This is a genomic window from Acidaminobacter sp. JC074 (assembly GCF_022496765.1).
Lineage (GTDB): Bacteria > Bacillota > Clostridia > Peptostreptococcales > Acidaminobacteraceae > JABXKX01.
Genome location: NZ_VANV01000016.1, coordinates 1 through 57,671 on the forward strand (window position 1 = coordinate 1; position 57,671 = coordinate 57,671).

Annotated in this window: 51 protein-coding genes, 18 tRNA genes and 2 riboswitches (1 of these 71 running past the window's edge); of the genes, 57 read left to right on the top strand and 12 right to left on the bottom strand. The window is 35.9% G+C overall.

What is annotated here, in order from left to right:
- The first annotated feature begins 263 nt into the window (after positions 1-263).
- The 17 genes from EZV73_RS17775 (at position 264) to EZV73_RS17855 (ending at position 1,757) form a co-directional block, all read left to right on the top strand.
- Positions 264-351, top strand: a tRNA-Leu gene (locus tag EZV73_RS17775).
- 5 nt (positions 352-356) lie between these two features.
- Positions 357-433: transfer RNA gene (locus EZV73_RS17780), tRNA-Asp, on the top strand.
- A 20-nt stretch (positions 434-453) separates the two neighbouring features.
- Positions 454-529, top strand: a tRNA-Thr gene (locus EZV73_RS17785).
- A 5-nt stretch (positions 530-534) separates the two neighbouring features.
- Positions 535-619: transfer RNA gene (locus EZV73_RS17790), tRNA-Tyr, on the top strand.
- Positions 620-625: 6 nt separating this feature from the next.
- Positions 626-700: transfer RNA gene (locus tag EZV73_RS17795), tRNA-Gly, on the top strand.
- A gap of 9 nt (positions 701-709) precedes the next feature.
- A tRNA-Arg gene (locus EZV73_RS17800) sits at positions 710-786 on the top strand.
- Between the two features lie 8 nt (positions 787-794).
- Positions 795-869: transfer RNA gene (locus EZV73_RS17805), tRNA-Gln, on the top strand.
- A gap of 8 nt (positions 870-877) precedes the next feature.
- A tRNA-Lys gene (locus EZV73_RS17810) sits at positions 878-953 on the top strand.
- Between the two features lie 5 nt (positions 954-958).
- A tRNA-Met gene (locus EZV73_RS17815) sits at positions 959-1,034 on the top strand.
- 4 nt (positions 1,035-1,038) lie between these two features.
- Positions 1,039-1,113 (top strand) — tRNA-Glu (locus tag EZV73_RS17820).
- Between the two features lie 4 nt (positions 1,114-1,117).
- Positions 1,118-1,193 (top strand) — tRNA-Val (locus tag EZV73_RS17825).
- Positions 1,194-1,205: 12 nt separating this feature from the next.
- A tRNA-Ser gene (locus EZV73_RS17830) sits at positions 1,206-1,294 on the top strand.
- Between the two features lie 19 nt (positions 1,295-1,313).
- A tRNA-Ser gene (locus EZV73_RS17835) sits at positions 1,314-1,404 on the top strand.
- Between the two features lie 12 nt (positions 1,405-1,416).
- Positions 1,417-1,493, top strand: a tRNA-Ile gene (locus EZV73_RS17840).
- A gap of 15 nt (positions 1,494-1,508) precedes the next feature.
- Positions 1,509-1,584 (top strand) — tRNA-Trp (locus EZV73_RS17845).
- A 12-nt stretch (positions 1,585-1,596) separates the two neighbouring features.
- Positions 1,597-1,673: transfer RNA gene (locus EZV73_RS17850), tRNA-Pro, on the top strand.
- An 8-nt stretch (positions 1,674-1,681) separates the two neighbouring features.
- Positions 1,682-1,757, top strand: a tRNA-Phe gene (locus EZV73_RS17855).
- 70 nt (positions 1,758-1,827) lie between these two features.
- On the opposite strand, the gene EZV73_RS17860 is transcribed toward EZV73_RS17855, so the two are convergent.
- The gene (locus EZV73_RS17860) at positions 1,828-2,715 is read right to left on the bottom strand and encodes a ribonuclease H-like domain-containing protein (protein ID WP_240841761.1); all 888 of its coding nucleotides are present in this window, start codon (positions 2,713-2,715) and stop codon (positions 1,828-1,830) included.
- Between the two features lie 187 nt (positions 2,716-2,902).
- Between EZV73_RS17860 and EZV73_RS17865 the strand changes: the two genes are divergently transcribed.
- Positions 2,903-3,970, top strand: coding sequence for an HD-GYP domain-containing protein (locus tag EZV73_RS17865; RefSeq protein ID WP_240841762.1), 1,068 nt, complete (start codon positions 2,903-2,905; stop codon positions 3,968-3,970).
- 35 nt (positions 3,971-4,005) lie between these two features.
- Here the strand turns inward: EZV73_RS17865 and EZV73_RS17870 are convergent, their stop codons facing one another.
- The gene (locus tag EZV73_RS17870) at positions 4,006-5,001 is read right to left on the bottom strand and encodes an asparaginase (protein ID WP_240841763.1); all 996 of its coding nucleotides are present in this window, start codon (positions 4,999-5,001) and stop codon (positions 4,006-4,008) included.
- A 149-nt stretch (positions 5,002-5,150) separates the two neighbouring features.
- Here EZV73_RS17870 and EZV73_RS17875 point away from each other — a divergent pair, with 149 nt between their 5' ends.
- Positions 5,151-6,290, top strand: a complete 1,140-nt coding sequence (locus EZV73_RS17875) for a cysteine desulfurase family protein (protein ID WP_240841764.1) — start codon at positions 5,151-5,153, stop codon at positions 6,288-6,290.
- A 1-nt stretch (position 6,291) separates the two neighbouring features.
- Positions 6,292-7,467 carry a tRNA uracil 4-sulfurtransferase ThiI gene (thiI, locus tag EZV73_RS17880; protein WP_240841765.1) on the top strand — a complete coding sequence of 392 codons (1,176 nt, stop codon included), beginning with the start codon at positions 6,292-6,294 and terminating at the stop codon, positions 7,465-7,467.
- Between the two features lie 28 nt (positions 7,468-7,495).
- Here the strand turns inward: thiI and EZV73_RS17885 are convergent, their stop codons facing one another.
- A complete protein-coding gene (locus tag EZV73_RS17885) occupies positions 7,496-10,921 on the bottom strand; it encodes a transglycosylase domain-containing protein (RefSeq protein ID WP_240841766.1) in 3,426 nt (1,141 codons plus the stop codon).
- A gap of 220 nt (positions 10,922-11,141) precedes the next feature.
- Between EZV73_RS17885 and hflX the strand changes: the two genes are divergently transcribed.
- The 4 genes from hflX to deoC all read left to right on the top strand — a co-directional run bounded on the left by hflX (position 11,142) and on the right by deoC (position 15,719).
- Positions 11,142-12,446, top strand: coding sequence for a GTPase HflX (gene hflX / locus EZV73_RS17890; protein WP_240841767.1), 1,305 nt, complete (start codon positions 11,142-11,144; stop codon positions 12,444-12,446).
- A 105-nt stretch (positions 12,447-12,551) separates the two neighbouring features.
- Positions 12,552-14,129 carry a ribosomal protection-like ABC-F family protein gene (abc-f, locus tag EZV73_RS17895; RefSeq protein WP_330637171.1) on the top strand — a complete coding sequence of 526 codons (1,578 nt, stop codon included), beginning with the start codon at positions 12,552-12,554 and terminating at the stop codon, positions 14,127-14,129.
- Positions 14,130-14,456: 327 nt separating this feature from the next.
- Positions 14,457-15,029 carry a phosphate propanoyltransferase gene (gene pduL, locus EZV73_RS17900; RefSeq protein WP_240841768.1) on the top strand — a complete coding sequence of 191 codons (573 nt, stop codon included), beginning with the start codon at positions 14,457-14,459 and terminating at the stop codon, positions 15,027-15,029.
- A 24-nt stretch (positions 15,030-15,053) separates the two neighbouring features.
- The gene (gene deoC / locus EZV73_RS17905) at positions 15,054-15,719 is read left to right on the top strand and encodes a deoxyribose-phosphate aldolase (RefSeq protein WP_240841769.1); all 666 of its coding nucleotides are present in this window, start codon (positions 15,054-15,056) and stop codon (positions 15,717-15,719) included.
- 65 nt (positions 15,720-15,784) lie between these two features.
- On the opposite strand, the gene EZV73_RS17910 is transcribed toward deoC, so the two are convergent.
- Genes EZV73_RS17910 through EZV73_RS17920 form a run of 3 tightly spaced genes read right to left on the bottom strand, consistent with a single transcriptional unit; the run spans position 15,785 to position 19,158 of the window.
- Entirely contained in the window at positions 15,785-16,750 is a 966-nt protein-coding gene (locus tag EZV73_RS17910; RefSeq protein ID WP_240841770.1) for a hypothetical protein, read from the bottom strand.
- A gap of 9 nt (positions 16,751-16,759) precedes the next feature.
- Complete coding sequence (locus EZV73_RS17915) at positions 16,760-17,962, bottom strand: ABC transporter permease (protein ID WP_240841771.1); 1,203 nt, start codon at positions 17,960-17,962, stop codon at positions 16,760-16,762.
- A complete protein-coding gene (locus EZV73_RS17920) occupies positions 17,950-19,158 on the bottom strand; it encodes an ABC transporter permease (RefSeq protein WP_240841772.1) in 1,209 nt (402 codons plus the stop codon). The genes EZV73_RS17915 and EZV73_RS17920 overlap by 13 nt, the downstream gene beginning before the upstream one ends.
- Before the next feature lie 122 nt (positions 19,159-19,280).
- On the opposite strand from EZV73_RS17920, the gene EZV73_RS17925 reads away from it, so the two are divergent.
- The 10 genes from EZV73_RS17925 to EZV73_RS17970 all read left to right on the top strand — a co-directional run bounded on the left by EZV73_RS17925 (position 19,281) and on the right by EZV73_RS17970 (position 28,998).
- Entirely contained in the window at positions 19,281-19,544 is a 264-nt protein-coding gene (locus tag EZV73_RS17925; RefSeq protein WP_240841773.1) for a hypothetical protein, read from the top strand.
- A 93-nt stretch (positions 19,545-19,637) separates the two neighbouring features.
- Positions 19,638-21,179: a response regulator gene (locus EZV73_RS17930; protein ID WP_240841774.1), complete on the top strand. Its 1,542-nt coding sequence runs from the start codon at positions 19,638-19,640 to the stop codon at positions 21,177-21,179.
- A gap of 65 nt (positions 21,180-21,244) precedes the next feature.
- On the top strand, positions 21,245-22,048 hold the full coding sequence (gene thiF, locus EZV73_RS17935; protein WP_240841775.1) for a sulfur carrier protein ThiS adenylyltransferase ThiF: 804 nt from the start codon (positions 21,245-21,247) through the stop codon (positions 22,046-22,048).
- The gene (locus EZV73_RS17940) at positions 22,045-23,307 is read left to right on the top strand and encodes a CapA family protein (protein WP_240841776.1); all 1,263 of its coding nucleotides are present in this window, start codon (positions 22,045-22,047) and stop codon (positions 23,305-23,307) included. Before thiF ends, EZV73_RS17940 begins: the two co-directional genes overlap by 4 nt.
- 80 nt (positions 23,308-23,387) lie before the next feature.
- Positions 23,388-25,250, top strand: coding sequence for an ABC-F family ATP-binding cassette domain-containing protein (locus tag EZV73_RS17945; protein ID WP_240841777.1), 1,863 nt, complete (start codon positions 23,388-23,390; stop codon positions 25,248-25,250).
- Positions 25,250-25,516: an acylphosphatase gene (locus EZV73_RS17950; protein WP_240841778.1), complete on the top strand. Its 267-nt coding sequence runs from the start codon at positions 25,250-25,252 to the stop codon at positions 25,514-25,516. Before EZV73_RS17945 ends, EZV73_RS17950 begins: the two co-directional genes overlap by 1 nt.
- 83 nt (positions 25,517-25,599) lie before the next feature.
- On the top strand, positions 25,600-27,096 hold the full coding sequence (locus tag EZV73_RS28905; RefSeq protein ID WP_240841779.1) for a cell wall metabolism sensor histidine kinase WalK: 1,497 nt from the start codon (positions 25,600-25,602) through the stop codon (positions 27,094-27,096).
- On the top strand, positions 27,089-27,775 hold the full coding sequence (locus EZV73_RS17960) for a response regulator (RefSeq protein ID WP_240841780.1): 687 nt from the start codon (positions 27,089-27,091) through the stop codon (positions 27,773-27,775). Before EZV73_RS28905 ends, EZV73_RS17960 begins: the two co-directional genes overlap by 8 nt.
- A gap of 11 nt (positions 27,776-27,786) precedes the next feature.
- On the top strand, positions 27,787-28,632 hold the full coding sequence (dapF, locus tag EZV73_RS17965; protein WP_240841781.1) for a diaminopimelate epimerase: 846 nt from the start codon (positions 27,787-27,789) through the stop codon (positions 28,630-28,632).
- A gap of 87 nt (positions 28,633-28,719) precedes the next feature.
- Positions 28,720-28,998 (top strand): hypothetical protein, encoded by a 279-nt coding sequence (locus EZV73_RS17970; RefSeq protein WP_240841782.1) that lies wholly within the window; start codon positions 28,720-28,722, stop codon positions 28,996-28,998.
- 54 nt (positions 28,999-29,052) lie between these two features.
- Here EZV73_RS17970 and EZV73_RS17975 read toward each other — a convergent pair whose 3' ends face one another.
- Positions 29,053-29,742, bottom strand: coding sequence for a Yip1 family protein (locus EZV73_RS17975; RefSeq protein ID WP_240841783.1), 690 nt, complete (start codon positions 29,740-29,742; stop codon positions 29,053-29,055).
- 282 nt (positions 29,743-30,024) lie between these two features.
- On the opposite strand from EZV73_RS17975, the gene EZV73_RS17980 reads away from it, so the two are divergent.
- From EZV73_RS17980 to EZV73_RS18040, 13 genes are all read left to right on the top strand, one after another.
- Entirely contained in the window at positions 30,025-30,621 is a 597-nt protein-coding gene (locus EZV73_RS17980; protein ID WP_240841784.1) for an RNA polymerase sigma factor, read from the top strand.
- Between the two features lie 2 nt (positions 30,622-30,623).
- The gene (locus tag EZV73_RS17985; protein ID WP_240841785.1) at positions 30,624-31,607 is read left to right on the top strand and encodes an anti-sigma factor; all 984 of its coding nucleotides are present in this window, start codon (positions 30,624-30,626) and stop codon (positions 31,605-31,607) included.
- Positions 31,608-31,611: 4 nt separating this feature from the next.
- Positions 31,612-32,331 (top strand): SIMPL domain-containing protein, encoded by a 720-nt coding sequence (locus EZV73_RS17990; protein ID WP_240841786.1) that lies wholly within the window; start codon positions 31,612-31,614, stop codon positions 32,329-32,331.
- Positions 32,332-32,425: 94 nt separating this feature from the next.
- Entirely contained in the window at positions 32,426-35,080 is a 2,655-nt protein-coding gene (gene polA / locus EZV73_RS17995; RefSeq protein ID WP_240841787.1) for a DNA polymerase I, read from the top strand.
- Positions 35,067-35,660 (top strand): dephospho-CoA kinase, encoded by a 594-nt coding sequence (gene coaE, locus EZV73_RS18000; protein WP_240841788.1) that lies wholly within the window; start codon positions 35,067-35,069, stop codon positions 35,658-35,660. The genes polA and coaE overlap by 14 nt, the downstream gene beginning before the upstream one ends.
- An 80-nt stretch (positions 35,661-35,740) precedes the next feature.
- Positions 35,741-36,922, top strand: coding sequence for a MalY/PatB family protein (locus EZV73_RS18005; protein ID WP_240841789.1), 1,182 nt, complete (start codon positions 35,741-35,743; stop codon positions 36,920-36,922).
- Positions 36,923-36,986: 64 nt separating this feature from the next.
- On the top strand, positions 36,987-37,661 hold the full coding sequence (locus EZV73_RS18010) for a DUF554 domain-containing protein (RefSeq protein WP_240841790.1): 675 nt from the start codon (positions 36,987-36,989) through the stop codon (positions 37,659-37,661).
- An 8-nt stretch (positions 37,662-37,669) separates the two neighbouring features.
- On the top strand, positions 37,670-38,611 hold the full coding sequence (locus EZV73_RS18015; RefSeq protein ID WP_240841791.1) for an NAD(P)-dependent oxidoreductase: 942 nt from the start codon (positions 37,670-37,672) through the stop codon (positions 38,609-38,611).
- A 201-nt stretch (positions 38,612-38,812) separates the two neighbouring features.
- Complete coding sequence (locus EZV73_RS18020; RefSeq protein ID WP_334303302.1) at positions 38,813-39,340, top strand: peptidylprolyl isomerase; 528 nt, start codon at positions 38,813-38,815, stop codon at positions 39,338-39,340.
- Positions 39,341-39,407: 67 nt separating this feature from the next.
- Positions 39,408-39,493: transfer RNA gene (locus EZV73_RS18025), tRNA-Leu, on the top strand.
- Positions 39,494-39,629: 136 nt separating this feature from the next.
- The gene (locus EZV73_RS18030) at positions 39,630-40,931 is read left to right on the top strand and encodes a DNA/RNA non-specific endonuclease (protein WP_240841792.1); all 1,302 of its coding nucleotides are present in this window, start codon (positions 39,630-39,632) and stop codon (positions 40,929-40,931) included.
- A 185-nt stretch (positions 40,932-41,116) separates the two neighbouring features.
- Positions 41,117-41,297: riboswitch (cobalamin riboswitch) on the top strand.
- A 165-nt stretch (positions 41,298-41,462) separates the two neighbouring features.
- Entirely contained in the window at positions 41,463-42,227 is a 765-nt protein-coding gene (locus tag EZV73_RS18035; RefSeq protein ID WP_240841793.1) for a sirohydrochlorin cobaltochelatase, read from the top strand.
- A 175-nt stretch (positions 42,228-42,402) separates the two neighbouring features.
- Complete coding sequence (locus tag EZV73_RS18040) at positions 42,403-44,178, top strand: tetratricopeptide repeat-containing sensor histidine kinase (RefSeq protein WP_240841794.1); 1,776 nt, start codon at positions 42,403-42,405, stop codon at positions 44,176-44,178.
- A gap of 82 nt (positions 44,179-44,260) precedes the next feature.
- Here EZV73_RS18040 and EZV73_RS18045 read toward each other — a convergent pair whose 3' ends face one another.
- The gene (locus tag EZV73_RS18045) at positions 44,261-44,722 is read right to left on the bottom strand and encodes a hypothetical protein (protein WP_240841795.1); all 462 of its coding nucleotides are present in this window, start codon (positions 44,720-44,722) and stop codon (positions 44,261-44,263) included.
- Positions 44,723-44,937: 215 nt separating this feature from the next.
- Here EZV73_RS18045 and EZV73_RS18050 point away from each other — a divergent pair, with 215 nt between their 5' ends.
- Positions 44,938-45,525: a helix-turn-helix domain-containing protein gene (locus tag EZV73_RS18050; protein ID WP_240841796.1), complete on the top strand. Its 588-nt coding sequence runs from the start codon at positions 44,938-44,940 to the stop codon at positions 45,523-45,525.
- Between the two features lie 70 nt (positions 45,526-45,595).
- Here EZV73_RS18050 and EZV73_RS18055 read toward each other — a convergent pair whose 3' ends face one another.
- On the bottom strand, positions 45,596-46,012 hold the full coding sequence (locus EZV73_RS18055) for an acyl-CoA thioesterase (protein WP_240841797.1): 417 nt from the start codon (positions 46,010-46,012) through the stop codon (positions 45,596-45,598).
- A 220-nt stretch (positions 46,013-46,232) separates the two neighbouring features.
- Here EZV73_RS18055 and EZV73_RS18060 point away from each other — a divergent pair, with 220 nt between their 5' ends.
- From EZV73_RS18060 to EZV73_RS18070, 3 genes are all read left to right on the top strand, one after another.
- Positions 46,233-46,559 carry a PadR family transcriptional regulator gene (locus EZV73_RS18060; RefSeq protein WP_240841798.1) on the top strand — a complete coding sequence of 109 codons (327 nt, stop codon included), beginning with the start codon at positions 46,233-46,235 and terminating at the stop codon, positions 46,557-46,559.
- Entirely contained in the window at positions 46,556-47,233 is a 678-nt protein-coding gene (locus tag EZV73_RS18065; RefSeq protein ID WP_240841799.1) for a VanZ family protein, read from the top strand. The genes EZV73_RS18060 and EZV73_RS18065 overlap by 4 nt, the downstream gene beginning before the upstream one ends.
- 337 nt (positions 47,234-47,570) lie before the next feature.
- Positions 47,571-47,658, top strand: a riboswitch (glycine riboswitch).
- Positions 47,659-47,773: 115 nt separating this feature from the next.
- On the top strand, positions 47,774-49,135 hold the full coding sequence (locus EZV73_RS18070; protein ID WP_240841800.1) for a sodium:alanine symporter family protein: 1,362 nt from the start codon (positions 47,774-47,776) through the stop codon (positions 49,133-49,135).
- 33 nt (positions 49,136-49,168) lie between these two features.
- Here EZV73_RS18070 and EZV73_RS18075 read toward each other — a convergent pair whose 3' ends face one another.
- Positions 49,169-49,954, bottom strand: a complete 786-nt coding sequence (locus tag EZV73_RS18075) for a GNAT family N-acetyltransferase (protein ID WP_240841801.1) — start codon at positions 49,952-49,954, stop codon at positions 49,169-49,171.
- A gap of 126 nt (positions 49,955-50,080) precedes the next feature.
- Between EZV73_RS18075 and EZV73_RS18080 the strand changes: the two genes are divergently transcribed.
- A complete protein-coding gene (locus EZV73_RS18080; protein ID WP_240841802.1) occupies positions 50,081-50,881 on the top strand; it encodes a hypothetical protein in 801 nt (266 codons plus the stop codon).
- Positions 50,882-50,903: 22 nt separating this feature from the next.
- Here EZV73_RS18080 and EZV73_RS18085 read toward each other — a convergent pair whose 3' ends face one another.
- Positions 50,904-52,175 (bottom strand): MFS transporter, encoded by a 1,272-nt coding sequence (locus tag EZV73_RS18085; protein WP_240841803.1) that lies wholly within the window; start codon positions 52,173-52,175, stop codon positions 50,904-50,906.
- An 87-nt stretch (positions 52,176-52,262) separates the two neighbouring features.
- Positions 52,263-53,519, bottom strand: coding sequence for a chloride channel protein (locus EZV73_RS18090; protein WP_240841804.1), 1,257 nt, complete (start codon positions 53,517-53,519; stop codon positions 52,263-52,265).
- An 89-nt stretch (positions 53,520-53,608) separates the two neighbouring features.
- Here EZV73_RS18090 and EZV73_RS18095 point away from each other — a divergent pair, with 89 nt between their 5' ends.
- The 5 genes from EZV73_RS18095 to EZV73_RS18115 all read left to right on the top strand — a co-directional run.
- Positions 53,609-54,091 (top strand): NUDIX domain-containing protein, encoded by a 483-nt coding sequence (locus tag EZV73_RS18095; RefSeq protein ID WP_240841805.1) that lies wholly within the window; start codon positions 53,609-53,611, stop codon positions 54,089-54,091.
- A gap of 8 nt (positions 54,092-54,099) precedes the next feature.
- Positions 54,100-55,734: a glutamine--tRNA ligase/YqeY domain fusion protein gene (locus EZV73_RS18100; protein ID WP_240841806.1), complete on the top strand. Its 1,635-nt coding sequence runs from the start codon at positions 54,100-54,102 to the stop codon at positions 55,732-55,734.
- A gap of 104 nt (positions 55,735-55,838) precedes the next feature.
- On the top strand, positions 55,839-56,345 hold the full coding sequence (locus EZV73_RS18105; protein WP_240841807.1) for a hypothetical protein: 507 nt from the start codon (positions 55,839-55,841) through the stop codon (positions 56,343-56,345).
- Positions 56,346-56,384: 39 nt separating this feature from the next.
- Positions 56,385-57,347 (top strand): BadF/BadG/BcrA/BcrD ATPase family protein, encoded by a 963-nt coding sequence (locus EZV73_RS18110; RefSeq protein WP_240841808.1) that lies wholly within the window; start codon positions 56,385-56,387, stop codon positions 57,345-57,347.
- A gap of 118 nt (positions 57,348-57,465) precedes the next feature.
- On the top strand, positions 57,466-57,671 hold the beginning of the coding sequence (locus tag EZV73_RS18115; protein ID WP_240841809.1) for a DegV family protein. It continues 622 nt past the right edge of the window; only the first 206 of its 828 coding nucleotides appear in the window; it begins with the start codon at positions 57,466-57,468; its stop codon lies off the right edge, out of view.

Here is a 57,671-nt window from a genome sequence, read left to right on the forward strand (position 1 = left end):
ATCTGGTTGATAGGTCTAAGCTGTAAGCGTAGCAATATGTTTAGGTGATAGATACTAATAGGTCGAGGACTTGACCAAATAACGGCGTAGCGTAAGCGAAGTCGTATGAGCGATATCACGCAAGTGATTAGCGAAAGAGAATTGTAAAACTTGAAATTCATATATGCAATCTTCAGAGAATATCTGAAAACCACTTGACACTAAGACAAAGTTTTGTTAAACTAATCTAGTCGCAAGTTGAGGATGCAAATCCAATAAAATATGCCGAGGTGGCGGAACTGGCAGACGCACAGGACTTAAAATCCTGCGATCATTGCGATCGTACCGGTTCGATTCCGGTCCTCGGCACCAAATGCGGTCCAGTAGTTCAGTTGGCTAGAACGCCAGCCTGTCACGCTGGAGGTCGACGGTTCGAGCCCGTTCTGGATCGCCATTTTTTTTAACTTAAAACATGCTAGTGTGGCTCAATTGGTAGAGCAGCTGACTTGTAATCAGCAGGTTGGGGGTTCAAGTCCCTTCACTAGCTCCATATGTGGTGGGGTTCCCGAGTGGCCAAAGGGGACGGACTGTAAATCCGTTGGCAGCGCCTTCGAAGGTTCGAATCCTTCTCCCACCACCAAATTTTGCAGAAGTGGCTCAGTGGTAGAGCATCGCCTTGCCAAGGCGAGGGTCGCGGGTTCAAATCCCGTCTTCTGCTCCAGGAAAACACGCGTTCATAGCTCAGCTGGATAGAGCAACGGCCTTCTAAGCCGTAGGTCTGGGGTTCGAATCCCTGTGGACGCGCCATTTTTTATTGGGGATTCGCCAAGCGGTAAGGCACTGGACTTTGACTCCACTATGCACAGGTTCGAATCCTGTATCCCCAGCCATTCTATTTGGTCCATTAGCTCAGTCGGTAGAGCATCTGACTTTTAATCAGGGTGTCCCGCGTTCGAGTCGCGGATGGATCACCATATTTCGCGGAGTGGAGCAGTTGGCAGCTCGTCGGGCTCATAACCCGGAGGTCGTAGGTTCGAGTCCTGCCTCCGCAACCAGAATGGCCCCTTGGTCAAGCGGTTAAGACACCGCCCTTTCACGGCGGTAACAGGGGTTCGATTCCCCTAGGGGTCACCATATTGGGAGTATAGCTCAGTTGGGAGAGCATCTGCCTTACAAGCAGAGGGTCACAGGTTCAAGTCCTGTTACTCCCACCATTTAAATATAATGCAGAGGTACCGAAGTGGTCATAACGGGGCGGTCTTGAAAACCGTTAGGGTGCAAGCCCACGTGGGTTCGAATCCCACCCTCTGCGCCATATTTTATTTAGAAGGCACGGAGAAGTACTCAAGTGGCTGAAGAGGCGCCCCTGCTAAGGGTGTAGGTCGTTCACGCGGCGCGGAGGTTCAAATCCTCTCTTCTCCGCCAAACTTTTAATCAGGACCTTTAGCTCAGCTGGTTAGAGCGCCCGGCTCATAACCGGACGGTCCGGGGTTCGAGTCCCTGAAGGTCCACCATTCAATTTCATACGCAGGGGTGTAGCTCAGTTGGTAGAGCAGTGGTCTCCAAAACCACGTGTCGAGGGTTCAAGTCCTTTCACCCCTGCCATTTTTTTTATATCGGGGTGTAGCGCAGTTTGGTAGCGCATCTGGTTTGGGACCAGAGGGTCGCGGGTTCAAATCCTGCCACCCCGACCATAAAATATGCCCAAGTAGCTCAGTCGGTAGAGCAAGGGACTGAAAATCCCTGTGTCGGTGGTTCGATTCCGCCCTTGGGCACCAACTTAAAAAGGCCGTTCATTTCTAGTAAATGGGCGGTTTTTTACGTATAAAAAAAAGGAGAAATCTCCTTTTATGGCTTATTCAGATACTCTTTTAAAATGTGTTTTATACTAGTTAAGGTCTGTCCCTTTGATGTTACTTCATACTTGACTTGGTCTTCATAACTTAAGTCATTAAAGTTTTCGTGAAGAAAGTCCATTAAATCAATGTCAATAAAGGATCTATCACTGATTTGGAATAATGGAATTCTCATTTTAACTGTCTTGTTTTGGATAACAACATCGTAGTGGTCTTGATAATCGAGTATAGGAAAGTAGTCTTTAAGATGATAAAAATCTACTTCTATATAGCTTTCATATGCCAGATATTTGGTGCAGGTGATTAAGCCTAAGTCATCACTATTATAAGTAAATGGGTAATATTTCTCTATAATGTCCATGGGAATATGGTTGAGAATCTGAAATGTAGGAATCATGTACTCAATGTCGTCTGAATTATGTAATAGTATGATATCTCTGAGTTCCTCGGAAGGTTCATGCTCGTATCTATCGTATAACGCCACACTTTCTTTGCCAGAAATCTGGTCTTCTCTATATATGCCTAAGTATTCCTCGATATTCTTAAGTTTATAAGACTCTAAATTTAATTCTTTCTTTGAAGATCTTATAACACGATATAAGTCAAAGTTAATACTGTCATTAATTTGATAATCCATTTTATGCGCTTTGTAACGTTTGTTAAGATAGGGAATATCAAAGGCATAACCATTATAAGTTATAAGCATATGATCTTCTTTTATGTAGTTTTGAAGCGCCTTAAGCAGTTCGTGTTCTTCACTTCTATGATCACAAAATATCTGTGTTAGAAGCCACTTGTTTTCGTCCTTGTAAATGATACCAACTAAGATAACTTGCGTGTATTTGGGACTTAATCCTGTGGTTTCGATATCTAGAATCATATATTTATCAGAATCATAATTTTCATTAAGAAAATCTGGAAAATCTGCCGATAATTCTTTTGTGTAAATGTAAATAATATCACTCCTTTTCTACATCTTAAAGGAGATAATTGAGAATAGCAATGTATATGACACATATTGTAATATTGTGTTATACTATTATTAGGAGTTAGAGGGGAGAAGATGTATGCAGTTAATTGCAGTTGATGAATTAAGAGAAGGTATGGTTTTGGCTCAAGATGTTGTATCTGATGCTTTTGTGAACATAGTGACAGAATCAACAATCGTAACGCAAGACATTATAGATAAATTGGAGAAACTGGATATAGAATTTGTTTATGTTCATTCTGAAATGGTAACAAACGACGAAGTTGATTTTAGTGAAAGTGAACCCGTATTTGATAACCTTGAAGATGAAAAAGCGCTTAACTACAATTTCAACAAGACTGTAGATAAGATTAAAAATATTTTTAATGATCTTAAGTTTGGTGTTGCAGATATAAAGGCTGAAATGGATGGCACATTAGATCCTTTATTAAGTGGTATCATCACAAACAATAACATTCTGTCTAGTCTTAGATGTATGAAGTATGATGATGACTATACATTAAAACATTCTGTAAATGTTGGTTTACTTGCTGCCATGATCGGCAAGTGGTATGGCTTGAATGATCATCAGGTGTCTGAACTTGCACTTGCTGGTACTTTACATGATGTAGGTAAATCTAAGATTCCTAGATATATCTTAAACAAACCTAGTGAATTGACCGCTCAGGAGTTTGGGATTGCCAAACAACATGTTGTATACGGCTATGAGATTTTAAAGGAAAGCCGAGGCTTTTCCGATGAGATATGTGAAGGTGTTTTATACCATCATGAACGTTTTAATGGCCTAGGCTATCCCCAGGCAATCAAAGGACAGTCCATTCCATTATATGCAAGAATAATCGCCATAGCAGATGTATTTGATGCTCTGACAAATGATAAGGTTTATCGTGGTAAGATATCACCATTTTTAGCTGCAGATGTCATTAAGTCAATGAGCTTTGAGGAGCTAGATCCTCAAATAAGTAATCTGTTTCTTAAGAAAATCGCAGAGTTTTATGTGGGTAATAAAGTACTTCTTTCTACAGGGGAAGAGGGAGAGATTATTTACTTGAACAAGTTCTCTTTAACAAAGCCACTTGTTCAAATCGGTGAAAAGTTTGTAGATTTATCTATGAAAACAGATGTAAAAATAAAAGAGGTATTATAAAAGAAGGGTTAAAAAACCCTTCTATTTTAATACTTTTATTTTTTGTAGTATTCACTTTCAAAGATATCTTTGATTTCATTCATATCTTGTGTAGTAGAAAGTGCCAACATCAATTTAATTCTTGCCTTCTGACCATTTAAATCTCCGCCGAAAATCGCGCCTAAATCATGGATCATCTTACCGCCACCTTCGTAACCATAAGAGTCTAGAACACGTCCCATAGGGCATCTAGAAACGATTATTACAGGGATATTCTTATCAACTGCATTCTTAATACCATCAAGCATGCCTGGAGGCAGGTTGCCTCTACCCATAGCTTCTATAATAATACCTTTAGAGCCTTCTTGAATACAGAAGTTGATCATCTTTGAGTCCATGCCTGCAACACTTTTTATGATGTCTACATTGGATTCAACGTTTTCAGTTAAGATATGACCATGTGACATAATATCACGATAGAAGATAACTTCATCATTATCAACTATACCTAGGGGACCAAATGAAAAAGATTTGAATGTATCTAAACTCATGGTATGTGTTTTGGTTACCTCTCTAGCTGAGTTAACTTCGTTGTTCAGAACAACCAATACACCCTTATTTCTCGCCTGATCAGATACAGCCGTACAGATAGCTGCTGATAAATTACTTGGTCCATCATAACCAAGTTCTGAAGCATTTCTCATAGAACCAACAACAATGATTGGCTTATCAGACTGAATATTTAAGTCTAAGAAGAATGCTGTTTCTTCAAGTGAATCAGTGCCATGCGTAATAATGACGCCTGAAATATCATCTCTTGCAATTGTTTCTTTAACGGTCTTAGAAAGTTCCATCATTAACTCTGGCGTCATATGTGGCCCAGGGATACGTGCAAATGGTACAATTTCTATTTCTGCAATCTTATCAATATTTGTAACAAGTGACATAATTTCTTCACTACTCATTGCTGGAATTGCAGCAGATAGACGTTTATCTACTTTCATAGAAATCGTTCCACCTGTAAAAATAGCAGCTACTTTTTTCTTACTCATAGTTTAACCCACCTTATCCTTTAATTAAAATCACTAACAGTATAACCGATTCTAATGAATTATGAAATACTTTTATTCAAATATTGCAATGTCTTTACAAATGACTGGTCTTGGATTAGAATAGTAGAAGACTTAGAAAGAAGGAAAAGATGAAAGCGTATTTAGATAATGGGGCAACAACAGTTGTTTCAAAGGAAATCGTTGAAAAAATGAATCAGCTTTATACGGATATGTACGGCAATCCATCATCCATGCATCAGATGGGTGTAGAAACTGAAAAGCTGATCAAAGAAGTTAAAAGAACACTTGCAAAAGGTATAAAGGCTTCACCGGATGAAATCATATTTACTTCTGGTGGTACCGAAGCCAACAACCTTGCCATTCAAGGCTACTTAAGGACGACTAGAAAAAAACATTTGATTACAAGTATGATAGAACATCCTTCTGTCTTAAATGTATTTGAATTCTATGAAAACCAAGGTTATGAGGTTACTTATTTAAAGGTAGATGAAAAGGGTCATATCAGCTTGGAAGAGCTTAGGGAAAGTCTTAGAGAGGATACAGCCCTAGTAAGCATTATGTATGTCAACAACGAGCTGGGTTCTATTCAGGATTTACAAGCAGTATCTAGACTAATAAAAAAACATTCTAAGGCAGTCTTTCACGTTGATGCTGTCCAAGCGCTTGGAAAAGTTGAGTGTCATGTGAAAAAACATGGAATAGATATGATGACTATGTCCAGTCATAAGATTCATGGACCTATGGGTGTTGGTGCCTTATATATAAAGAAGGACATTTCAATCAAACCCTTATTTATAGGTGGTGGTCAGCAAAAGGCCATTAGACCGGGGACTGAAAACGCACCTGGCGTCGTTGGATTTGGTGAGGCTTTAAAAGCCGCATTTGATGGACTAGCTGGTAACCAGGCTCAAATGATTGAGCTTAGAGATTATTTTATCAAGTGTGTTTTAGAGATTCCCCAGGCCAAGTTAAATGGTAAGTGTGATGCACCTCATATCATTAATGTATCATTTCCCAACATGAGGGGAGAAGTTCTGCTTCATACATTAGAGAGTAAAAACATCTATGTTTCTACAGGTTCGGCGTGTGCTTCTAAGAACAAGTCATACAGCCATGTACTTGAAGCCATTGGCTTAGATGATAAACATAAAGAAGGTGCTATAAGATTCAGTTTGTCAAAGTATACAACAAAAGATGAACTTGATTATGCGATTAAAAATTTAAAAGAAAGTATATTGGAATTAGATTCAATTATAAAAGGGAGATAATATGGAGACCATTGTAGTTAGATATGGTGAAATAGCATTAAAAGGTAAGAATAGAGACACCTTTGAAAATGCCTTGATTAGAGACATTAGAGAAAGACTGTCTCACATAGAAGATATAAAGTTAAAAAGATTTCATGGCAGAATGTACGTTGACCACCATGATTATGATTTTGAAGAGGTAGCAGACATTTTAACACATACTTTTGGTATTGTGTCGATCAGTCCAGTTGCCAAGTGTGACTTGACTGTAGAGGCTATGTTTGAAACAGCTCAAAGACAAGTAGAAGAACTCTTAGAGGAAAGACCTTCTTTTTCTTTTAAAGTAGAAGCAAGAAGATCCAACAAAGGCTTCCATTTAAAATCACCAGAAATCAGCAAAAGAGTTGGTGGTTATATCAATCAAACATTTAAAGATGAATTAAATGTAGATGTTCATAATCCTGATATTGTTATCAACATTGAAGTCCGTGAACAAGTTTACATTTATACAAAGTCTTTGCCTGGTTTAGGTGGCATGCCATATAGAACGGCGGGCAAGGGGATGCTTTTACTATCGGGTGGTATAGATAGTCCTGTAGCAGGTTATTTGATGGCTAAACGTGGCGTTCAATTAGAAGCGGTACATTTTCATTCATATCCATTTACTTCGGATAGAGCCCAAGAAAAAGTACTTGACTTAGCAAGAAAGTTAACAAGATACATTGGTGAAATTAGGGTACACAGTGTCAATCTTTTAGAGATTCAAAAAGCAATCAATGAGCATTGTCCGTCTAACGAAATGACCATTTTATCTAGAAGATTTATGATGGCCATTGCAGAAAGAATTGCTTTCAGAAGAAAGTATAAGTGTTTGATAACAGGTGAAAACATAGCCCAGGTTGCTTCTCAAACAATGGAAGGGTTGACAGTAACAAACTCACGTGTTCAATTGCCGGTATTCAGACCTTTGATTGCCTATGACAAGGTTGATATAATCAAAGTAGCCAAAGAGATTGATACATTTGAAACGTCTATCTTGCCATTTGAGGACTGTTGTACAGTATTCTTACCAGATAGGGTCGTTATTAAGCCACAGGTGAAAGACATTGAAGCATCAGAGTCATTATTGGAAGTGGAAGATTTGATTTATAGAGCAGTAAAAGAAAGAGAAGTTATCATTTTAAGACATGATGATTAGAAAAGGACTCCGAATCGGAGTCCTTTTTTTAGTCATTGTTTGTATCTGTATTGGTATCCGTACCTTCTTCACTTTGACCTTGTTCTTCTTGAGTTCGTCTAAAGATTTCCTCAATCTGCTTAGCCGGATCAGTGATGTAGAGTACATTGTATTCATCTGGCTTGATTTGTTGGCCTGATGGTAATACAATTGTTTGATCTATTAGTACTTCAGTACCTTCTGGAATAAAGATAAACTCACCATTTTCTAGAAGCAAGTTGTAATCTCTAATGAATAGGATACCACTTGGGAATGTTTGAATAACTTTTTCCGCTTTACCATCGTTAACTACAGTAGCTGCATCATGAATATCACATACTTCATGCGGTACAGTATAAAGATAGTCTTGGGTTAAAATTGGATTGCCATGTTTATCAAGCACTTCGTTCGGATCATATTCGTCCAGTCGTGTCCTTAAAACAACCGTCGTTGGGTTTGGACAGTATTCTGAAGCTAGAACATGCTTTTCATTATCTGGGCAAATGACGACTTCCACATGACTGTCATCAATTTCTGTTGGTGCAGTACCTGGAATAAAGAGTTCTCTGTAAACTTGTGAACCAGCTGGATCTAACGCAGAAAGCTCACCAGGTCTTTTACCAGATACTCTATCTACTGAAACTCTTTGTAAACCTTCAGGTTCAACAAAGCCAATGTCTTCTTTACCTTCATGTAGTTTTTCCATAACCACAGACCAGAATCTAGCTGCAGCACCAGAACCATCATCCATTTTTACCCTAACGTCATTACCAAACCAGACAGCACCTGTGTAGTATGGTGTATAACCTACAAAGACAGCGTCACGCTTATCAGAAGTTGTACCTGTCTTACCAGCCATGGTCATACCGTCAAAGTTTGCAGAAGATGATACACCAGTCGTAACTGCAGAAATCATCATGTCTTGTACGATATAGGCAACTTGCTCATCAACAGCACGCTTTTGCTCTGGCACGTTTTCAATAATCACATTACCTGATAGGTCTGTTACTTTAGTAAAGGAAATTGGTTTTGTGTAAATCCCTTGATTGGCATATGTCGCATATGCAGCAGCCAACTCTAAAGGACTGATCCCTTTTGTCATACCACCAAGTGAAACCGCTGATAAGTTCATATCATTGGTTGGTCCTTCAGTGACTATAGAAGTAATACCTAAGTTTTGTAAATGGTTGATAACATTTTCAACACCAACAGCTTGAGAAAGTTTAACAGCAAGTACGTTTACTGAGTATTCAATACCAGCTCTTAGGTTCATTCTACCTCTGTACTTAAATTGGTTACTTTCATACCAGTTGTATGGCCATCTGGTTTCAGGTGCTTTATCATTTAAGAATGAAGGCACATCATCCAAAACAGTAGCAGCAGTAAATTGTTTACTGTCAATGGCTACAGAATATGGACCAATCGGCTTAATACTTGAACCTGGCTGTTGAGGTGATAAGGCTCTGTTAAAGATGTTTTTACCATATGATTCTCTACCACCTACTACGGCCTTTATTTGGCCAGTCGCATTATCTAAAATAACAAACGCAGATTGTGGCTGAATTTCACCACGTGCATTGATAAAGTACTTGTCTTCTGAAATTAAGATGTCGCCATTATCATCAAACTCAAAGAAATCAGGATGATCTTTAAAGAATGACTTGTCGATGACTAAGTTACCATCCACTTTTGATTTATAGCCATCTGGTATCATTACATCTTTACCAAGATAGATATAGAAGTCTGAAATATTGTTGTATTTTACACCGTCAATCCAGTCTGTACCAACTGACAATTCATTGTATCTGAACACTTTTGAAACAACTACCTGAACTCTGTCAGGTTGTTGGTAGAATTCTAAACCATGATTTTTTAGAATAACCATGTTGTCATTGCTGTCATAATAGTAGAATTCATTTTTGATAACCAGTTCTTTGTCATCGTTAACAAGGTTGTCGTAGTGGTATAGTAAAACCCTACTAGAGTCGTCGTATAAGATGTTGTTGTTTTCATCAAATCTTACAGCAGCTCTTGGGAATAAACCATCATTACTCATAAGACCTAGCTCATCTAAAGCTTTCTTAAGAGTGACAACATCTTCACTGGTATAACCAAGCTTATAAACATCTTGAGAAAAATCTTCTGCACTAGCAGAGGTTTGCTCGATGATATTAGCAAGGGTATTAGGACCCGCAATACCATCTTGAGATAAAGAGTTATGGGCTTGGAATGTCTTAACAGCATTGTATGTTGCATTATCGAACTTATTAGAGAAATCAATTGAGTTGTAGATATCCTCTAACTGTTTCTGCATATCATAGTCAATGGTTGCTTCTATGACATAACCTCTGTTATAAAGTTGGAACTGAGCATCTTCTTTTGAAATATCATAGTGGTTAGCCAATGCATCGATTACATCGTCTTTGATCATATCTCCAAAATAAGATGAGATGTAATTGGTTTTTTCAGCAGTGATGTTGATATACTTTGAGATGTCTTCATCTTTAATCTGATACTCTTCTTCTGTAATCATATCATTGGTATACATCTGATAAACAACGTCATTAAAACGTTCTTGAGCTACAGGATTGAATACTAGGGTAAAAGTTTGATCTGAATCATCAAAAATAACATGCTCTTCTGTTACTTGATCCTTATACAATCTTTTAACAGGAGCATAAGTATTTGGGTCTTTCGGTATACCCGCTATTATCGCGGATTCAACCAGTGTTAGATCTTTTGCATCTTTTGAAAAATAGAATCTAGCAGCAGCTTGAACACCATTGTTGTTCATGCCCAGACCGATCTTGTTTAAATAAGCTTCGATGATTTGTTCTTTAGAAAGTGTTCTTTCAAGCAAGATTGCATAATAGGCTTCTTTTATTTTTCTTTCCATTGAGCCTATGCCAGAAAGATACATATTTTTTGCCAATTGCTGTGTGATAGAAGAAGTACCTCTAAAATCACCAGTTCTAGCACCCTCAATGGCTGCACCTGCAAGTCTAATATAGTTGAAACCCTTATGTTCAAAGAAGGTCTTATCTTCAATGGCAGTAATGGCATCAATCATATTTTGACCGATTTCATTGTATTCAATAATGGATCTTGCACCATCATCATCATAAAGTGTTTCTAGGAGTTGTCCGTTTGAATCTACTATAATAGAGTTCTCTGTTAAAGATTCTTCTATAGTTGTAGGGTCTACTTCTGGCACCTCATAGACATAGCCTAAAATGATGTCACAGGCAAAGTAAACGCCAATCATGCCTACCAAAACAATTAATAAAAAGATGTTGCCAAATGTAGCCGTTATTCCATGTATGATAGAACCTAGTGGGCTGCGTTTTTTGTTCTTCTTTTTAGGTTTCCTTGTTTTATTTTTATTAGGACTTGTTTTCTTCTCCGTCTCCTTGTTAGGATTCGATTTTTCCGACATAGTCGCCTCCTTAATTTTCTTTTTACCAGTTAGCATTATACCATAGAGTGTGTTTAATGAGTAATTTAGATGGGTATTATCATATAATTTTAATATTCACAGATAGCATCCATATAAGTGAAAATTTATAAGTAGGCTGGCTTAGCGTAAAAATTTTGTAACATAAGAACATAAGAAAGTATGATAGAATCTAAGTAACCAGGAGAAAGTAGGTGATAAGATGATTTTTAAATCAGATGATAATATAAATGAACAAAGAGCAGTTTTGGTTGGATTTAACCATAACAGCAACAGAAACGAGATTTATATACAAGATTCTATGGAAGAATTACAAGAGCTTGTATATGCAGCAGGGGCTGATGTTTTAGATGTTATTATCCAAAACAAGGCTACAATTGATGTGAGATTTTATATTGGTAAAGGTAAGGTAGAAGAAGTTCGTCTTGCCTGTGAGCAGTTAGGTGCCAATTTAGTTGTTTTCAATGATGAGTTGTCAGGTGCACAGATGAGAAACTTATCGGATGCATTGGAGATAGAAGTTGTTGATAGAACAGCGGTTATCTTAGATATTTTTGCAAAGAGAGCCAAAACCAAAGAAGGTAAATTACAGGTTGAGTTGGCTCAGTTGAAATACAGGTTGCCAAGACTGATCGGTTTTGGTAAAGCTATGTCAAGAGTCGGTGGTTCAAGTGGTGGTGCTGGTGCAGGCATCGGTAATAGAGGACCTGGTGAACAAAAGCTTGAGTTAGACAAAAGACGTATCAATGACCGTATTACAGATATCAGAAGAGAATTGGATGATGTCAGAAAAAACAGGGCTGTTCAGCGTGTTCAGAGAAAGAAGAGTGATTTACCAATTGTTGCACTTGTTGGTTATACCAATGCAGGCAAGTCTACAGTGATGAATTACTTTGTATCCAACAATGCAGAAGACCCTGAGAAAACAGTATTTGAAAAAGACATGCTGTTTGCAACCTTAGAAACAGCCAATCGAAGAGTAGAGTTTGAAGGCAACAAATCTTTGATTCTAACAGACACAGTAGGTTTTGTAAGTAAACTGCCTCATAATCTAGTAGAAGCCTTTAAGGCAACTTTGGAAGAGGTAACAGAAGCTGACTTATTGGTTCATGTAGTAGATGCTTCAAACGAGAAATACCAAATGCAAATTGGTGTGACAGAAAAAGTTCTGAAAGAACTGGGTGTAGAAAATACACCATTTATATATGCTTTTAACAAGATTGATAGGGTGGATGAACATCAGATTCATGAGGAATATCCTGAAGCCTTGTTGATATCTGCAAAGAATGGTACCAACATGGATCTTTTAGTGGATACCATTAAGAAATCGGTTTTTAGTGACTATGTAAGAGTTAAAATGATGATTCCATATGCAGATGGCGCAGTACTCAGTCATTTAATGGAGCAAGCTCAGATCTTTAGTCAGGAGTATGTTGAAGAAGGTACACTTGTAGATGTAGAAGTCTCTACCATCGACAGTGAAAAGTTGAAGAAATATATTTTTTAGGTGATGACATGATTAAGCTAGTTTATTAATAAAACTTGATAAGATATTTTAACTACGGAAAGAAAGCATCTCTTCGGAGGTGCTTTTTACGTACAATTATAGGAGGTGATTAAAACTACTATTCAATTATTAGAAATGGACTTTTTTTATGGTGAGTATTTTAATCCAATATTTGAATCGGTTAATTTGAACCTTGATTTAACGTGGAAACTCGGTTTAATAGGTAGAAACGGACGAGGTAAAACAACCCTTTTAAACTTGATACATGGATCATTAGAGCCAACAAGAGGCAAAGTTGTCGTACCGATTCAGACAGAAATGTTTCCATATGCACATGATGCAACCGGCACATGTCTAGATGTAATCAGAAGGTGCATTGCACCTTTTGATGAATGGGAAAAACTCATGCATGAGTTAGAAGACCATATGACCGAGGCTTCCATGGAGACTTATGGTGATATTTTAGAAGCTTATATGGAGGCAGATGGTTTTATCATCAATGAGCTGATAGAAAAAGAGATGAACCTTATGGGGTTAAGGCTAGACCTACTTGAACTGCCATTTGAGGATTTAAGTGGCGGTGAAAAAACCAAGGTACAGATCATTGCCTTATTCTTAAAAAAGAATAGGTTTCTCTTGTTAGACGAGCCAACCAATCACTTAGACTTAGAAGGTAGACAAACACTATCTAATTATCTGAATCATAAGAGTGGCTTTATCGTTGTATCTCATGACCGCTTGTTTGTCGACGCTATTGTTGATCATATTCTCTCGATTAACAAGAACAACATCTACATTGAAAAAGGTGGTTATACATCATGGCAAGTCAACAAGGACAGGCAAGACTATTATGAATACAAGACTTCTGAGAAACTTAAAAGAGAAATTAAAAATCTAGAAGAGGCGACTAAAAGAACTCGAACATGGTCAGATAATAAGGAAGCTGAGAAAATAGGTAGTGGTGGTGATAAAGGCTATATAGGTGCAAGGGCAAAAGGTATGATGAAAAGGGCTCTGGCCTTTGAAAAAAGGATGAATCAAAATCTTGAAGAAAAGAAAACCCTTCTTAAGAATATGGAAACCCCTCGAGATATTATTCTAAAACAAGGTGAGATTGATATTGAAACACTTGTTGAGGTTAAAAATGTAAGCCTTTCTTATGGGAACCATAGGGTGATAGAAAATTTGTCCTTTAGGATCAACAAGGGAGATCGCATATGGGTCAGGGGGATCAACGGTTCAGGTAAAACCACCTTAATCAAGGCTTTATTAGGTGACTTGAAACCTGAGTCTGGATCTGTTCAAGTACATGAAGGTGTTAAACTGGTTTATTCGTCACAAATACCAAGATGGCAATCGGGTTATCTTTTGGACCATATGAAGGATGAGGGGATTTTGAGACATTGGTTTCAAATGGTTTTAAACTATTTAGATATTGACGACTCCTATTACGATAGACCCATCGAATCTTTTAGTGAAGGTGAGAAAAAGAAGATTGATATCGCAAGGTCTTTAATGGGCAATGATCATGTACTTGTATGGGATGAACCTCTTAACTATGTGGACATTACCATTAGGACACAAATAGAAAAGGCAATCTTAAAATACCAACCGACCATGATATTTGTGGAACACGATGTTTACTTTGGTCAGCATATAGCAACAGATACAATAGACTTATAGAAGTTCAGGCATGTCAGACGACATGCTTGAACTTTTCTTAAGAAGATAAACATATATTAAGATAAGTCCAAGGCCTACTTGTGATTAATCTACAAAGAATAGATACAAAGTAGTGATAATAATTTATTTTTGTACTATTTTCTAGTAATTTAGTGTAGGTTAGAGAAAAAATATAAGAACTTGTTTACACCTGATGATTAGTAGGTATATGTTGAGTGATGATAAATTGATGGAATGCGCGTATTTTTAGTGATTTACATTGACTTTTGTTGCATGGTCGATATAATAATATTGTACAATGTATACAAGATATAAGTGGAGGAAAATATGAGTAAGAAATTAGTACCAGTAGGTTTATCAAACAGACACTGTCACTTAAGCCAAGCTGACATTGATGTATTATTTGGTGAAGGTCATCAGTTAACAAACTTTAAAGACCTTAAGCAACCAGGTCAGTACGCTTGTGAAGAGAAAATTACAGTTGTAGGTCCAAAGGGTTCTTTAACTATGAGAGTATTAGGTCCTGCAAGAAATCAAAGTCAAATCGAAGTATCATTAACAGATGGTTTTGCTTTAGGTGTTAAGCCTCCAGTAAGACAATCAGGTGATTTAGCAGGCAGCCCTGGTGCTAAGTTAGTTGGCCCTAAAGGCGAAGTAGAAATTTCAGAAGGTATTATTGCAGCAGCTAGACACATCCATATGCACACTAGTGATGGTGAAGCATTCGGTATCAAGGACAAGGATATTGTAGATGTAGAGTTCGGTGGCGATAGAGGCGTTGTATTCAAAAACGTTCTTGCTAGAGTTAACGAAGCATTTGCACTTGAGTTCCATGTAGACATCGATGAAGGTAATGCTGCTGGTTTGAAAAACGGTGATGAGGTGGAAATCATCTCTTAATTGAAAATAGCTAGGAGTGATATTATGAATTTAGCAAAGTACATTGATCATACGATCTTAAAGCCAAACGTATCAAGAAATGACGTTATTAAGGTTTGTGATGAAGCAAAAGAGCATGGATTCTTTTCAGTATGTGTAAACCCATGTTTTGTAAAGTTAGTTGCTGATGAATTAAAAGGTTCTGATGTAAAGGTAACTTCAGTTATCGGTTTCCCATTAGGTGCAAACACATCAGCTCTAAAAGCATTAGAAACTAAGCAAGCAATTGTTGATGGTGCAAATGAAATTGATATGGTTATCAACATTTCAGCATTAAAAGATGGTGACTATGACTATGTTTTAAATGATATTAAAGCAGTTGTAGATGCATTAGAAGGCAAAGCAATTTTAAAAGTAATCATTGAAACTTGTCTTTTAACAGATGAAGAAAAGATTAAGGCATGCGAGCTTTCAAAAGAAGCAGGTGCACACTTTGTTAAGACATCAACTGGTTTCTCAACTGGTGGTGCGACTGTAGAAGATGTTGCATTAATGAGAAAAACAGTAGGTCCTGAATTAGGCGTTAAAGCTTCTGGTGGTGTTAGAGATGCAGCTGGTGCTAAAGCTGTTATCGAAGCAGGTGCAACTAGAATTGGTGCTTCTTCATCAGTTTTAATTGTTACTGGTGGTAGATCTGAATCAGATTACTAAGATATATGACAAGGAACTCAACTGAGTTCCTTGTTTTTTATGCAAAAAAACTGCATGGCTGAAGTTTAAGGTTCTATGCTTGAAACTTCTGTTGGAAGGTTTAAAGGCTTTCTATCTTGGAAGCTTATCTTTACTTGAATATCTTCATAAGCATCACATGTTTTATAATATAATCTTGCATTAATATCTATATCCATATTTTCGTTTGGTATCATAATAATTTCTATATAGGAATCTTCAGAAAAGAGCTTTTGAAGCTCGTTTTTATTGTTATCTAAATAGTGGTGAAAAGTGTCATAAAAGTTGTTATTGAGTGATAACATAATTTCGAACAGTTTTCTTGAGTGTAAATGCTGATCCTTTAGGAGCGGATCATGGGCATAGACCTTGTAGAAATCTGAGTACTTATTTTGAATGAAGCTCACTAGCTTTTGGTCTTCTGATATATTCACAAGCATTTTATCGAGCAGTAAAAAAGCTTCATCAATATCTAACTTTACAGTCAGCTCTTCATTATCAAAGCTTCCTTGGTCATAGGCCGTTTTGATGATCTGTCCTAAATGACGGTTGTTAAAATCGATTTGATCCCAGTCGCTAAATAAGATGTCCATAAGTTCTGTGATATTAAAATGCGAATCACTGGTGTAAGTTGACACCACTTGGTCAAGTTCAAGAGACGTCCATGACGCCACAGCCCTATCTTTTAGATAAAGACGATCTTTAGTGATAAAACTTTCATAGTTAAGCTCATTGGACTGGCCGGTGATTTTAATAAAGTCATCTTGGAAAGACAGTAGATTTTGACTTGAGATCGCCTTTGATTCATACAAGACAGCATCCCCAATAGTATGAAATGACAAGTCAAATTTTAGATCAGGCTTGTTCTCTACAACTTCATTGAGTTTATAGGTTAAAAGTGCTCTCGAGCTATGAGACCTAGTGAAAGTAGAAGTCAAAAGTGTCAGGCCTAAAATGACCAGTATAAAAAATACATAGCCAGCTTTTGTAATACGATAATTTCTTATGTTCATTCAAACCCCTTATGGATGCCTTAGTTTTCTAAGCTTCAGGTAATATACTGTATAGGACACAATTATCATGGCTATTATGAAGTATATATAGTACAAATAATTCGGCTCAGATATATGTAAGAAGCTATTCTTTATCCATGTTAAAGTGTGGTAAATTGGTGATAATGAAACCACCTTTATGATGTCTTTTGAAAGAAGCTCCGTTGACCAGAATGCACCACCTAACATGCCAAGAACAAATAGAATGGGTGCGATTATTCCCTGGTATCTAGATTTGCTTTGCAAAATACATGTTAGAAGAATAACCAGTTGACTTAAAAACACGGTATGTAGACTTAAGCTGATGATGATGGTCATAACTGCATTTATATCTTTAATCTTTAGGCCTATGATTAGAATCAAGACCTGTACAATGATAATCATAAAAGCAGAAAGTACAATTGATAGTGTATCTGCTAGATACATCTCTACTGGTTTTATCCTGGCTATAAGCAGTCTTTTCTTTGACTGCCAACCATTCATCAGATGACCATTTGCAAAGAGAATAACAAAGGAAAATACAACCAATGTATAACCGATTGTTGTATTGACGGTTAATACCTCTGTGATGTTGATGTCCTGATTGATTTGTTTGTTGGGCGCCTGTAAAGTACTTATAATGGGCATCTGGAAAAAAGATTCCTCAACAAGCTTTTCTCCTATGATTCTTGTCTTGTTAAACATGTCCTCATAGCCGTGAGATGCTTCATACTTTTTAGACTGATTGGCTGCCTTATAGATCGAAATGGGCATCATCAAGTCACTGGCAACAATATCTGAAAGTGCTGGACCTATATTACTTTTATCAAGATAGACCAGATCAATGACACCTTCGTAGTCTGTCATTTTAATAGCTTGTGAAAAACCGTCTTTCAGAATGAAAATGGCTTCAATACGATTGTTCTTTAATAGTTTTTCAGACTCTTCTAGATCATGACTCATGACCTTAAGTGCATCATTTCGATTGAGTGAAGATACGACCTCTTCTGACAATATAGATTGATCTTGATCGATAAGACCGATGGGAATCTTATCGATATCATCATAATTGGTAAAGAGAAGTGAGAAAAAAACAAAAAAGATAATCGGGAATAGTATAGATAGTACGACCAATGCTCTCTTTTGAAAAAACAAGATCATGTTGTGTTTGGTCAACAATATTATTTTTCCCATAAATGTCTCCTTTTAATCAAATATCCTTGTAGAATACTTAAAATAATGATAATACATGCCATTAGTAAAAAGACTTGCCATAATGAACTTGAAAGATAATTCTGATCAAGTTCAAGGGCATACTTGAGCACCCAGTAGTTTGGTGTCAAACTTGAAATGTCCTGGATGAAGCTTGGCATGATTTGAATTGGGATAAACTGTCCACCAATAATACCCAATGTTAAGGTGATCATAGTTGTCATCAGTGCATTGATATTGTATCTATGAAACAAAATACCAAGCAGAAGTGAGATGGATACAAACAACAAGATACAAAGTAAAAAGAGAACAAGTATCATTAAAAAGTTAATCAAAGTCATAGATCTTATAGCAAATAAAATGACAAGTACCGGTATAAGTAAAATTGCAATATTCAGTGACAAGACCAAGGTCTTGCTCAGGGTGAATTTAAAAAGGGACTGGCCAGTACTTAGATATCTGAGTAAGCTACCGTTATGAATTTCATCGTTATAAATGTTAGAACCTGACGAGGCTATAAAAATAATGACAAGTATCATAATAGAGTATGAAAAGTAAATAAGAGCACTTGCCACTGGATAGGTATCTAGTGGCTTCATTGAAAAAATACTGTGTCTGTTAAGAGCATTCATTACCATGTTAAGGGAGAAGCGCTCATTGATTTCTAATCTTTCTTCTCTTGGCATACCTTCATTTTTTAAGGCATTGTAATGGGCATAAATGCCGACATCCACAGATTTGATAAATGTCGAATAAGACGACATGATATTTTCGAGTACCGTGTTTTGGAGTGGAAAGTTCGGATTGAGTTTCATTTCTATTGGAATGTTCTCAAAGGCGTACAAGGAGTCTGAAAAAGCCTCTGGCAAATAGACAATGGCGCTTAACTCATTACGATTGTATAAAGTCATCAATTCCTCTTCGCTTCCAACTTCCATCACAAAAAGACCTGAGAAGGCCTCATTTTGTTTAAAATTATCTATAAGCATGGCTGTTATAAAACTTTGTTCTCTATCAACAACACCAACATGGACTTGATCCAGTAAGCGCCTTTCTTCCATGTAGTCTTTAAACATGGTTGAAAAGGCAAAAAAGATGAGTAGAGAGGTAAGTAAAGTTATTATAATGCGTTTATAATTGATGATGAGTTGTATGTCTTTTCTGATTAAGTATTTCATATAATCCTCACTTTACCTATTATTTTAACATACTCTAAGATTATAGTTTTATTAAAAAAGCAAGTTTTCTAACAAATGGTCCAAAAAATCATGTATGATAAAGTCAGAAAAGGAGAATGTGTATGGTATTTAGAACAAACGGAGCTACGGGCTGGTTATTTTTATTCATATTTATACTTTTAGTATTTTCAATATTTAGATTTGCAGGTTGGGTGGTATTCTCTACACCAGTGGGTATAGCCTTGGTTGGATATATTGCTTACCGTTATATAAAAGGAAGATTAAATAAACCAGAAGTCGACAGTCATGACCATTATGAACCAGAATTTAAGTCTAACGAGTCAGTCGTAGATGTAGAATTCGAAGAAGTAAAAATGGATGAATAAAATGAAAAAAACACCTACAAAATTATCTTGTATGTGTTTTTTTACTTTATTTAAGGGTATAATACACTTGTATTGAACTGACAGGAGAAATGTATGGTATTATTTAGTGACGATAAGATAGAGTTTTTTGAAGAATTTGTCGAAGAAACAGAACATAGCAAAGGTTCATGGAAAGTCCTAATTGTTGATGATGAGAAAATTGTTCACGAATCCACTAAAATGGTTTTAAGTGATTTTGTTTATCAGGACAGAGGATTAGATTTCCTGTGCGCTTATAATGCAGAGGAAGCCAAAACGCTATTAAAGGAACACGAAGATATTGCAGTTGTTTTATTGGATGTTGTTATGGAAAAAGATGACTCAGGCCTTCAGCTGGTTAAGTATATTCGTGATGAAATTAAGAATAAGTTTATTAGAATCATTTTAAGAACAGGTCAGCCTGGTCAAGCACCAGAAGAAGAAGTTGTTATCAACTACGATATTAATGACTATAAAATGAAAACGGAGTTGACTTTACAGAAACTTTTGACAACCGTTGTATCTGCTTTAAGATCTTATGCCAATATCATGGACTTAGAGATGAACAGACGAGGTTTAGAGAGCATCTTAAGGGTGGAAAATGAACTCTATGAGTTACATGATATGAGTGTTTTTGCCAATCTCTTACTTGTAAAGGTAAGAGACCTTTATAAAATCAGTGGTGACTCTTTCTATTTAAGAGTTGAATACGATGAGGCAAAAGTAAAACATATGCGTGTCATTGCTGGTACAGGTAAATATGAACAGTATATCGGTTCTGAATTACCGAGTGAAGCATACAGTGAAATGGCATACATGTTTGATGAGATTGGTTCATCTAACGGGTCATACAGTTCAGAAAACGAGTTTCTCTTGCTTTATAAGTCATTAAATATTTTTGAAAATTATATTTACTTTGATGATATTAAACATCTCGATGCCATAGAAAACAAGTTGTTTAAAGTACTCTTATCCAACTTATCAGTGGCAGTTGATAATATTTCATTAAATGAGAAGCTGGTCCATACTCAGTCTGAACTGATTAACAGACTTTCTGAAGTTATAGAGGCTAGGTCTGAAGAAACTGCAAGTCATGTGGAAAGAGTTTCTAAGATTGCTTACATGCTGGCTCAAAAGATAGGTCTTAATGATACGGAAGCCAATTTACTTAAAACCATTGCACCACTACATGATGTTGGGAAAATCGGTATTCCAGAATCTATTTTAAATAAGCCAGGCAAATTAACAGATGAAGAGTTCGCAGTTATGAAAAACCATGCCCTTATAGGTTATAGAATCTTGAAAGGCAGTGGACTGGAACTGTTAGAAGCAGGTGCACTTGTTGCCAAAGAGCATCATGAATACTGGAATGGAAAGGGATATCCTTACGGACTGGCTGGTGAAGAGATTCATATTTATGGTAGAATCACCATCATCGCCGATGTATTTGATGCACTCAGTCATGACAGGGTTTATAAAAAGGCATGGCCATTTGAGCAGGTTATGGATTTTATGAAGGAACAAAGTGGTAAAATGTTTGATCCTACATTGATTCAGGTTCTCTTTGACTATGAAGATGAAATTAGACAAGTTTATCACAATGATGCGGTTAATTAACCGCATTTTTTTTCGTTTTAAAGACAGTTTTTAAATAGTATGGTATATTTATTTTGAGGTGAATCATGAAAATATATGTAAATGAAAAAGCAGTTGAAATAAATAAGACCTCTTTATTTGAAATAAAAGAGGCATATTATCCTCAAGCAGATATTATGATTTATAATGGTTTTCCTGTTAAGGAGGATTTAGAATTGAAAGAAGGAGACCATCTTTTCTTTATTACTAGAGGTGTATTGCCTTCCAAAGAATCATTTGAAGAAGCCTTGGTATCAAGACATACACCAGGCGTTCATGAAAAAGTCAAATCATCTAGAGTTGCCATTGCTGGCTTGGGAGGCCTTGGTTCTAACATAGCCATTATGCTTGCAAGAATTGGTGTAGGTTATTTGAAGTTGATTGATTTTGATGTTGTAGAACCTAGTAATCTCAACAGACAACAGTATTTCATACACCACCTGGGCATGAAGAAAACAGAAGCTATAGAGATGATTCTAAAAGACGTTAATCCTTTTATTGAGGTTGAGGTCGTGGATTGTTATGTTAAAGCGGAAAATGTTAAATCATTGTTTAAAGATGTGGATATTGTTGTAGAGGCTTTTGATGGAGCAGAAAATAAGGCCATGCTTATTAATGAGGTCTTATCAAGCTTTCCTGATAAGTACATGGTTGCTGCTTCTGGCCTTGCAGGTTATTTTTCAAACAATACCATTGTGACAAAAAGAATTACAGATAAGTTTTACTTGGTAGGTGATGATGTATCAGAAGCAAAACCAGGTTCTGGTTTAATGGCTCCTAGAGCAAGTCTTGCTGCGTCTCATCAAGCCAATACTGTGCTTAGAATTATTATGGAGGCCTATGAGGTATGAGAAAGATCCTGGTAATTGTCATAGCTTTTGCTCTAATAGGTTTGACTTTTTTTGTAACAGCTGAGAGAGAAGACTATAGGGAGGCAAGACTCCTAGAAAGGCCTTTTGTAGGCCCAACAGTATATGATTTTAAGTCAGAGACTTACCATGCTTTTGATGACACCATGAAGAAAGAATACGAGTACAAGGTGAGTGTACTTTCAGTTGGGGACATTATGGCCCACACCATTCAATTTGAAGCAGCAAGAACAGATGATGGTTATGACTTTTATCCTCAGTTTAGCGAAATCGCTGAAGTTATTTCAGAAAGAGATTTTGCTATCGCCAATCTTGAAACGGTCTTTGCAGGTGAGGATAGAAGATACAGTGGCAAGAATATGATCTTTAATGCGCCAGACCAGCTGGGTGAATCAATAAAAAAAGCTGGCTTTGATATTGTGACGACCGCCAATAATCATTCGCTGGATAGAGGCTTTCAAGGGATTCAAAGAACCATTGAAACTTTAGATCAAATTGGCCTTTTACATACTGGGACCTATGCTAGTGATGAAAGAGATATTCTGACTTTTGAAAAAGACGGCATATCATTTGCTTTACTGTCCTACTCATATTCAACAAATGGCTGGCCTATTCCAAGTGAAAAGCCTGACTCAATCAACATGATGGAAAAGGATTTGATCATCAGTGATATTAAAAGAGCTAAAGCACTAGGTGTAGACTTTATTATGGTGGCCAATCACTGGGGCCTTGAATATCATTTGAATGAAAATCACCATCAAAGGGATTTAGCTCAGGCCTTGTTTTATGCTGGGGCAGATATTATACTGGGGACCCATCCCCATGTCCTTCAACCCTTTGATCATAAACGGATGATAGATGAATCAGGTCTTGAAAAAGATAAGTTCATTATTTATTCTCAAGGCAACTTTGTATCTGGACAAAGAACTTATCCAAAGCAAATTGGTATGTACATAGACTTTGAGTTCACAAGAAAAGGTTCAAATAAACCTTATGTCAGTCAGATTGCTGTTATGCCCACCTTTGTTGAGGCTAACTATAAAAATAGTCAACGTTTTATGAGAGTCCTTGATACCAACAAGGCCTGTAGAGAATTTGAATCAGGAGACTTGGATATTTCACAGGCCCTATACAATGAACTTTTGATTCATGAAAAGACCTTTGTAGATCATCTGGCATCAAAAGTAAATTTTAAGCCTTACCTGAATGATAAGAAGGCTTATGTTCTTTATGACTATTAAAAACAGTCCTCTCTTTATGAGAGGATTTTTCTTGTTATATGAGGTGATATCCATTAAAATAAGTAGGAAAGAAGGTAATTATGAACATTTTAACGGCAGAACATTTGTCAAAACGATACACAGAACAATACTTATTTGAAGATATAACTTTTGGTATACATGAAGGTGATAGAATCGGTCTAATTGGTGTTAATGGGACGGGGAAGTCGACGCTTCTTAAATGTCTCATTGGCCAAGAAGAGCTGGACCAAGGAAAAATCACCATGAGAAGAAACTTAGTGGTAAAATATTTGCCACAAAATCCTATATATGATGAAGATTCATCGGTACTTGATAATGTTTTAAAGGGCAACCACGAAAAAATAAAGATTTTAAGAGACTATGAAACCATCTTAGAGAAACTCAATCATTCTGAAGATGTTTCAAAAGAATATCAGACTATTATGGACAAGATGGATAGGGAAAATGTCTGGTCCATAGAATCAGAAGTCAAAGGTATACTAAAAAAGCTTGGCATACCAAATATACATGCCAAAATGTCTATCCTATCAGGTGGTCAGAAAAGGCGTGTGGCCATAGCAGAAGCTTTGATTCATGAATCAGATTTACTGATCTTAGATGAGCCTACCAACCACATTGATAATGACATTATTGAGTGGTTAGAAGAAATGCTTAAAAAGCGTAAGGGTGCTCTTTTAATGATTACCCATGATAGATATTTCTTAGACCGTGTAACAGACAAGATATTTGAAATAGAGAAGGGCAGTCTTCATGTTTATCAAGGCAATTATTCTAAATACCTAGATGACAAGGCCCAACAGATGATAGACGAGAATGCTCGTCAAAGAAAGCTAAAAGCCCTTTACAATACAGAACTTGAATGGATAAAAAGAGGCTGTAGAGCCAGAACAACCAAACAGAAGTTTAGGGTTAACAGGTTTGATGATTTAAAGAATGCTGTAAAGACAGAATCAGAAGCTGAAATGAACATTGATGTTGCGACAACAAGAATGGGTAAGAAGATTATTGAAATGAAGGATATTTCAAAGTCTTTTGACATGCCTTTAATCAAGGACTTTGAGTATACCCTCTTAAGAAATGACCGTATTGGCATCATTGGTCCTAATGGTATTGGCAAGTCGACTTTTTTAAAGCTTGTTTCTGGTGACTTACTTCCTGATACAGGTAGTGTAGATACTGGTGTGACGGTTAAAATAGGTTACTACAAGCAGGAAAATCTCATCTTCAATGAAGACATTAGAGTCATTGATTATATCAAGGATACGGCCGAATATGTTCACACAAGTGGTGGTGAAACATTATCTGCCAGTCAAATGTTGGAGACCTTTTTATTTGACAGCGTCAAGCAGTACGCTTTAATTTCAAAGCTGTCAGGTGGTGAAAGAAGACGTCTCTATCTTTTGAAAATCTTAATGGAGTCACCGAATATTCTTTTATTAGATGAGCCGACCAATGATTTAGATATCAAAACACTGTCTATACTGGAAGACTACATCGATGTCTTTCCTGGAGCTGTTATTGCAGTATCCCATGATAGATATTTCTTAGATAAAATCAGTGAAAAACTTTTTGTGTTTAAGGGACAAGGTGATGTAGAAGTTCATCCAGGTAACTATACAACTTATACAGAAAATAAACACCGATTTGTAAAGGAAGTAGAAGACAAGGTTGAGGTTAAAGAAGTCAAGAAAACGGCTAATAAAAAGAAACTGACCTACAGTGAAAAGCTGGAATTAGAATCTATTGATGAGGTCATTGAAAATCTAGAGACTAAGATTATGTCTGTTGAAGAAGAGATGGAAACGTCAGGCAGTGATTTTGTTAAGCTACAGAATCTCATGAAAGAAAAGGAAGACTTAGAGTCAGAGCTTCAAGAAAAGTATGACCGATGGGCATATTTAAACGAGAAAGCAGAAGAATGATGAAAACATTAAAAATCATAGTACATGGTAAAGTACAGGGTGTAGGTTACCGTTATTACACCAAGCTGTATGCAGATGAAATTGGTATAAAAGGGACTGTAAGAAACCTCTCAGATGGGACTGTGGAGGTCTATGCCAGTGGCGACATGAATGCTATTCAAACCTTCATTGAAAGTTTGTACAAAGGATCGCCATTTTCTAGAGTTTCTCATCTAGAAAGTCAGGAAATTGGCTTTATAGATCATAAAGATTTTGACATTATATAAGAAGATACTTTTTGGGTATCTTTTTATTTTTTTTATACTTTTTAAAGAATATAATGCTATAATGGCGTTAACGGAGGATTTCTATGTCTAACAGAGACTTAAAAAATTATTTTAATGACGAATTACAAAGGGAATTAAATGAAAGAAAAACACTCCAGGAAAAGTATAGAAGATACAACAGCTTTATGGTTATCTTCTCTATTTTTGTTTCCATCAGTGTTTTGGCATCCATTATTCTCTTGTTTGATTATCAGGTTTTAAAGCCCCAGGACGATAGGACCAATGACCAGTTTACACAAAAGACGGCCATTGTATCATTAGAACTTGCAACTTTACTTAATTGCGACTATCAGGACTTACAAGACCTTGAATATTATGTACGAATGGATATGCGTCTTCAAGAACATGATATGAAAATGTTCTTAACCAAAAATGAAAGACTGATCTACGCATCCAATGGTTTAGATGAATCTATGTTAAGAAAAGATTTGGTATTTGGACTGGACATGTATCGACAAGAGTATGTCATAGAAAAACATGCCATACCTGAGAGTGGTTATAATATCTACTTCTTGTTACCTAAAACAGACAGCATGATATTTAGAAAATCATTCTTAGTATTTATTGCAACTATTTTCTTAATTGCAACCATCTTTAGATCTGGATTCTCACATTCCATTATGAAGAGAATCTATAGAAATATGGTAGATCCACTGGAAAAACTTAAAGTGGCAACCAACAATATTCGTGCAGGTAATTTAGATGAACCTGTGGTACCTGAGATGCATTATAACAGGGAGTTGAAAGACACTTTTAGAGACTTTGAGAAGATGCGTCAGCAACTTAAAGAAAACAAGATGATGGCTCAGCAATATGAAGAAAACAGAAAAGATTTAATCAGTAACATTTCCCACGATCTGAAAACACCAATTGCATCAATTATTGGTTATGTGGAAGGTATATATGACGGTATCGCCGATACACCAGCTAAGAGAGAAAGATACATGCAAATCATTTATAAAAAGTCCTTAGATATGAACAGGCTTGTAAATGACTTGATCTTGTTCTCTAAGTTAGATGTCAATAAGGTGGCCTTTAAGTTTGATAAGATGAATTTCCAAATATACATGGAAACTTTATTTGAAGAGTATGGTATCGAACTTCAAGAAAACCAAATCGAGTTGGTTTCGAGGTATCAGGCTACTGAAAATATGATGCTTGGCATAGATGCCAAACAGTTAAGAAGAGTTTTTAACAACATCATTGGTAATGCCATGAAGCATCTAAACAAGGAAAACAAGGCAATTGAAATCGTGGTTTATGAAGAACGTGATGAGGTTGTTATCAGAATATCTGACAATGGTGTGGGTATACCTAAAGATAAGGTAGATTTTATATTTGATAGATTCTATAAGGGTGACCCATCAAGAAATACAGAAGTAGGATCAAGTGGACTGGGCTTATCAATTTCAAAGCAGATTGTACTGGCTCATGGAGGTCGTATTTGGGCGACTTCAGAGGTTGGCGAAGGCACCATTGTTTACTTTACTATTTCAAAGAAGGAGGAAAAACGTGGCTAAAATTTTAATTATTGAAGATGAAACGAATATTGCAGAATTAGAGAAAGATTATTTAGAATCAAATGGATTTGAAGTAGATGTGGTACATGATGGACAAATAGGCTTGGACAAGGCTTTAGAAAATACCTATTCATTGGTAATTGTTGATTTGATGTTGCCAAATCTATCAGGTTTTAGTATTATAAAAAGAATTAGAGAACATAAGGACATTCCTCTACTGGTGGTTTCAGCCAAATTAAAAGAAGTTGATAAAATCAGAGGACTGGGTTTAGGTGCAGATGATTATATTACCAAGCCTTTTAGTCCAGGTGAATTGGTAGCAAGAGTAAAGTCTAATCTTATGAAGTACAACCGTTTGGTAGGTAAAAGTGTAGAAGAGCATACCATTGAAGTTGGTGATTTATGCATCGATATTTCAACACATGAAGTGACTTTAAAGGGTGAAACACTTATCTTTACAACTAAAGAATTTGAACTTTTGGCCTTTATGGCACAAAATCCAAATGTAGCTTTTTCAAAAGAAAGATTGTTTTCAAGAATATGGGGTGCAGATAACTATGGTGATATTGCCACAGTCACCGTGCATATTCAAAAGATTAGAAGTAAAATAGAAGAGGATTCTTCAAATCCTAGATACATTGAGACGGTTTGGGGAGTGGGTTATAGATTTGTAGATTAATGGAGGCTAAAATGCTCTTAAAAATGCATGGTACAGAAAATGTATTTTATTTATACGACGTTATGGGGATGGATCTCGATGATAAGGCCATGTCTGAAATGACCAAAGATCTTTGTCAAGATGGCTCAGATGGTATGCTTTTCGTTTGTGATTCTGAAATACACTTGGCTAAAATGAGAATATTTAACTCTGACGGTTCTGAACCTGAAATGTGTGGCAATGGCCTTAGGTGCCTATCGAGATATGTTTTAGAGAAGTTTGATTGCTCGGAAGGTGTTATTGAAACATTAAAGGCAGCTTATTCTGTTAAACATATTGAAGAATTCCATGGCATCAGTGCTATTCAGATTGTTCTGTATCCTGTTAAGTCACTTGAGCATCCACAGTTAAAAGACTTTGATACGTCTTATTCCTTTAAACATTACACTGTTTCAAATCCTCATATTGTAGGACATATTGAGGACCATATGACCAAAGAGGACTTAACTGTTCTTGGTGAATATGCAAATAATCACTTTGATGAAGGAATGAACGTCAACATGCTTAGGGTGATTGGACCAGGTAAAATTTATGTACAAACCTTTGAAAGAGGTGTAGGTATCACCAAGTCATGTGGTACTGGTATGACATCTTCAAGTGTTGACTATGCCATTAAAAATGATTATTTTGATAAGGCCATTGAGGTGTATAATGATGGCGGTATGATTGAGTGTCAAGTCATCAAAGAGAAAGACTACAAGGTTCTTTTTACAGGCAATGCCACTTACATGTCAAAACATGATTTAAAGGGTAATTTACTAGAAAGCTTTGATGAAGATAAGGCTTATAAACTATTTTTTAATAAAACCAGAATCTAACCATGTCTAACATGGTTATTTTTATGGCGTTTTTTATTTTTAAATATGGGTATAAATATACTAGAAGGTATGATTCGGGGTGATTTTATGACCATTAAAATCTATAACAATAAACCTTCTATGACCCAGTATGTTGCCAGGAGCAAAGAGACTAATAAAAAAGCGCCTATACAGGTAACAAGACCTGCTCAATCTTACACACAAACTAAGACGCTACCCATTAGAAGGACCAGTCAAAGGGTTCAGTCTTTTGCAGCATCTGTAGAAAGTGAAATAAGGAGTCAACAAGCATTTTCAACATATGCCCAGTTGATAAAAAAGGTGAGACTTAACAGGTTTAAAACAAGATTTGATCTTTTTCTTTAGAGTGGATGTTAACATTCACTTTTTTATTGTATAAAAATAACCCACCTATGTGGGTTATAATTGTGCCATACTAGAAGTAACGACTGTAAATATTATCAAAATAAGTGCTGGAATACCTACAGTGATACCTGCCTCTTTTGTATTCATTTCGTGTGTTTCCTTAAAACCGATATACATAACCACCAAGCTCCAAATAGAAAATATATTGAGAAGATTCATTATGCTGTATAAGAGTGGATTTGATGCCATATCAACAAACATAGCTGGTGAAAAAGTAAAGGTTGTCCCCATAGCCCTGCCTAAGATTAAAGATAAAATCGCGCCTATTTGAGCGATTAAGTTTGCAAATAAGTAGATAACCAATGTCTTCTTATAGCCTGTTTTAGACATAAACATAACGATCATATGATAGATAAATGCAACTAGAAGTGGTATTAAAATGCCAAATACACCACCGATAGCAGCACCAAATAGAAGCAGTGCATTAATTGATTGATCTGTAATATCTTGACCAGTAAGTTGCAATTGGTCGATGATGGCTTCTTTTGCAGCTGGTGTATAAGCACTTAAAAAGACAGTTATAAATATAAGTAAACCTGTAATCAGGTAGATGCCTAGTAGTTTAGGATCTTGTCTCATGCTTTTAAAGGCTCTCGCTGGATCTGTAAAGACCATGATCAGTCTTTGAATCAATGATAATGATTCGTCTTCTTCTTGAAATTCATTTAAGTTTAGTTCGCTCATAATATCCCTCCTATTGAAAATTGTATCAAGGTCATTTTCTTTATCCAAAAGACACAGAGAAAATTAAGATAAAATTAAGACTTTTCATTTTTAGTTATGATTTATAAGCGACTTGAAAATGATCTATTAATTGAGTGACTGGTTATAATTTAATGGATTTTCGGGTATATTTAATTGAGTATGATGCAAAAAAGAATTTTTTTTGCGATATAATAAAAAAAATGGAACTTTTCTAGAATGAGTTACGTCATATTGTTGAACCTTTCGAAGGGAGTGAAAAGATTGGAGAACGAAAAAAACCTGATCCTTCAAAGCAAAAGCGGAGATATACAAAGCTTTGAAACATTGGTCAAGGGATATCAAAAAATGGCCTTTAATGTGGCCTATAGAATCATGGGGAATGAAGAAGATGCTAAAGACATGACCCAGGATGCCTTAATAAAAGTCTATAAAAATATCAAGGGCTTTAGAATGGATTCTTCTTTTTCTACATGGCTTTATCGTATTGTCATGAATACATGTAAAGATGAGTTAAGAAAAAGAAAAATGAAAGTTGTTTCAATAGATCAGCCTATTGAAACCGACGATGGACAGATGCAAATGGATTTAGAAGACCATGGGTTAAAACCTGATGAGATAGTGACTCAAAGGGAGACTCAAAAGGAAGTCCATGAAGCATTGCAAGAAGTGAGTGAGACAAACAGAATCGTTGTTGTTCTTCGAGATATAAAAGGATTTTCCTATTCTGAGATCAGTGACATCATAGAAGTTCCTGTCGGGACCATAAAGTCTAGGATCAACAGAGGAAGACAAGAACTTAAGAAAATTCTCATGAATAAGCGGAATCAATCCATCCAATATATGAGAAAGGAGGTTTAAAGATGAAATGTACAGAATTTGAATTATTAGTCAATGAATACGTTGATGGCGAGTTAACGCATTCACAAGCTGAACTTGAAGAACATATGAAGACATGCCAAGACTGCAAGAATCTTTATGAAGAAACACTTGAATTAAAGCAGTTATTAGCTGGCTTAGACGATATAGATTTACCTCAAGACTTTGAAGAAACATTACATGAAAAACTAGTGGCAGCTGGTCAAGATAATGTAAGACCGATTCATAAATATAGAAACACATGGAAAGTACTGGGTTCAATTGCAGCAGTAGCAATCGTTTCAATAACGGTTTATACAGCCATGCCAAGAATGGGTTCTGATGATGCTGTTAATTTTGCAGGCGCCTCTAATGACGAAGTTGCTTATGAAATGGCCACAGAATCAGCTGATGCTGGTGTTGTGATGAATATGGCTGTAGAATCGGAATCTACTGAGGAAACAGAAGCTGCCATCGCAGAGATGCCTACAGTAGAAAGTGTAACAGTTACCATGGCAGATGATGTGGATTTGCAGGCAAAATCTAATGTATATACTCTTAGAATGATGCCAAGTGCAAAGACAAAGAAAGGTCACATGTATCAGATTAACGGTCATGTAGACAGCGTATTAAAGATCATTGAGACCTTAGATTACAAGTCATTAGAGATTTTAGAAAATCAGTATATTTTCTATTTGAAAACAGAAGATGTGCATCTTATTGAAGAAAAAATCATGCCTCTGTCATCAATGAAGATTGAAGACATTGTTCAACTAGATTACTCTTATGAAATTGATATGATTTACGAAAATATCAAAACTTTAGAAGAGGAGATCAAGCGACTTGAAGAGGAAGGTTCTTCAGATAAAGAAGAAATAAGTAAGTTAGATATGAAACGCTCTGAATTTGCTGACTATCAGAAAGCATTAGAAGAGGTTGAAATATATAAGGGTTATGAGCAAATAATTATGATTATTAGTGAGGAGTAGGAAAATGAAGAAATTTTTATCATTAAGCGTAGTAGTTGTTATGGTGGCAATGCTTTTAGTAGGCACTATGAATGTAACAGGCGTTGTTCAAGCAGAAGTTGCAGAAACTGAGAATGTGGTTTCAGTAAGCGGTGTAGGTACTGTAACTGTAAAACCTGATATTGCCTATATCAATGTTGGTGTAGAAACTCAAGATGCTGATGCAGGTCTTGCTCAACAAGAAAACGCTAAGAAAATGACAGCTGTCATGGCAGCTCTTAAAAAAGTAGGTATTTTAGAAGATGATATCAAAACAGTCCAATACAGCATTTATGACCGTTATGATTATAAAGAAGACGGTACAGATGTTAAGTACTATGTTGTTAACAACAATGTAAAAGTTACAATCAGAGACATTGATAAGGTTGGCGATGTAATCGATGCAGCTGCAGGTGCTGGTTCTAACCAAGTATCAAGTATTCAGTTTGGTATTTCAAATGAAGATGAAGTATATGCAGAGGCATTAAAATTAGCCATGACATCGGCTAAGTCAAAGGCTACAGCTATTATGTCTACATTTGGTAAGGTACCAGGTTTACCATCAAGAGTATCTGAATCAAGCTACTATGGTGGTAGTGTAAGAATGGACTACAATGTGATGGCTGCTGAGGCTAAAATGTCTACACCAGTATCTGCTGGTGAGTTAACAGTAACAGCGAATGTATCGGTAGATTATAATTACTAAAGAAAAAGGCTAAAATAGCCTTTTTTTAGTTTATGGAAGGGGTGTTTTCGTGTAGAATAGTATTAGTAAACACGACTACTATATGGGAGAAAATATGAGTAATTTAGTAATGATCATTGATGGAAACAGTTTAATGAATCGTGCTTTTTATGGTATACCACCACTTACGACTAAAGATGGTATCCACACCAATGCGGTTCTAGGCTTTCTAAACATGATGAATAAACTTGTAGATGAGTACCAACCGACTCATCTAAGCGTTGCATTTGATTTAAAAGGACCTACTTTTAGACATAAAACATTTGAGGATTACAAGGGTACTAGAAAAGGCATGGCAGAAGAACTTAGGATGCAAATGCCAATCATTAAGGAGATCCTTGAGAAACTGAACATCCATATGATGGGGATTCAAGGTTATGAGGCCGATGATTTAATCGGAACCGTGGCCAAGCATTTTTCTGCGAAAAAGACAAATGTAAAGATTGTAACAGGTGATAAGGATGCCCTTCAGTTAACAGATGACTATGTTCAAATTCTCTATGCTAAAAAAGGTCAGTTCTTACCATACACCTTTGAAATGATCAAAGAGGAGTTTGGTGGTGAGCCACTGGGTGTTATTGATTACAAGGGACTTGCAGGTGATTCATCAGATAATATTCCAGGTATTCCTGGATTCGGTCCTAAAACTGCTATGAAGCTTCTAGCCCAGTTTGGCAGTGTAGAAGGTGTGATTGAGCATGTAGATGAAGTTTCTAATAAAAGATGGCAAAACCTTATTCGTGAAAATGCTGAGCAGGCTCTTTTATCTAAAAAACTGGCAACAATTATGATCCATGTACCAGTTGAGTTTGAGGATGAAGACTTACTTTTAGAAGCACCTGACTATGAACCACTGGTAGAAACATTAACAAGATACGAGTTCACAAGATTATTATCAAGATACAAGTCACAAGATATGGACACTGCTGGTGATCATATTGAAGAGGTTATCGAACCGATTGTTTTAGAAAATGAGGAAACTAGAAGAGATTTAAGAGCCATCATTAAACATGCCAAAGCCTTTTCACTTTCTATTATCAGTGATAAAGACAACATCTTAACAGATGATGTGCTGGGTATGGCCATTTATGTAAAAAATAAATATTATTATTTACCTTGTGATGAAAAAATCATAATGGAGTATAAGGCGATCTTTGAAGATAAGCAAATTGAAAAATATGGTCATGAACTTAAGCAAGTTTATTTAAAGCTATTTAGATATGGTATTAGACCAGAAGGCTTTAAATTTGATACCTTCATAGCTGCTTATTTAATCAGCCCAAGTTTGAAGTCTTATGAACTGTCAGAACTCTTAACTAAAGAAACTGCTAAGAGTATCATGAGTCAGGAAGATTTCTTAGGCAAGGGGAAAAAAGCAGAATTGTTTTCATCGAAATCAATAGAAGAGCTTTCAGACTTTGCATGTAAACAAGTCTTTGCAGTTAAGACCATTAAGGAATCTTATGATAAGACTTTAAAAGACTTTGATTTAGAGAACTTATATTATGATGTAGAGTTGCCACTTGTAGAAGTACTTGCAGATCTTGAGTTCAGAGGCATGGCTGTAGATGAAAAGGCCCTAGATGAAATGGACGAGTTATTAACAAAAAAAGTTGGTGACTTGACAAGTGAAATTTATGAACTAGCTGGTGAGGAGTTTAATATCAACTCACCAAAGCAACTTGGTGTGATTTTATTTGAAAAACTAGAGATCCCACCACTTAAGAAAACGAAAACAGGTTATTCTACTAGTCATGATATCTTAATGAAGATTAAGGATAAACATGAGATTGTTGAAAAGATTGTTGATTACAGAACTTATGCCAAGTTAAAGTCTACTTATATAGATGGCTTAAAGGCAGTCATCAATCCTGTATCAGGTAGGGTACATTCTTCTTTCAATCAAACAGTAGCGGTGACAGGAAGACTATCTTCAACGGATCCAAATATGCAAAATATCCCTATGAAGCTTGAAGAGGGAAGAAAGATTAGAAAAATATTTGTTGCCAGTGAAGGCTATGAGTATGTAGATGCTGACTATAGTCAAATTGAATTAAGAGTATTGGCACATATGTCTGATGATAAGATGCTGAAGAAGGCATTTACAGAAAACATAGACATTCATACACTTACAGCAGCTTCTGTTTTTCATGTGCCTATGGAAGAGGTAACAAGACTTCAGAGATCTAGAGCCAAAGAGGTTAACTTCGGTATTGTTTATGGTATGAGTGACTTTGGTCTTTCTGAGAACTTAAAGATAACTAGAAAAGAAGCCAAGCTATATATAGAAAATTATTTCAAGCAATATGAGTCTGTAAAGACATATATGGAAGAAAAGGTGGCAGAATGTAAAGAAAATGGTTATGTAACAACTATTTTAAATCGTAAGAGAAACATTCCTGAGATCAATTCTTCAAACTTTAACTTAAGATCTTTTGGTGAAAGAACGGCTATGAACACACCAATTCAAGGGTCAGCGGCAGATATCATCAAAATTGCCATGATTAAGGTTTACAATGCCCTTAAAGAAGGCAACTATAAATCTAAACTGCTTTTACAGGTGCACGATGAGCTTTTAATAGAAGCACATGAAGATGAACTTGAAGAAATCAAAACACTACTCAAGGACAATATGGAACAGGCAGTTGAACTATCTGTACCGCTTGATGTAGATATGAATGTAGGAAAGAACTGGTATGATACAAAGTAAAATCATAGGTTTAACGGGTGGTATTGCCTCAGGTAAGAGCACCGTATCTGAATATTTGGCTTCAAAGGGTATCCCCATTGTGGATGCAGATCTTGTTTCTAGACAAGTGGTTGAACCAGGCTCTGCCGGCTTAAGTCAAATTGTTGAAGTCTTCGGTCAGGATATATTATCAGATGGCAGGCTTAATAGGAAGGCCCTTCGTCAACTTATTTTCTCTGATGACAAGATGCGACTGAAGCTTAATAGCATCTTACATCCAATCATACATGATGAGATTTTAAGACAATTAGATGGTTATAGAGGTAAGCATCCGATTGTTGTATTTGATGCTCCACTTCTAATAGAAAATAACTTGATGTCTATGGTTGATGAGTTGTGGGTGGTTTCTGTTGAGGAGAGCCTTCAAGTTGACAGAGTCATGAAAAGAGATCATGTCTCTAAAGAACAAGCCATATCAATCATTGACAAACAGATGTCTTTAGAGGAAAAACTTAAATTTGCCCATGTAGTGCTTGATAACAGTAAGGACATGGCTTACTTATATGCACAAATAGAAAAACACTTAGAAATGACTCGCTAGAAATAGCGAGTTTATTTTCGTTTTATGTTTCTTTTTCGTAACATTTGTGGTAGAGTATAATAAAAATTTAGGAGGGCGAAATGTATAATTTTGATAAGATTATTGATAGAGAAAATACAAATGCAATGAATACCGATGGCTATATGGATTACTTGTTTGCAGGACAGGATATTGAGATTAGCCATAAAAAAGAAGATCTGGTTCGTATGTGGGTAGCGGATATGGACTTTGAAATAGCACCAGAAATTCTTGATGCAATTAGAGAAAGACTGGATCATGGTATACTGGGCTATTCAAAAATATTTGATCCTGATTATTATAAAGTAGTCCATGCATGGACTAAGCGCCGTTATGGATGGACCTTCAAAAGAGAACATTTGGTTTCATCACCAGGCGTTATACCGGCACTTTATGAATTGCTGGAGTATTTGGTCAAAGCGGATGAAAAGGTACTTATACTGACACCATCCTATGCATTTTTTAAACATGCTGTTGACTACAATCACTTGGAGCTTGTTAAGTCAGATTTGATTGCTGTTGAGGGAAGATATGAAATAGATTTTGAAGATGTAAAAACAAAGCTTGAGGATCCCAAAGTAACCATGGCAATTTTCTGTAATCCCCATAACCCTACTGGTAGGGTATGGACAGAAGAGGAGTTGAGACAATTTGGTGATCTATGTTTTGATAACAATGTAACCCTTATATCAGATGAAATACATAGTGATCTACTAAGAAAGGAATTTCAGCATATTCCTATGGACAAGCTATATCCAGATGAGAAGAGACTTATTACGTGTTTTGCACCGAGTAAAACCTTCAATATGGCAGGTATGGCCATTTCTAATGTCGTTATAAAAGACCCTGAAATCAGAAAAATATGGGATGCTAGGCATTTAACCTTCGAAAATCCTTTAAGTGTTGCTGGTGCAAAGGCAGCCTATGAAAAAGGTCAGGACTGGCTAGACGGTCTGATTGATTACCTAGATGGTAATTTTGAATTCTTAAAAGATTTTTTAGATGAAAGGCTACCTGAGACAAACTTTAAAATATCAGAGGCAACTTACTTGGCTTGGGTGAATATAGCACCTTATGTGAATGAGGACAATTTAACCAAGTTCTTTGCAGAAAAAGCAGGTGTTTTACTAGAGGGGGGCAACATGTTTGTTGACAACTCTGACGGTTATATCAGACTGAATTTAGCCGTTCCTAGATCGGTACTGGAAAAAGGCTTGAATAGGATATATGATGCTGTAAAATAAAATGTAAGATATGTGTCACTGACTGTCTTGCATATGCTATAATACATAGCATGGAGGGAATGAAATGTTAGGAACAATTGTTAATGCTGTCGCAATTTTTGTTGGTGGTAGCATTGGTACAGTATTTGGAAATAAGTTTACAGAAAGATACAGTGAGATCATTACTCAGGCCATATCTTTATCAGTAATTTTAGTAGGTTTGATGGGGGCCATAAAGGTAGAAAACATCTTACTTCTCATCTTAAGTATGGCCATTGGCAGCATGATTGGTGAGTTTATCAACATTGAAAAAAGGCTTAACAATCTAGGAGATGCCCTTCAAAAGCGCTTTGCAAAAGAAGGTCATAACTTAGCTGAAGGTTTTGTGATGACAACTCTCATCTACTGTGTTGGCTCAATGGCGATTTTAGGTTCTATTGAAAGTGGTGTAAAGGGTGAACATACCACTCTATTTGCAAAGTCTATACTGGATGGTGTGTTTTCTATTGTCTTTGCATCTACCATGGGTTTTGGTGTAGCTCTATCTGCTATCAGTGTTTTTATCTATCAGGGAACCATTACACTTTTGGCCAATCAGGCAGCAGGTGTCTTAACACCACCTGTTATCAATGAACTGTCTGCAGTTGGTGGCTTACTAATTATGACCATAGGTCTTAATACCCTTGGTGTTACAAAAATACGTGTTGGTAATATGTTACCAGCCGTCTTTATTCCAGTTATTTATATGTCATTTTTCTAGGAGGCAGCATGAAAGTTTTATTTACATATGATTATGGTCAGGCATGTATGGATGAACTCAGAGCACTTGGCATGGAAGTTGTTTACTTCGATGAAAAGCGCATTGATGAGTATAAGGATATAGAAGATGTAGAGGTTTTGGTATGTTATAAACCTTTTGAAAAAATTGACTTACATGACTACAAAAGCTTGAAGTTGATATTACTATCGTCTATTGGTTTTGATCAGTTGCCAAAAGACCATGTCAAAGAAATCGGTATCACAGTGTGTAACAACAGAGGTGGCTACTCAATTCCCATGGGGGAATGGATTGTCATGAAGCTTTTAGAGATGGTCAAACATTCTAAAGCTATGTATGAAAATCAAAATAAGAAAACATGGAAACCTGATACAGGTATCCTAGAAATATACCAAAAGAAGATTGTCTTCTTTGGGACTGGAACAATATCGAAAGAAGCAGCCAAGAGACTGGCAGGTTTTGGTGTGGATATTGTAGGCTTAAATACAAGTGGTCATAGTGAGGAGTTCTTCTCGTCATGCCATCCTTTAAGCCAAGCAGAAGCTGTTGTAAAAGATGCTGCAGCTGTCGTGGTTGCTCTGCCTTTGACGGATTCTACTAGAGGCATAGTTGGCAAGAAAATCTTAGATGCTATGGATGAAAATGCTGTATTAATTAATATTGCACGTGGTGAAGTTGTAGATGAACCTTATTTAGTTGAAGTCTTAAGAGAAAAGAAAATTAAGGCTGCAGCCCTAGATGTATTTTATGAAGAGCCTCTTCCTAAAGAGCATCCTTTATGGGACTTAGACAATGTCGTCATCACTTGTCACAACTCGTGGATATCTGAAAAGAGAAATAGCAGAAGATTTGACTTAATCAAAAAGAACTTAATAAAGTATCAAAATAAGGAACAACTTTTGAATGTGATTAACATCTTAAGAGGCTATTAAAATATGGACTTTCTGAACAAAAAAAGTCTTTTTTTAGTTATACTAAGGTGACGAAGGAGGAATGACATGAAGAAAGTGATGACCTTATGTTTAGCACTCGTTCTTGCCCTATCACTAGTAAGTTGTATGGGCTACGAAAGCCAAACAGATGAAATTGCTATCACATCTTATAGCCCCATAGAAACATCAACCTTATCAGATATTGGTAGACCAGTGGTTACAATTGAGATGGAGGATGGTAAAACAATCAAGATGAAGTTGGTTCCAGAAGTGGCACCCAATACAGTCAATAACTTTATTTCTTTGATTGAGGATAATTTTTATGATGGCTTAACTTTTCATAGAGTATGGGAAGGATTTATGATTCAGGGTGGTGACCCAAATGGTGATGGTAGTGGTGGACCAGGCTATGAAATACCAGATGAGTTTTATACAGAAAAAGATGGTGTTGGCTATCATCTAAGTCATGTAAGAGGCATTTTATCAATGGCCAAGACACAGTTTCCTGATTCAGCAGGTTCGCAGTTCTTTATCATGCATGAAGATTCTACCCAGTTAGATCTAAAGTATGCTGCATTCGGCATTGTTATAGAAGGCATGGATGTGGTTGATGAGATTGCCAGTGTAGAAATTGCAAGTAAGAACAAACCCGTCGAGGACGTGATTATAAAAACCATTACTGTAGACTTAAATGGCTATGAATACAGCCAACCAATAAAGGTTGAATAGCTCAGACTTTCTGAGCTTTTTATATTGACTTATGGCCATAAAAAACATATAATATAAAAGTACTTTTGCGGATGTGGTGGAACGGCAGACACGCTACCTTGAGGGGGTAGTGCTCATACGGGCGTGCGGGTTCAAATCCCGCCATCCGCACCAATACAGATTTTAGAGAAAGTTAAACCTAATGGTTAACTTTCTTTTTTTTGTCTTTATATCAATTTGTAATATATGGTCTTTCTCCAATATTTGGTGTATGATTAATAGTGGATTATACAACAACTAAGGAGGAGACATGAAAAGATTTATAATTTTATTTTTGGCACTTGTTATGGTGTCATCCACATTGTCGTTTGGAATGACAGAAGAAGTTACAGTGACCATTCCTGAATTTGATGTGACTGTCAATGATGTAAAAATTGATACAGCTCACAGTCAATATCCTGTCATTACATTTAATAATGTAACGTACTTTCCAATGACATCAGACTATCTGTCGGGGATTGGCTTACGACTGACTTTCGATGCAAGTACTGGCTTAGAACTGAATGTAGAAAACAAAGCCGGTCAACTTGAGCAAAAGTTCTTAGGTGCATCTAATGTCTTGGGATCTAGCTCTAAAGCACAAATTGCACCTTTTCCGATTAAGGTTAATGGAAAGGTAGTAGATAATGGGTCAGAAGCATATCCAGTATTGCTTTATAAAAATGTGACCTATTTTCCAATGACATGGCGTTTTGCTGTCACTGAGTTTAATTGGAAAACAACTTGGGATGATGTAAAAGGTTTTGGCATTCTAGTAGAAGGCGCTAGTCAAGCTGGTGAAACAGTAACTGCAAACGAAGAAGATGGTGAAACAGATTTGTTTGAAGGTTATAAGCTTATTGAGGTTGACGGAGGTGACTTATCAGGTTACAGGCAAGCCAATGTTGTTGTAGATGTTGGATTTGGAGACAGAAACTATTATGCCTTTACAAATGAGTATGGTCAGTTGGTTAAGGTGATAGCAGATACGATTATTTTACAAGATGAAGAGAATGAACCTGTTAAGTCTACAGGAAGATACTATTATGATGAGGCAAAGGTACCAGGTACCGAAAGTGCTGAATTAGATGAAGGACATGTAATAGCAGATTCACTTGGTGGTGTAGCCAATGCTTACAATATAACTCCTCAAAACTCTACTTTAAATAGACATGGTGATCAAGCCTATATGGAAAAAGTTATTAGAGATGCAGGGGGATGTAGCGATTTTGAAGCGATCATTACTTATCCAAATACTGAAACTCAGATACCAAGTCATTATCAGTTTACATATACCATTATGGGAAATAAGATAGTAGATGCTTTTAACAATATAAATCCAGATGTAGCAAATGAAGATATTAATAATACAGAGAGTACAAGTACAGATATAGATACTAATACAAATACAGATATTAATGAAGAAGACATAAGTAAAATAGATACCAATGGCAATGGTAGAGTAACAATTGCCGAAGCAGAGGCTGCAGGTTTTACAATGCCAATATACTCAACACATTGGTTATACAAGTATATGACTGATAGAGATGGTGATGGCATGGTTGGCGAGTAATATTTAAAACGTATGTAAGTGATATTTAAGAAGGATTGTCAGTATTTAGTATATGACAATCTTTCTTTTCTTAGAATCATAGGCTATAGGATTCATTCTTGAATTGTTAGGCTAGGATGTTTATAATGATAGATGTAAGTCAGCTAAGAAGGTTTAAGTAATTTAACTAGTTCTTATTTGACTACAAACTGAATAGCTGAATAGGTTATCTTATTAATAAGATCTAAGAGGGAAGCTAGGTGAAAATCCTACACGGTCCCGCCGCTGTAAAAGAAGAGCGTTTGTATGATACCACTGAGTCATCGGGAAGGTTACAAACGTTATGAGACTTGAGTCAGAAGACCTGCCTGTTTATAGATACTGTATTTCCACGGTGTATGGAAGGTATAACTATAGGGATATCCTATACTTATGTCTAAGCGTGTTGCTTAGTTTTTTTTATAGGAGAAAAGAAGGCCTATATGTGATTTTCATACAAGTGCTAGTGCAGATTCTAATAAAATAGTAAAATCATTTAAGAGGGAGAAAATCATGAAAAAAGGTATTGTAGTAGCTAGCTTTGGAACATCTTTTCCTGATGTAAGAAAAAGATGTATTGAGAGCATTGAAGATGCAATTGTTAAAGCGTATCCAGATTTTGAAGTTAGAAGAGCATTTACTTCAAATATGATTATTAAAAAGTTAAAGGATAGAGACAATCTTAATATTGATACACCTATTCAGGCACTTAAGAAGATGGTAGATGAGGGGATAAAGGAGATTCATGTCCAACCACTTCATGTGATACCTGGCTTTGAGTATGAAAAAGTACATAAGGCAGTTAAGACCATCAATCATAGACGAGATGTCCATGTAACCATTGGTATGCCACTTTTAAGCAAAGAGGAACACTATGACCAAGTGATTGACGCGATTGCACCTAAGTTGTCAAAAGAAGATGAAAGGGCTTTTGTATTAATGGGACATGGCACAGAACATCATGCCAATGCATGTTATTCCATGTTACAAGCTAAGTTAAATGATAGAAGAGATGATGTGTTTATTTCCAATGTAGAAGGCTATCCAGAACTTGACCATGTGATGCCAAAACTAGAAAAATACAAACATGTTACCCTTATGCCACTTATGATAGTTGCTGGCGATCATGCCATGAATGATATGGCTGGTGATGAGGATTCTTATAAAGTTGACTTGAGTGATCAAGGTAAAGAAGTCGCTTGTATATTAGAAGGACTTGGTGAAATAAAAGCCATTCACGAGATTTTTATCAATAGAATAAAAGAATGCATAGAATAATTGGTATACCATAATCAAAACGTTGATTATGGTATTTCTATTTTACCAATCTCAATATATTTTCTTATGTCCTATTGATTTTAAAGGTCAATCATATTCTTTCTGTTAACTTGTCTTATTAGCCTACTGAATAGACGGAATTTGTTTGGGTATAAAATTTAATGGAGGACAAGCTATGGGTGACTATCTTAAACTGCATGAAGAGTGTCTTAAGTTAATCAGTGAAGGCCAGTTTGATAAGGCGATGAGACTGGCTCATGAACTGCTGGATATTTATGAAACAGAAAAGCCAGACATGCCAATTACAAATGTGTTTTCTGGTCGTGAAAAAGTTCTTATTAACACACCAAATGCCATTATCTACATAACGTATATGCAGCGGCTTATCAAGCTTCTAGAAAAGCAAAATTCTTATGAAGAAATGATAAAGACCATGTACTATTTAGGTGTGGAATATATTTCAGGAAAGCACTTTGAAGAGGCTGAAATCATTATGGATAAAGCAATGAAGCTTGCTAAAAACTATCATATGTATGATCGACAAGCTGACCTACTAAATGGCTATGGTAATATGTATGAACTTCAAAATGATGATGAAAAAGCCCTAGAATATTATTTGATGGCATACAATATGTCTCATGAATATGATTATGAAGAAGGACAAAGATTCTCACATAATATTGGCTATGCCTATAAGAAAATGGGCAAATATTCTAAAGCCATCGGTTACTTGAGACTTTGCGTGTCATATCTTGAGAACACAGACATGATTGGTAGAATGGCAAATGGCTATAATGAACTTGGTGATTCCTTAAGATTAAATGGTCAGTATTTAGAATCACATGAAGCATTGAACAATGGATTAAGATATTGTTTAGAGTCTAAGAGCAATTCATTTTTAAAGGAGAACTATCAGTTTAGAAGTGCCTTATATGAGGCTGAAGGAAAGTTTAAAGAGGCTCTAGAATACTTTAAGTTGTATCAGGTCTTAAGTGAAAATATCAATACTGAAAAGTTCAAGGGAGAACTACAGAATCTTAGACTTGTCAGTGAATTGTCTTCTAAGGAATCAGAAAATGTCATCATCAAGGAGAAAAACAAGGAACTTGAAGCTTATAGTCAAGCTTTAGATGAGTCCAATGTATCTTTGGTTGCAGCCATACAGGAAACAAGACTGATGAATCAAAAAATGATTCAGTCAGAAAAGAGTGCCAGTTATAACAGGATGATGATTGGTGTTGCGCATAAGCTGAATACTTCCATCTCAAATATAAGCCTTATGACTGAGCAAATCGAGCTTGAAATTATAAATATGAAAAGAATCATGGAAAATGGCACCATGACCAGGAAATCACTACAAAGTGCCATGAAAGATAACTTAGAGAGACTGTCATTAATCAGAAGGTCTTCTGACAAGATGCAGAAGTTTATTGAGAGCATTAGAAGTGAGTCTATCACTCTAGATGAAATTAGAAAAAGTGGTTCCATTAAACATCTACTGACAGAGACTGCCCTTATGTTTTCTGATCGATTAAATGACTGTCACTGTCAAATGAATATTGATGTTCAAGAGGATATGCCTGATATTTCAGCTTACAACATATTTAAACGTGTCATCAACCAACTAATGGACAATGCCCTGAAATATGCATTTACTGATGATAATGATGAAAATGTCATTGATGTCATGACCTGGATAGATGATAAAGGTAAGATGAATATTGAGTTTAGTGATAATGGCATTGGCATAGAAGAAGAAAGTTTGTCAAAAATTTTCGATCCTTTTTACACCAGCAATATGGGGAAAAAAGGTGGTGCCGGTATGGGCATGTACATCTTACAGAAAACAGTTCAAGATATATTAAGTGGTGAGGTCACATGTAGCTCAGATTATGGAGAGGGTACAACCATTAAGATAAAAGTTGGCAACTTATACAACAGTTTATTCTAGCGAGTTTAATAATGTAAAATACCATAATCAAGTTGATTATGGTATTTTAAATTGAAAAAGAACACCGTAGTGTTCTTATGGATTAACTTTGAATACTTTTTTCATGTATAAATGATTGCCATTTATTCTTAAAGGTAAGAGGTCTTTCTTCTAATCTTCTTTCGCTTTTACCTGAGAATAGGACATAAAACAAGGCCAGTCCACCTATAAAGGTTGTGAAAATACCACAGAAGGCTGCAAAGAAGCCAGCGAAAAAACCATTGGTCTGTGAGTAGACATACAGAAGCAGCAAGGTAAGGAGTGATATAAACATACCAAAAATTGCTGACATACCTCTTCCAAAGAATAAGTTGGCACCATCTTTTTCTAGTACCCTGATGGCTGTTTCTCTAATAACTTGCCTTTCTTGCATTACAGAGACTATTTGATTATTGGTATCAATAATTCTGTATAAAAAGTAACCATGAATAGCAATAGCTATTAAAGTAATAATTAAGTTGAAAATAATAATACGCCTCATTTTATTTGATAATCTAACATTCATCTTCCCCTCCAAAAATACTAATTGTACAATAATACTCGCCATAACGTTAACCCTTTTAACTTATTCATATTATATCATGCTTTTAAGGTCATTAATCATATATGACATAATGTTAAGAAAGTTCTGACAATTAAGAAAAATGTTTGTAAGCAAGTCTACGATACGTTTATTGTTTCTTTTTGCTATTACGTATATGATAAACTTGGAGGTAGGATATGGATAGCAAAAAAACTGGTGAGTTGATTTATAAACTTAGAAAAGAAAAACACCTGACTCAAGCTGCTCTTGCAGATAAGATAGGCATTAGTGATAAAACGGTTTCAAAATGGGAACGGGGACTTGGATGTCCAGATGTCTCTTTGCTGACAGATTTATCTAGAGTACTTGAAGTAGATTTGAACAAACTCTTATTAGGAGAGTTGAGACCTAATAAATACAATATAGGTAATATGAAACTTTTGGATTTTTACGTGTGTAAAACGTGTAATAACATCATGTTTGGCTTAAATGATGCAGAAATATATTGCTGTGGTAGAAAACTAGATAGATTGGTGGACAGAGCTCTAAATGAAGAGCACAAGTTAGAGGTCAGTGTTATAGAAGACGATTACTTCATAGAGATGAATCACCCTATGAACAAAGACCATTATATTAATTTTATTGCTTATCTTGTAGATGGAGGTATTACCATTTTAAAGCTTTATCCAGAACAAGATGTGAGTATAAGAATCCCAAGGTATTACAAGATGGATGTATACATCCATTGCAATAAAGATGGTTTGTTTAGATGCCATCTTAAATAAGAAATCAAGCTAACATATTAATGACAAGTTGGTTTATAAGAGGAAATACGACAAGTATTTCCTCTTAGTTTTATCTTAAGCTTTTGGCAATCTCGTTTAACTCTTTTACATCAGGTGTTTCAAATGTCATGTTCAGACCATGCGGCATTTTCTTTCCTTGATCATCTACACTGACAAAAGTCACAAATCCGTCTACAAAGACTTCATCCGTTATACCTGATTCTGCTTTGCAATACACTGTGATACTCGTTTTACCATGAGCTACAACTTGAGAAGTAAGTTGGAGCAGATCTCCTTTATTAGCCGGTTTTTTAAAAGTAAGTCCATGTAGCTTTAAACACACAATTTGATCTGGATTTTTTACAGATGTGGCTGCAGCAGAAAAGCTTGCCTCTACAAACCATTCAGCCAGTCTACCTGCAAATAATGTCCCATGGTGATTCAGTTCCTCAGACTTGATAAGTCTTGATGTTGTTAATTTATTCATATGATCCTCTTTTCTTAAGTTAATGTCGATTTGCAAGTTTATATTAACACACTTGCATAATTAGGTCTATATTTTTATTGATTATTTTAAAAGTATACTTGTATTCAAGGATTATGATATGAGATTGTTATAAACTTGCGTAATGTGACAAATAGAAATATTTGAAATATACCTTGTATTACGAGGTAGTGTGTAGTACGATGTAATTGGGAGGACGACTATGGATAAAGAGATTAAAAAAGGAAGTATTGATATTCTAATCTTATCTTTGATTGATAAAAAAGATATGTATGGTTATGATATTGCAAAAACAATTAAGAGTAAAAGTAACAACCTTTATGAGATGGGAGAAGGCACACTTTATTCTGCTCTGAAGAGACTTGAGAAAAATGAACTTATTGAATCATATTGGGGAGATTCGGCCAGTGGTAGTAGACGAAAGTATTACAAGATTACTGATAGTGGATCAAAAGAACTTAAAAGAAGAATGAAGGAATGGAAACAAGTTAATGAGTTGATAAATGTATGTTATGAGGGGGCTAGATGAGAACTATAGATAATTATGTAAAATCGATTACAAAATCATTGGATTGCTCTGCTGAAGAAAAAGAAGATCTTAGATTAGAATTTATCGATCATTTGAGTTCTTTAAAAGATGAATATATGATTAAAGGCTATACTGAGAAGGATGCCATAAGAAAGGCCATTAGTGATTTTGGAGATGAAGGCATCATTAGCAAAGAATTGAATAAGAATATAAGCAAACTACAAAAGATAATGAACAAGGGTTTTACAGTCATTTGGTGGATGTATTTGATCATCATTTCTTGGTTGTTGATTAGACCTACTAGGGCTTATTATAATATGGGTATTAGATCCTATAATTTAGAGCCTTTTAAGCAAATCTTGATTTATATTACTAGGTACGACCACTATAACTTCAATATATGGTTTTACAACTTATTTGGTAATATGATACTCTTTATTCCTTTCGGTTTTCTTTTACCTGTATGTTTTAAAAAAGGAAAAAATCTATGGAGCAATTTGCTACTTACTATTTTGTTCAGTTTTTCCATAGAGGGGATACAATACATCTTCGCAGTTGGTATATTTGACATTGATGATATTATCTTAAATACTGTAGGTGGTCTTATTGGATTTAGCATTTACACATTGTTAGTATATCTTCTAAAGCGAGTTAATAGGGAATATTTAATTTAATACTTGACTATAGACTGCAAAGGAATGTTTCTTTTGCAGTTTCTTATATTATGGCGACTAGAAGTGAAAGTGTGTTATTTTAATCACAAAGTGCGTTGAAGTGAGAAGTAAGTTGTTTCAACGATTACAAAGCTTGAGAAAATAATTTCTCAGTAAAAAAACTTTATTGTTAATGGTGTGAAAACGCTTGCTTGATAATAAAGTATCAATTATAATGAGTAAGTCAAATTGAATATGGTGCGGATGAATGATGTTGGAGAAACACGAAGTGTTACCGTAGAAGAAAGGATAATAGGGCTAGATATTATCTGAAGCTTTCAGGTTAAATACAGTATCAGGACGTACCCCTGGAGAGACTCTTAGGAGCATCGATGAAGCAACTTGATATCAAGGAAACTTTCAGATAAAAGGACAGGGTAAAGTTAGCAAAGCTTTTTTGTGTTGCTGATTTTAGGGTTGTCTTTTTTTAATGTCTTTTTTAGTCATCTGATAAAGATATAAGTTTCCTTTAGGAGATTTAGGCTATTAGAGGAGGAGACAATGACAACAGAAGTAATATTATCTTATCTAGATAAGATCAATGGTGTTTTATGGGGACCAGTTATGTTAATCTTTTTACTTGGAACGGGTATATTATTTACCTTCAAGTTAAGATTTTTACAGGTAACAAAACTAGGATTAGCATTTAAGCAAATATTTAAAGCTGAAGATACAGAAGAAGATGCAGAAGGTATGTCACCTTTTCAATCACTGTCTACAGCTATTGCAGCCCAAGTAGGAACGGGTAACTTAGCAGGTGTTGCCACAGCCATAGCTGTAGGTGGTCCAGGATCAATTTTCTGGATGTGGATCAGTGGTTTCTTCGGTATGGGAACTATATTTGGTGAAGCTGTGCTTGCCCAACTCTTTAAAGAAGAACATGATGGTGAGTTAACAGGTGGACCGGCTTATTACATAAGAAATGGATTGAAAAATAAGTTCTTAGCTGCTTTCTTTGCTGTTTCAATTATTTTGGCATTAGGTTTTATGGGAAACATGGTACAGTCTAATTCTATAGCTGCTGCTGTAAAGAATGTTTTACCTGTTCCAAGCTTGGCAATCGGTATTGTTATCGCAGTACTTGCTGGTATTGTTTTGGTTGGTGGTGTTTCTAGAATTGGTTCATTTACAGAGAAAGTTGTACCATTTATGGCAGCCTTTTATATATTAGGTGGATTTATTATTGTAGCCATGAACATAGATCAGCTTTTACCAGCACTTAAAATGATCATCTTTGGTGCATTTAACCCTCAAGCTGCAACGGGTGGTTTTATTGGTGCCACAGTTAAAGAGACCATTAGATATGGTATTGCAAGAGGTTTGTTTTCTAATGAAGCAGGTATGGGTTCAACGCCACATGCCCATGCTGTTGCAAAGGTTAAACATCCTGCACAACAAGGTATGGTATCTTTATTAGGAGTTATTGTAGATACAGGTGTTGTGTGTACAATTACAGCTTTGGTTATTTTAACAACAGGTGCATTTGAAACCGGTTTAACAGGTGCAGAGTTAACACAAGAAGGCTTTAGATTAGGATTTTCTTTCTTAGGTGATTTCGGAAATTCATTTATAGCCATTTGTTTATTCTTCTTTGCATTTTCAACCATTATCGGATGGTACTTCTTTGGAGAGCAAAACATCAAATACTTATTTGGACATGGTGGTATTAAATACTACAGAGTACTTGTCTTATTTGGTATCGCTGTAGGACCACTTTTAGATGTGGAGCTTGTATGGAGCCTTGCAGATTCATTCAATGCCTTGATGGTTATACCAAACTTAATTGCTTTAGTGGGTTTAACGGGTCTGGTTGTTAAATGTCTGAATGACTTTATTGAAAAACATGAAAATAATGAAATATAATACAGAGACCTCATACAATGTATGAGGCCTTTTTTAAACTTCAAACCAGTAGAGGTTATAGGCTTGTATTTTTTTCAAGTGACACTTTTTAGTCAGTGCCATGGAACCATAATTGTTATCTGTACACTCCCAGTAGACCTTATAACCCAGTCGGTGGATGGCGTTTACCATCTTAATGGCCAGTGCACTTGCAATGGATTTTTTGCGGTAGTTTTCTTCTACAGCGATGCCGATGCCCATATAATTGCCTACTTTGCCATCAAGCAGGCATCTTCCTATGATTTTATTGTCTTTAAGAGCAACAAAACCAAGGTCTTCCTTTAGATACACGTTTATATCGCCCCACCAGCTTTTAGTAGGTGATTCTATAAAGCTTGCGTTTTCATACTTAAATGATGACTCAGAAATTCCTATTATTTCAATGTCGTCAAAGTCTAACTCTGCTATGAGCTCACTTGATTGTGAGTGATAAATATATTGCTGACATGTGGACATATCCTTTAAATCTATTTGATCTTCCCAAGCTTTGGAATCAAAGGAAAACTCAAACTCTTGTAAATCACCATTCAAATGTGTTTCTGAGATGCTTTTGAGTGACCTTCTGACTTCATCAAAAAAAGACTGACTGGCCTTTCCGATAAAAAAGAAGCCACCTTCACCTTGGTGGTATATTAGGCCTGACTGAGGCTTAGTTTTTTTATCTACATAGATAAAGCCTGGGTTTTTATTTTCTATAACTGTTTTCAGTTGCAGACTCAAACAGGATGGATCTATTAAGTCTATTATATTTTTGTAGTTTGATTTATCTAATAAATGCATAAGTACCTCCCTTTACAGTATAACATCCATCTCTTTTTCCAGTTATGCAGACTTGTTTTAAACAAATGTTTTATTCATTTAAAACATTTTTCCTTCATATGATGTAAAATAAATATAGGGGGCCTTATGAAAAGACATATTATTTTACATATTACTTCGGGTGTATTGATTCTTGTGTTACTGATTGTTGGATTTTCTTTAAGAAGTGACATAGAAAATTTGAGTATAACGCTTCAGTCCAAAGATGAACACCTTGCTCAGCTTGATGACAAAATCATGGATTTAGATGCAGAGCTTAAGTTGACTAAAGAGACATTAAATGAAGCAGAAGCTGAAAAGCTTGTATTAGAGAACAAACTTAAGAATGATGAACTTGCTAACCAGTATGATTCTATGCGTTTTTATCATCTGTACAGGTCAAGTTATCAAAGAGAAAACTTAATTAAGCAGCTTTCAAATGATTTGATTAAATATAAAGAAGACTACTTGATCATCTATGGTTCTGATGACCAAGCTCAAGAGGTGGAGTTAGCTTACTTTATAGATTACGATAAAGAGTTAAGTTTAGTGGAACAGTTAAAGTGGATAGCAGATAACATGTCTGAGTATTCTTTTGCCGGTTATCCAATAGAGCTTGTAGCCATCGAAGACATAGAAGGAAAGAAGATTGCCCATGTAGATCTAAGAGAGCCTGAAAATCAAGAGAATGGCTGGTCAGTTAACTTTTTCATGGGATCGTCTCAAGGGATAATGACAGCGGATACTTTAGTTGAATCCTTTCTACAAAAGGACAGGGAACTGGATGAGTGGATTGACGGTGTCTATTTTTCTTATCAAGGAAAAAGAGACTGGATTACAGACCATGATCCTGCCTTATGTTTGTACACATATTATAGGGATGGTTCAAGACTAGAAGACGTAAATTAAGCTGCATTAGATGCAGCTTTTTCTAGTTTGTAAGTATCTTTTCTGTCTGAACTTGGCTATCTGAGATATCTGTAATCATATACTTCTTACCTATGAGTGAAAAGACCAGATAAATCATTCCAACTATAAGTGGAATTAAAAATGGATTTATTAACTCTATCAGTAGGCCCGACAAGAGGATACCTAATGGGTTTGCAACTTTAATCATAGGAATTAAAATGCCCCAGACTCTGCCCAAGTAAGATGGGTCTACAGTCCTTTGAAGGTGTGTTGCAAAAGGTACATCTACCAAAGAAATGATACTACCGAAAACAAGCATGATCATACCATAATAGAACATTGTAGAAGCTAAGGTCTTTACAAGACCTGGTAGGAAATAAGGCAAGCCTATGGTTGCTGCCAGAAAGCCTGAACTGATGCCGATCATAAGATAGAGTCGATTGACGCTGATCTTTTTGAGTACAAGTCCAACGGTCAATGCACCCAAGATCATACCGACTGGCAGGCATGAAAATATGATACCGTAAGCCTGAGAACCAACATTTAAATGGTTGTTTAGAATATATGGCAGTGGTACTTGGATAGCCAGTGAAATCAAAATGTTGACACTTAAGAAAAAGATGTACATGCCCATGATGGATCTCTGTTTAATCACATACTGAAAACCATCCTTTAAATCTTTAAAGACATCTTTGACATCATGAGTGGGTTCGTTTTCTCTCTTGTTAAATTCAAAGTCTATAAACAGTTCTGACAAAGCTGACAAGATAAATGAAATACCATTAAAGAGTATGAAGCTCTTTATATCAATAAATGCATAAACCAAACCGCCTATTACAGGTCCCAGTATATTAGCAATCGAGCCGATTATTTGACTTAAGGAGTTGATGAGTTGTAGGTGTTTTTTATGGACCAGCTGAGGTTTTGCAGCTTCAAAGGCAATTCCGAAAAACGAGGTGATGACGTTGGTTATAAATGTTGTGACGTAAACACTTAAAATGGATATGTCATTAAAAGTGATGAAGATATAAAAGAGGACAAATAAGAGCCCGTTGAGTATATCCATATTAACAACGATTTTCTTTTTATCAAACCGATCTGCGAAAACACCGGCAAAGGGTGTTAGGATGAGTGATGGCAAAAAAGAAACCAATAAGGTAATGGCAAACTTCATGCCTGAACCGGTTGTGTTTAAAACGTATAAGCCAATTGCAAATGAGTAGATGATTGAACCCAAGGAAGAAACCGTTCTACCTAAGGTATAGAGCATTAGATTTTTGTATTCTTTATTCATAACTAGCCTCCCTAGGTATCATCATAGAACTTAGTTATTAGAAAAACATTAAAATAAAATGAAAAAGTGTTAGAAATTCATCTAACACTACTCGTTGTGCATTAATAATTCAAGATTTTGATGATAAATGGAATCATGCATGAAAAACTCTGCAATCTTGCTTGAAATCAATGAACATACCAACATTGGAAATAATAAGTTGTATTGACCGGTCAGTTCGACCACCATCAAACTTGCTGATAAGGGGGCATTACCGAATCCAGCAAAAATAGCAGCCATGCCTGCCATTGCATATGTATTGACATCCAGTAGTGGTAGGCCAAGTAATACAAATACTTTGGATAAGCCAAGACCAAAAGTCAGGCCAATGACCAAGCCAGGTGCAAAGATACCACCAATGGCGCCAGAACCTAAACTGATACCTGTTAAAAGAATCATCAGCAGTGAAATGACAAACAAATGACCTGCACTGTAGTGTTCAGCTGTTATATAGGCTGGAGATGGGTTATATAAAAAATAGTTGCCAACTGAGTAAAGCATGATGATGATAACAACTGCACCACTAAGGTTCTTTACAAACTGAGGTATCTTTAATTGATGATAGAGTCTACGAAATCCCTTAAGTGACAACATGTACAAAATCGATAAAAAGCCAATTATAAATCCTAAAAGTATAAAGTTGACCACTTCACTCATATGAAATAGATAATTGGTATATAGGTCAGAAAAATAAGGTTGATCAAGAAATATCCTTACAGTCAATGTAGAAGCTAGTGATGATAAGAGTATGGTTGAAAGCATATCAAAGTAACGTTTCTTAAAAAGAATCTCAACCACAAACAAGGTTGCAAAGATAGGAGAGTTGAAGATACCTGCCAAACATCCTGCCACACCACATCCGATAAGTACTCTGGTCTCATCATCACTCAGTTTTGACCTGTAAGCGACGTGTGAACCTATAGCGCCACCAAGATGAACAACAGGACCTTGACGACCGGCTGCAAAACCTGAAATCAATGTTAAAAAGGTGCCTATGGTTTTATAGAGTACGGCTGATGGCGTCATCATTTGTGTTTTGATATGTTCTATTTCAAACATGACCTGTTCTACGCCAAAACCTTGATTGTCTTCTGTTAAAAGTCTATGTCTGATATAAGCGACGGCCATAGCTGCAATCAGTGGCACAATGATCATAAAGGCCTTTATTTGGTAAAGTTCACCTACAAAATGAAAGCCTATATTAAGTACTTTGTTGAATAGGATAGACACGATTCCTGTAAGCAAACCAATAAATATTGCAAGAAATGCTATTTTTAATTTTGGTATATAGTTTTTTGAATTCATATGGACTCCTTTTCATCTTCTATTATACCTGATTTCATTGAAAAATCACCCTAGTAATGATAAGATAGTTAAGGTAAAAAGGAGCAAACATGGAACTTTGGGATTTATACAATATAGAAGGTGAAAAAACAGGCCAAACACACATTAGAGGAGATCAAGTCCCTAAAGATAGATATCATTTGGTCGTTCATATCGTCATAAAGAACTCAAATGGTGACTTTTTGATTCAAAAGAGATCTGATAACAAAGAATCTGCACCTGGTCAGTGGGCCTTTACAGGTGGTTCTGCAACCTCAGGGGAAACTTCTTTGAGTGCTGCTTTAAGAGAATTAGAAGAAGAAACGGGTATCAAACTAGAGAACCTTAAGTTTCGAAAGAGACTGATAGGCCATACATATTTTGCAGATATATGGTTTGGCTATCATGATGTAGATGTTGAGACTTTGGAATTTCAGGTAGAAGAAGTAAGTGCACTTGATTTTCAGTCTGTTGATACAATAAAGCAAATGATAAAAGATGGGACTTTCCATTCTTATGAAGATGAATATTTAAATGAAGTTTTTAAAATATAGGAGGCATAATGACAGAAAAGATGATGTCTAATTTTATTCACAATGAAATAGACAAGGATTTAAGTGAAAAGAAATACGAAGAAGTTCATACAAGATTTCCGCCAGAGCCAAATGGCTACATCCATTTAGGTCATGCAAAGGCGATTATCATCAATTTTACTACAGCTCAGAAGTATGGTGGTAAATGTAACCTGAGATTTGATGATACAAATCCTATCAAAGAAGATATCGAATATGAAAATGCGATTCAAGAAGACATCAAGTGGTTAGGTTATGACTGGGATGATCGTTTGTATTATGCTAGTGGCTATTTTGAAAAGTTGTATGAGTTAGCTGAAAGACTCATAGAGTTAGGCAAAGCTTATGTATGTGACTTGTCAGCTGATGAAATGCGTGAGCAACGTGGTGACTTTAACCGATTAGGTGAAAATGGTCCTTACAGAGACCGTTCAGTAGAAGAAAACTTAGACTTATTCAGAAGAATGAGAAAAGGTGAGTTTGCTAATGGTGAAAAAGTTCTACGTGCAAAAATAGATATGAAGCATCCAAAGGTATTGATGAGAGACCCTGTTATTTATAGAATCAGTCACGTATCTCACCATAAGACAGGTGATGAATGGTGTATCTATCCAATGTACGATTATGCACATCCTCTTTCTGATGCTTTAGAAGGCATTTCACATTCTCTTTGTTCAAAAGAGTTTGAGGAAAGAAGAGAACTTTATAATTGGGTTGTTAGAGAAGTTGAATACTTTGAACATCTACCAAGACAAATTGAGTTTGCTAGATTAAATGTAACTGATACTGTTATGAGTAAGAGACTTCTATTAAAGCTGGTTCAAGATCAAGTTGTTGATGGTTGGGACGATCCAAGAATGCCTACAGTTAGAGGTATGAAAAGAAGAGGTTACACAGCTTCTGCCATTCGTACATTTGTTGAAAATGCAGGTGTATCTAAATCGGATTCCCTGATAGACTTTGCCAATTTAGAGCACTTCGTTAGAGAAGATTTAAAACCTTCAGCTCAAAGAGTCATGGGCGTTTTAAATCCACTTAAGGTAGTCATTACAAACTACCCTGAAGGTGAAAGTGAACTTTTAGAAATGGACAACAATCAAGACAATCCAGAAATGGGTAAGAGAATGATTCCATTTGGTAGAGAAATCTATGTAGAAAGAGAAGACTTTATGGAAGTACCTGAAAAGAAGTATTTCAGACTATTCCCTGGCAATGAAGTTAGATTGAAGGGTGCTTACTTTATTAAGTGTAACGACTTTGTGAAAGATGAGAATGGTGAGATCACAGAAATCCACTGTACTTATGATCCAGAAACTAAGTCAGGTTCAGGTTTTACAGGAAGAAAAGTAAAGGCGACGCTTCACTGGGTTTCTAAAGAACATGGAGTACCTGCTGAAGTTAGATTATACGATTCTATCTATAAGACTGAAGAAGGTGAAATGGTGTTCAATGAAAACTCATTGGTATCAAAGCAAAACTGTGTTTTAGAGCCTTGTTTAAAAGATGCTAAGAAAGAAGAAAAGTTCCAGTTCTACAGACATGGATATTTCTGCAGAGACAACCGTTCAGATGACTTAGTCTTTAACTTAACAGTGTCTATCAAAGCACCATATAAGAAGAAATAATGAATGCCCTTAGGGGCATTTTTATGTATCTAGAAAGCTCTTTCATGCTGATATCATCAAAGCCATGTTTTATCTTGCTATACTCATATTAAGGAGGATGGCTTATGGTATCGTTAAGAGTTTCAATTAGAGATATATGTATCATGATTGTATTACCCATTTTCATATCAGCAGTATTTTATACAAGTCGAATCAGCATTCTGATGTATTACTTGTTACTTGTCGGCTTTCTTTCTACTGTAGATTTAGATGGTATCAAAAAAGAGGCCTATGGTGACTTGGTATACTCAAGAAGTGTCTGTGTTCATAAAAATTGTATCTACTTAATCCTTATAGCATCTACAGTTTATATCATGACTGCTTGGATGGGATTAAGTTCATTTTGGACAAGTGCTGTCATAGGCCTTTTGTATCTTATACTTATTAGAGACCAACTTTCTTTGGTCATTTATAAAAATGGTATACTTTATAAAGGTCGTTTCTATCCCATTGAGGATTTGACCACAGCACTACTGGTAAAAAACTATAAATCTGAGTATGAGCTTTATCTAAATAAATCCAGATTGATTATTAATTCTGAAGAGTTGGCCTTAACCAAGAGAATGAGTTAAGGTCTTTTTTTTGGGCATAAATAAGAAAAGGAGATAATTATGTATTTAGGTATAGCGTTGAATGGTGATTTGATTGAGTTTATGCTCATTAATAATAAATGTGAAATATACGGATTTCAAGAAGAACGTATGATTGATTATGACGATCGTACCAATTTCATTGGAGCCATTGAATCAGGTATTGCAAGAATTTGTCTTAAAGCTGATATGAAGTTTGAGGACATTGACTTCACGTGTATAGCCATACCTGAGTATGGTGAAAGCCAGGCTTTTGATGAGATGATGAATGGCTATTTCAGAGATATTTTTTATCACAATCACTTCATATGTGAAAATGAGGTAGAAGCGGCTTGGTTAGCTGCACTTGGTGGCTACGAAGGCATCGTCATTTTAGCTGGCATCGGTTCTATAGCCATTGGCAAGAATGCTATAGGTGAATCGGTTCGTGTTGGTGGCTGGGGGAGAGTAAGTGGCGATGAAGGTGGTGAATACTGGCTAGTTAAAAAGATGTTCGAAATTTTTACAAAGCAGATAGATGGCAGATACAAAAGGGGAGACTTGTATCATCAGTTAAAAGCTGTTTTTAACCTGACTGATGATACAGATTTTTATAACTTTTCATTTAACAAGCTAGAAATTTATGATGTTACCTTTGATGACTTAATCCAGGTTTTCTTTGAAACTGCCTATAGCGATCCTTATGTGATGGATGTATTGAGTGCTTGTGCTGAAGAATACAAGTCAATGATTCAAGCCATTCAAGAAAAAATATCTTTAGATCAGCCGATAAGGGTTTCTTACATGGGACGGATATTTGAAGAATCGAGGGGCCTTATTCAGCGTATTGAGGGTTTGTTAACGCCTGAGTATGTCCTAAAGAAACCTTTTTTGAAATTGGTTTCTGGTGCTGCCTTAAGAGCCCTGATTTTTAGGGAAAAAATCAATTATTACGATATCCACACGCTCTTAAAAGAAGAAATGAGGCTAGATAAGCTCCATTAAGGGGCTTTTCTTCATTAGACTTTAATGAGAACCATTAGAAATTAAATGGTCTTTTGCATTCTTAACTATTTAGGTCTATAATTGAATTGTTAATGAAATTAAGAGAAAAGGGGTCTTTATGTATAAAATAATTTCAGATAGTAGTTTAGATTTAAATGAAACATTAGAACAAGAACTTGATATTGAGAAAGTGCCTTTTAAATTATATATTGAAGAGGAAGAAATTATAGATAATGATGAGTTAGATGTAATAGACTTTATTGAAAAAATGAAAAAGTCAGTTAAGTTACCACGTACAGCATGTCCGTCACCAGATGACTTTAA

Coding starts and splice junctions, on each gene's coding strand:
- EZV73_RS17860 (WP_240841761.1), bottom strand. CDS start 2,715: ATGATTCTAGATATCGAAACCACAGGATTAAGTCCCAAATACACGCAA.
- EZV73_RS17865 (WP_240841762.1), top strand. CDS start 2,903: ATGCAGTTAATTGCAGTTGATGAATTAAGAGAAGGTATGGTTTTGGCT.
- EZV73_RS17870 (WP_240841763.1), bottom strand. CDS start 5,001: ATGAGTAAGAAAAAAGTAGCTGCTATTTTTACAGGTGGAACGATTTCT.
- EZV73_RS17875 (WP_240841764.1), top strand. CDS start 5,151: ATGAAAGCGTATTTAGATAATGGGGCAACAACAGTTGTTTCAAAGGAA.
- thiI (WP_240841765.1), top strand. CDS start 6,292: ATGGAGACCATTGTAGTTAGATATGGTGAAATAGCATTAAAAGGTAAG.
- EZV73_RS17885 (WP_240841766.1), bottom strand. CDS start 10,921: ATGTCGGAAAAATCGAATCCTAACAAGGAGACGGAGAAGAAAACAAGT.
- hflX (WP_240841767.1), top strand. CDS start 11,142: ATGATTTTTAAATCAGATGATAATATAAATGAACAAAGAGCAGTTTTG.
- pduL (WP_240841768.1), top strand. CDS start 14,457: ATGAGTAAGAAATTAGTACCAGTAGGTTTATCAAACAGACACTGTCAC.
- deoC (WP_240841769.1), top strand. CDS start 15,054: ATGAATTTAGCAAAGTACATTGATCATACGATCTTAAAGCCAAACGTA.
- EZV73_RS17910 (WP_240841770.1), bottom strand. CDS start 16,750: ATGAACATAAGAAATTATCGTATTACAAAAGCTGGCTATGTATTTTTT.
- EZV73_RS17915 (WP_240841771.1), bottom strand. CDS start 17,962: ATGGGAAAAATAATATTGTTGACCAAACACAACATGATCTTGTTTTTT.
- EZV73_RS17920 (WP_240841772.1), bottom strand. CDS start 19,158: ATGAAATACTTAATCAGAAAAGACATACAACTCATCATCAATTATAAA.
- EZV73_RS17925 (WP_240841773.1), top strand. CDS start 19,281: ATGGTATTTAGAACAAACGGAGCTACGGGCTGGTTATTTTTATTCATA.
- EZV73_RS17930 (WP_240841774.1), top strand. CDS start 19,638: ATGGTATTATTTAGTGACGATAAGATAGAGTTTTTTGAAGAATTTGTC.
- thiF (WP_240841775.1), top strand. CDS start 21,245: ATGAAAATATATGTAAATGAAAAAGCAGTTGAAATAAATAAGACCTCT.
- EZV73_RS17940 (WP_240841776.1), top strand. CDS start 22,045: ATGAGAAAGATCCTGGTAATTGTCATAGCTTTTGCTCTAATAGGTTTG.
- EZV73_RS17945 (WP_240841777.1), top strand. CDS start 23,388: ATGAACATTTTAACGGCAGAACATTTGTCAAAACGATACACAGAACAA.
- EZV73_RS17950 (WP_240841778.1), top strand. CDS start 25,250: ATGAAAACATTAAAAATCATAGTACATGGTAAAGTACAGGGTGTAGGT.
- EZV73_RS28905 (WP_240841779.1), top strand. CDS start 25,600: ATGTCTAACAGAGACTTAAAAAATTATTTTAATGACGAATTACAAAGG.
- dapF (WP_240841781.1), top strand. CDS start 27,787: ATGCTCTTAAAAATGCATGGTACAGAAAATGTATTTTATTTATACGAC.
- EZV73_RS17970 (WP_240841782.1), top strand. CDS start 28,720: ATGACCATTAAAATCTATAACAATAAACCTTCTATGACCCAGTATGTT.
- EZV73_RS17975 (WP_240841783.1), bottom strand. CDS start 29,742: ATGAGCGAACTAAACTTAAATGAATTTCAAGAAGAAGACGAATCATTA.
- EZV73_RS17985 (WP_240841785.1), top strand. CDS start 30,624: ATGAAATGTACAGAATTTGAATTATTAGTCAATGAATACGTTGATGGC.
- EZV73_RS17990 (WP_240841786.1), top strand. CDS start 31,612: ATGAAGAAATTTTTATCATTAAGCGTAGTAGTTGTTATGGTGGCAATG.
- polA (WP_240841787.1), top strand. CDS start 32,426: ATGAGTAATTTAGTAATGATCATTGATGGAAACAGTTTAATGAATCGT.
- coaE (WP_240841788.1), top strand. CDS start 35,067: ATGATACAAAGTAAAATCATAGGTTTAACGGGTGGTATTGCCTCAGGT.
- EZV73_RS18005 (WP_240841789.1), top strand. CDS start 35,741: ATGTATAATTTTGATAAGATTATTGATAGAGAAAATACAAATGCAATG.
- EZV73_RS18010 (WP_240841790.1), top strand. CDS start 36,987: ATGTTAGGAACAATTGTTAATGCTGTCGCAATTTTTGTTGGTGGTAGC.
- EZV73_RS18015 (WP_240841791.1), top strand. CDS start 37,670: ATGAAAGTTTTATTTACATATGATTATGGTCAGGCATGTATGGATGAA.
- EZV73_RS18030 (WP_240841792.1), top strand. CDS start 39,630: ATGAAAAGATTTATAATTTTATTTTTGGCACTTGTTATGGTGTCATCC.
- EZV73_RS18035 (WP_240841793.1), top strand. CDS start 41,463: ATGAAAAAAGGTATTGTAGTAGCTAGCTTTGGAACATCTTTTCCTGAT.
- EZV73_RS18040 (WP_240841794.1), top strand. CDS start 42,403: ATGGGTGACTATCTTAAACTGCATGAAGAGTGTCTTAAGTTAATCAGT.
- EZV73_RS18045 (WP_240841795.1), bottom strand. CDS start 44,722: ATGAATGTTAGATTATCAAATAAAATGAGGCGTATTATTATTTTCAAC.
- EZV73_RS18050 (WP_240841796.1), top strand. CDS start 44,938: ATGGATAGCAAAAAAACTGGTGAGTTGATTTATAAACTTAGAAAAGAA.
- EZV73_RS18055 (WP_240841797.1), bottom strand. CDS start 46,012: ATGAATAAATTAACAACATCAAGACTTATCAAGTCTGAGGAACTGAAT.
- EZV73_RS18060 (WP_240841798.1), top strand. CDS start 46,233: ATGGATAAAGAGATTAAAAAAGGAAGTATTGATATTCTAATCTTATCT.
- EZV73_RS18065 (WP_240841799.1), top strand. CDS start 46,556: ATGAGAACTATAGATAATTATGTAAAATCGATTACAAAATCATTGGAT.
- EZV73_RS18070 (WP_240841800.1), top strand. CDS start 47,774: ATGACAACAGAAGTAATATTATCTTATCTAGATAAGATCAATGGTGTT.
- EZV73_RS18075 (WP_240841801.1), bottom strand. CDS start 49,954: ATGCATTTATTAGATAAATCAAACTACAAAAATATAATAGACTTAATA.
- EZV73_RS18080 (WP_240841802.1), top strand. CDS start 50,081: ATGAAAAGACATATTATTTTACATATTACTTCGGGTGTATTGATTCTT.
- EZV73_RS18085 (WP_240841803.1), bottom strand. CDS start 52,175: ATGAATAAAGAATACAAAAATCTAATGCTCTATACCTTAGGTAGAACG.
- EZV73_RS18090 (WP_240841804.1), bottom strand. CDS start 53,519: ATGAATTCAAAAAACTATATACCAAAATTAAAAATAGCATTTCTTGCA.
- EZV73_RS18095 (WP_240841805.1), top strand. CDS start 53,609: ATGGAACTTTGGGATTTATACAATATAGAAGGTGAAAAAACAGGCCAA.
- EZV73_RS18100 (WP_240841806.1), top strand. CDS start 54,100: ATGACAGAAAAGATGATGTCTAATTTTATTCACAATGAAATAGACAAG.
- EZV73_RS18105 (WP_240841807.1), top strand. CDS start 55,839: ATGGTATCGTTAAGAGTTTCAATTAGAGATATATGTATCATGATTGTA.
- EZV73_RS18110 (WP_240841808.1), top strand. CDS start 56,385: ATGTATTTAGGTATAGCGTTGAATGGTGATTTGATTGAGTTTATGCTC.